43 protein-coding genes and 1 pseudogene (2 of these 44 cut by a window edge) are annotated in these 57671 nt (G+C 71.9%); 26 read left to right on the top strand and 18 right to left on the bottom strand.

Annotation, left to right across the window (positions count from 1 at the left end; genetic code table 11):
* Positions 1 to 145, bottom strand: the 5' portion of a protein-coding gene (locus ACZ6RC_RS14950) for an ATP-binding protein (protein WP_469582642.1). It extends 305 nt beyond the left edge of the window; 145 of the gene's 450 nt are visible here — the first part of the coding sequence; the start codon lies at positions 143 to 145; the stop codon falls past the left edge of the window.
* A gap of 299 nt (positions 146 to 444) precedes the next feature.
* Here ACZ6RC_RS14950 and ACZ6RC_RS14945 point away from each other — a divergent pair, with 299 nt between their 5' ends.
* On the top strand, positions 445 to 1272 hold the full coding sequence (locus ACZ6RC_RS14945) for an enoyl-CoA hydratase family protein (protein ID WP_391141647.1): 828 nt from the start codon (positions 445 to 447) through the stop codon (positions 1270 to 1272).
* Between the two features lies 1 nt (position 1273).
* Positions 1274 to 3853: an oxidoreductase gene (locus ACZ6RC_RS14940; protein ID WP_469582638.1), complete on the top strand. Its 2580-nt coding sequence runs from the start codon at positions 1274 to 1276 to the stop codon at positions 3851 to 3853.
* Between the two features lie 100 nt (positions 3854 to 3953).
* Here ACZ6RC_RS14940 and ACZ6RC_RS14935 read toward each other — a convergent pair whose 3' ends face one another.
* Both ACZ6RC_RS14935 and ACZ6RC_RS14930 read right to left on the bottom strand, forming a co-directional pair.
* Entirely contained in the window at positions 3954 to 4784 is an 831-nt protein-coding gene (locus tag ACZ6RC_RS14935) for a PaaX family transcriptional regulator (RefSeq protein ID WP_391141651.1), read from the bottom strand.
* A 4-nt stretch (positions 4785 to 4788) separates the two neighbouring features.
* Positions 4789 to 6636, bottom strand: coding sequence for an AMP-binding protein (locus ACZ6RC_RS14930; RefSeq protein WP_469582634.1), 1848 nt, complete (start codon positions 6634 to 6636; stop codon positions 4789 to 4791).
* 157 nt (positions 6637 to 6793) lie between these two features.
* On the opposite strand from ACZ6RC_RS14930, the gene ACZ6RC_RS14925 reads away from it, so the two are divergent.
* The 10 genes and pseudogenes from ACZ6RC_RS14925 (at position 6794) to ACZ6RC_RS14880 (ending at position 17093) form a co-directional block, all read left to right on the top strand.
* Complete coding sequence (locus tag ACZ6RC_RS14925) at positions 6794 to 7906, top strand: acyl-CoA dehydrogenase family protein (protein WP_469582632.1); 1113 nt, start codon at positions 6794 to 6796, stop codon at positions 7904 to 7906.
* A gap of 151 nt (positions 7907 to 8057) precedes the next feature.
* On the top strand, positions 8058 to 8459 hold the full coding sequence (locus ACZ6RC_RS14920) for a RidA family protein (protein ID WP_453612179.1): 402 nt from the start codon (positions 8058 to 8060) through the stop codon (positions 8457 to 8459).
* Between the two features lie 37 nt (positions 8460 to 8496).
* Positions 8497 to 9356, top strand: a pseudogene (locus ACZ6RC_RS14915) (IS5 family transposase).
* Positions 9357 to 9406: 50 nt separating this feature from the next.
* Complete coding sequence (locus ACZ6RC_RS14910; RefSeq protein ID WP_469582628.1) at positions 9407 to 9664, top strand: DUF6221 family protein; 258 nt, start codon at positions 9407 to 9409, stop codon at positions 9662 to 9664.
* Between the two features lie 193 nt (positions 9665 to 9857).
* Positions 9858 to 11411 carry an MFS transporter gene (locus tag ACZ6RC_RS14905; protein WP_469582624.1) on the top strand — a complete coding sequence of 518 codons (1554 nt, stop codon included), beginning with the start codon at positions 9858 to 9860 and terminating at the stop codon, positions 11409 to 11411.
* 241 nt (positions 11412 to 11652) lie between these two features.
* Entirely contained in the window at positions 11653 to 12132 is a 480-nt protein-coding gene (locus ACZ6RC_RS14900) for a cation:proton antiporter regulatory subunit (protein ID WP_469582621.1), read from the top strand.
* 2 nt (positions 12133 to 12134) lie between these two features.
* Positions 12135 to 13316, top strand: coding sequence for a cation:proton antiporter (locus ACZ6RC_RS14895; RefSeq protein WP_469582618.1), 1182 nt, complete (start codon positions 12135 to 12137; stop codon positions 13314 to 13316).
* A gap of 438 nt (positions 13317 to 13754) precedes the next feature.
* Positions 13755 to 14918, top strand: coding sequence for an adenosylhomocysteinase (locus ACZ6RC_RS14890; RefSeq protein ID WP_469582615.1), 1164 nt, complete (start codon positions 13755 to 13757; stop codon positions 14916 to 14918).
* A gap of 37 nt (positions 14919 to 14955) precedes the next feature.
* Positions 14956 to 16038 (top strand): adenosine deaminase, encoded by a 1083-nt coding sequence (locus ACZ6RC_RS14885; RefSeq protein ID WP_469582612.1) that lies wholly within the window; start codon positions 14956 to 14958, stop codon positions 16036 to 16038.
* A gap of 29 nt (positions 16039 to 16067) precedes the next feature.
* Positions 16068 to 17093 (top strand): Gfo/Idh/MocA family protein, encoded by a 1026-nt coding sequence (locus ACZ6RC_RS14880; protein ID WP_469582609.1) that lies wholly within the window; start codon positions 16068 to 16070, stop codon positions 17091 to 17093.
* Between the two features lie 127 nt (positions 17094 to 17220).
* Here ACZ6RC_RS14880 and ACZ6RC_RS14875 read toward each other — a convergent pair whose 3' ends face one another.
* On the bottom strand, positions 17221 to 18750 hold the full coding sequence (locus ACZ6RC_RS14875; protein ID WP_469582606.1) for a helix-turn-helix domain-containing protein: 1530 nt from the start codon (positions 18748 to 18750) through the stop codon (positions 17221 to 17223).
* A 50-nt stretch (positions 18751 to 18800) separates the two neighbouring features.
* A complete protein-coding gene (locus ACZ6RC_RS14870) occupies positions 18801 to 19157 on the bottom strand; it encodes a VOC family protein (RefSeq protein ID WP_469582603.1) in 357 nt (118 codons plus the stop codon).
* Positions 19158 to 19422: 265 nt separating this feature from the next.
* On the opposite strand from ACZ6RC_RS14870, the gene acnA reads away from it, so the two are divergent.
* Both acnA and ACZ6RC_RS14860 read left to right on the top strand, forming a co-directional pair.
* Positions 19423 to 22140, top strand: a complete 2718-nt coding sequence (acnA, locus tag ACZ6RC_RS14865; RefSeq protein WP_391141677.1) for an aconitate hydratase AcnA — start codon at positions 19423 to 19425, stop codon at positions 22138 to 22140.
* A 90-nt stretch (positions 22141 to 22230) separates the two neighbouring features.
* Entirely contained in the window at positions 22231 to 22599 is a 369-nt protein-coding gene (locus tag ACZ6RC_RS14860) for a hypothetical protein (RefSeq protein WP_469582601.1), read from the top strand.
* Here ACZ6RC_RS14860 and ACZ6RC_RS14855 read toward each other — a convergent pair.
* A complete protein-coding gene (locus ACZ6RC_RS14855; RefSeq protein ID WP_469582598.1) occupies positions 22596 to 26507 on the bottom strand; it encodes a GH92 family glycosyl hydrolase in 3912 nt (1303 codons plus the stop codon). The two genes, ACZ6RC_RS14860 and ACZ6RC_RS14855, sit on opposite strands and share 4 nt — an antisense overlap.
* Before the next feature lie 340 nt (positions 26508 to 26847).
* Between ACZ6RC_RS14855 and ngcE the strand changes: the two genes are divergently transcribed.
* The 9 genes from ngcE (at position 26848) to ACZ6RC_RS14810 (ending at position 39007) form a co-directional block, all read left to right on the top strand.
* Positions 26848 to 28287 carry an N-acetylglucosamine/diacetylchitobiose ABC transporter substrate-binding protein gene (gene ngcE / locus ACZ6RC_RS14850; protein WP_391141685.1) on the top strand — a complete coding sequence of 480 codons (1440 nt, stop codon included), beginning with the start codon at positions 26848 to 26850 and terminating at the stop codon, positions 28285 to 28287.
* 50 nt (positions 28288 to 28337) lie between these two features.
* The gene (locus tag ACZ6RC_RS14845; protein ID WP_469582594.1) at positions 28338 to 29267 is read left to right on the top strand and encodes a carbohydrate ABC transporter permease; all 930 of its coding nucleotides are present in this window, start codon (positions 28338 to 28340) and stop codon (positions 29265 to 29267) included.
* A gap of 15 nt (positions 29268 to 29282) precedes the next feature.
* Positions 29283 to 30218, top strand: a complete 936-nt coding sequence (locus ACZ6RC_RS14840; protein ID WP_453612153.1) for a carbohydrate ABC transporter permease — start codon at positions 29283 to 29285, stop codon at positions 30216 to 30218.
* Positions 30219 to 30438: 220 nt separating this feature from the next.
* On the top strand, positions 30439 to 31650 hold the full coding sequence (locus ACZ6RC_RS14835) for an ROK family transcriptional regulator (RefSeq protein ID WP_391141693.1): 1212 nt from the start codon (positions 30439 to 30441) through the stop codon (positions 31648 to 31650).
* A 122-nt stretch (positions 31651 to 31772) separates the two neighbouring features.
* A complete protein-coding gene (locus ACZ6RC_RS14830; protein WP_391141696.1) occupies positions 31773 to 32873 on the top strand; it encodes a substrate-binding domain-containing protein in 1101 nt (366 codons plus the stop codon).
* A gap of 180 nt (positions 32874 to 33053) precedes the next feature.
* Complete coding sequence (locus tag ACZ6RC_RS14825) at positions 33054 to 33848, top strand: ATP-binding cassette domain-containing protein (RefSeq protein WP_391141700.1); 795 nt, start codon at positions 33054 to 33056, stop codon at positions 33846 to 33848.
* On the top strand, positions 33845 to 35161 hold the full coding sequence (locus tag ACZ6RC_RS14820) for a sugar ABC transporter permease (RefSeq protein WP_469582589.1): 1317 nt from the start codon (positions 33845 to 33847) through the stop codon (positions 35159 to 35161). Before ACZ6RC_RS14825 ends, ACZ6RC_RS14820 begins: the two co-directional genes overlap by 4 nt.
* Before the next feature lie 195 nt (positions 35162 to 35356).
* The gene (gene dxs / locus ACZ6RC_RS14815; protein WP_391141705.1) at positions 35357 to 37276 is read left to right on the top strand and encodes a 1-deoxy-D-xylulose-5-phosphate synthase; all 1920 of its coding nucleotides are present in this window, start codon (positions 35357 to 35359) and stop codon (positions 37274 to 37276) included.
* Positions 37277 to 37531: 255 nt separating this feature from the next.
* Positions 37532 to 39007, top strand: a complete 1476-nt coding sequence (locus ACZ6RC_RS14810) for an amino acid permease (protein WP_391142213.1) — start codon at positions 37532 to 37534, stop codon at positions 39005 to 39007.
* Here ACZ6RC_RS14810 and ACZ6RC_RS14805 read toward each other — a convergent pair.
* From ACZ6RC_RS14805 to ACZ6RC_RS14775, 7 genes are all read right to left on the bottom strand, one after another.
* Positions 39001 to 39369 carry an NTP pyrophosphohydrolase gene (locus tag ACZ6RC_RS14805; RefSeq protein ID WP_391141708.1) on the bottom strand — a complete coding sequence of 123 codons (369 nt, stop codon included), beginning with the start codon at positions 39367 to 39369 and terminating at the stop codon, positions 39001 to 39003. The two genes, ACZ6RC_RS14810 and ACZ6RC_RS14805, sit on opposite strands and share 7 nt — an antisense overlap.
* 12 nt (positions 39370 to 39381) lie before the next feature.
* Positions 39382 to 40452, bottom strand: a complete 1071-nt coding sequence (locus ACZ6RC_RS14800; RefSeq protein ID WP_469582585.1) for an LCP family protein — start codon at positions 40450 to 40452, stop codon at positions 39382 to 39384.
* A gap of 162 nt (positions 40453 to 40614) precedes the next feature.
* On the bottom strand, positions 40615 to 42744 hold the full coding sequence (locus ACZ6RC_RS14795) for a 3-hydroxyacyl-CoA dehydrogenase NAD-binding domain-containing protein (RefSeq protein WP_469582582.1): 2130 nt from the start codon (positions 42742 to 42744) through the stop codon (positions 40615 to 40617).
* Positions 42741 to 43955: a thiolase family protein gene (locus ACZ6RC_RS14790; protein ID WP_391141717.1), complete on the bottom strand. Its 1215-nt coding sequence runs from the start codon at positions 43953 to 43955 to the stop codon at positions 42741 to 42743. The genes ACZ6RC_RS14795 and ACZ6RC_RS14790 overlap by 4 nt, the downstream gene beginning before the upstream one ends.
* Positions 43956 to 44158: 203 nt before the next feature.
* The gene (locus ACZ6RC_RS14785; RefSeq protein ID WP_469582579.1) at positions 44159 to 45442 is read right to left on the bottom strand and encodes a ribonuclease D; all 1284 of its coding nucleotides are present in this window, start codon (positions 45440 to 45442) and stop codon (positions 44159 to 44161) included.
* Positions 45443 to 45537: 95 nt separating this feature from the next.
* Positions 45538 to 46203 carry a response regulator transcription factor gene (locus tag ACZ6RC_RS14780; protein ID WP_064068756.1) on the bottom strand — a complete coding sequence of 222 codons (666 nt, stop codon included), beginning with the start codon at positions 46201 to 46203 and terminating at the stop codon, positions 45538 to 45540.
* Between the two features lie 257 nt (positions 46204 to 46460).
* The gene (locus tag ACZ6RC_RS14775) at positions 46461 to 47153 is read right to left on the bottom strand and encodes a DUF3000 domain-containing protein (protein WP_469582576.1); all 693 of its coding nucleotides are present in this window, start codon (positions 47151 to 47153) and stop codon (positions 46461 to 46463) included.
* 91 nt (positions 47154 to 47244) lie between these two features.
* Here ACZ6RC_RS14775 and hemE point away from each other — a divergent pair, with 91 nt between their 5' ends.
* A complete protein-coding gene (hemE, locus tag ACZ6RC_RS14770) occupies positions 47245 to 48321 on the top strand; it encodes a uroporphyrinogen decarboxylase (protein WP_391141726.1) in 1077 nt (358 codons plus the stop codon).
* 85 nt (positions 48322 to 48406) lie between these two features.
* Here the strand turns inward: hemE and ACZ6RC_RS14765 are convergent, their stop codons facing one another.
* Positions 48407 to 49780: an FAD-dependent oxidoreductase gene (locus tag ACZ6RC_RS14765; RefSeq protein ID WP_469582572.1), complete on the bottom strand. Its 1374-nt coding sequence runs from the start codon at positions 49778 to 49780 to the stop codon at positions 48407 to 48409.
* Between the two features lie 27 nt (positions 49781 to 49807).
* Complete coding sequence (locus tag ACZ6RC_RS14760) at positions 49808 to 50821, bottom strand: DUF4349 domain-containing protein (RefSeq protein WP_469582570.1); 1014 nt, start codon at positions 50819 to 50821, stop codon at positions 49808 to 49810.
* Between the two features lie 141 nt (positions 50822 to 50962).
* Between ACZ6RC_RS14760 and hemG the strand changes: the two genes are divergently transcribed.
* Positions 50963 to 52579: a protoporphyrinogen oxidase gene (gene hemG, locus ACZ6RC_RS14755; protein ID WP_469582567.1), complete on the top strand. Its 1617-nt coding sequence runs from the start codon at positions 50963 to 50965 to the stop codon at positions 52577 to 52579.
* Positions 52580 to 52694: 115 nt separating this feature from the next.
* Positions 52695 to 53408 (top strand): hydrogen peroxide-dependent heme synthase, encoded by a 714-nt coding sequence (gene hemQ / locus ACZ6RC_RS14750; protein ID WP_453612128.1) that lies wholly within the window; start codon positions 52695 to 52697, stop codon positions 53406 to 53408.
* A gap of 9 nt (positions 53409 to 53417) precedes the next feature.
* On the opposite strand, the gene ACZ6RC_RS14745 is transcribed toward hemQ, so the two are convergent.
* The 3 genes from ACZ6RC_RS14745 to ACZ6RC_RS14735 form a co-directional block, all read right to left on the bottom strand.
* Entirely contained in the window at positions 53418 to 55196 is a 1779-nt protein-coding gene (locus ACZ6RC_RS14745; protein ID WP_469582563.1) for an alpha/beta hydrolase, read from the bottom strand.
* A 267-nt stretch (positions 55197 to 55463) separates the two neighbouring features.
* Complete coding sequence (locus ACZ6RC_RS14740; protein ID WP_469582560.1) at positions 55464 to 56504, bottom strand: TIGR04222 domain-containing membrane protein; 1041 nt, start codon at positions 56502 to 56504, stop codon at positions 55464 to 55466.
* Positions 56505 to 56511: 7 nt separating this feature from the next.
* Positions 56512 to 57671, bottom strand: partial view of an MbnB/TglH/ChrH family RiPP precursor modification enzyme gene (locus ACZ6RC_RS14735; RefSeq protein WP_469582558.1) — the 3' portion only. The gene runs 349 nt beyond the window's last position; only the last 1160 of its 1509 coding nucleotides appear in the window; its start codon lies off the right edge, out of view; its stop codon occupies positions 56512 to 56514.

Raw genomic sequence — 57671 nt, 5'->3', positions numbered from 1 at the left:
GGAGCTCGGCCGTGTCCCTGTCGGCGCGGGCGTCGAGCTCCGCCATCGCGGTACGGATCAGCGCGCGGGCGATCGGGACGGCGGCCGTGGTGTGCGGCAGCTCGATGCGCCAGCAGGCGGGGCCGGGGCCGGGGGCTGGGAACACGGCGGGTCCGTTCGGGCTGGAAGGCTGACAGCGGGGAGCGGGCGGGGAGCGCGCACGTGGTCCGGGCGCGGAACGCACGTGGTCTAAACGTCTTACTTTCAACCTTACGAAGTCAAAAACGGGTCGCCAGAGGCGGACGCCCGGGAGGGCGTGGACCTGATGCCGCCCGAGCGCGGGACCTTCGCCCGGTGGCGTACCGACGTCCGTCTTGTTGCGCGTTCATGACGACAGTCACATATCAGTGATAAGGTTCCCCTCGGTGATGCCGTGTACACGCGCGCTGAGGGAGGCCGTCCCGTATGAGCCCTTTCACCGGTTCCGCACCCCGCACCGACGACTGGCGGCATCTGCGCCTGGACATCGACGACGGGGTCGCCACCGTCACGCTCGCCCGCCCCGAGAAGCTGAACGCCCTCACCTTCGGCGCCTACGCCGACCTGAGGGACCTCCTCGCCGAACTGTCCCGGGAGCGTGCCGTGCGCGCCCTCGTCCTCGGCGGTGAGGGGCGCGGCTTCTGCTCGGGCGGGGACGTGGACGAGATCATCGGCGCGACCCTCTCCATGGACACGGCCCAGCTGCTCGACTTCAACCGGATGACCGGTCAGGTCGTGCGCGCGATCCGCGAGTGCCCGTTCCCGGTGATCGCCGCCGTCCACGGCGTCGCCGCAGGGGCGGGCGCGGTCCTCGCCCTCGCCGCCGACTTCCGTATCGCCGACCCCAGCGCCCGCTTCGCCTTCCTCTTCACCCGGGTCGGCCTCTCGGGCGGCGACATGGGGGCCGCGTACCTGCTGCCGCGGGTCGTCGGCCTCGGCCACGCCACCCGGCTGCTGATGCTCGGCGAGCCCGTCCGGGCCCCCGAGGCGGAACGCATCGGCCTGCTCAGCGAACTCACCGAGGAAGGCGGCGTCGACGCCCGGGCCGCCGAGCTCGCCCGGCGCCTCGCCGACGGCCCCGCCCTCGCCTACGCGCAGACGAAGGCGCTCCTGACGGCCGAGCTGGACATGCCCCTCGCCGCCTCCGTCGAACTCGACGCCGCCACGCAGGCGCTGCTCATGAACGGCGAGGACTACGCGGAGTTCCACGCGGCCTTCACGGAGAAGCGGCCCCCGAAGTGGCAGGGCCGCTGACATGGCGGACCCGCACGCTCCGACTCCCGCGTACGCTCCGACTTCCGCGGACCGTCCGACTTCCGAGCGCGCTCCGACTCCCGCGTACGCTCCGACCCCCGCGCGGCAGCAGGCCGCCGCAGACACCACGGCCCGGCCGGACGCGACGGACCCAGCACTCTCGCCCGCCCCGCCGGAGGCGCCCCGCCGCCCCCTCCGGGTCGCCGTCATCGGGGGCGGGCCCGGTGGGCTCTACGCCGCCGTGCTGCTCAAGCGGCTCGACCCGGAGCGCGAGGTCACCGTCTGGGAGCGGGGCGCTCCCGACGACACCTTCGGCTTCGGCGTCGTCCTCTCCGACGAGACCCTCGGCGGCATCGAGCACGCCGACCCCGCCGTCCACCGGGCGCTGCAGGACGAGTTCGTCCGGTGGGACGACATCGACATCGCCCACCGCGGGCACCTGCTCACCTCCACCGGTCACGGCTTCGCCGCCCTCGGCCGGCGCCGCCTCCTGGAGATCCTGCACGCCCGCTGCACCGAACTCGGCGTACGGCTCCGCTTCCGCACCCCGGCCCCGCCCGCCGCCGAGCTGGCCGGCACCCACGACCTGGTCGTGGCGGCCGACGGCGTCCACAGCGCGACCCGCGAGGCCCACGCCGACGTCTTCCGTCCCCGGCTCACCACCCACCGATGCCGCTACATCTGGCTCGCCGCCGACTTCGCCTTCGACGCCTTCCGCTTCGAGATCGCCGAGACCGAACACGGCGTGATGCAGCTCCACGGCTACCCCTACTCCCGCCCCACGCCCGGCCCCGCCTCCCCCGACACCGACACCGACACCGACACCGACACCGACACCGGCACCGGCACCCCCGCCCCCGCCTCCGCCGGAATGGACGCCCCCGCGCCCGGCGCCTCCACCGTCATCATCGAGATGCGCGAAGAGGTCTGGCAGGCGGCCGGTTTCGACGAACTGGACGAGACGGAGTCCATCGCCCGCTGCGCCAAGTTCTTCGCCGACACCCTCGGCGGGCGCCCCCTGCGCTCCAACAACTCCGTCTGGACCGCGTTCCGTACGGTCGTCAACGAACGCTGGTCGCACGGCCCGATCGTGCTGCTCGGCGACGCCGCCCACACCGCCCACTTCTCGATCGGCTCCGGCACCAAGCTCGCCGTCGAGGACGCCCTCGCGCTCGCCGCCTGCGTCGAGGAACAGCCCACCCTCGCCGAGGCGCTCGCCGCCTACGAGACCGAGCGCCGGCCGGTCGTGGAGTCCACCCAGCGCGCTGCGGCCGCCAGCCTGCGCTGGTTCGAGGAGGTCGAGCGGTACCTCGACCAGCCGCCCCGGCAGTTCGCGTTCAACCTCCTCACCCGCAGCCGTCGCGTCACCCACGACAACCTGCGGCTGCGTGACCCCGCCTTCACCGACGCGGTCGAGCGCTCCTTCGGCTGCCCGCCCGGCACCCCGCCGATGTTCACCCCCTTCCGGCTGCGCGGACTGACCCTTCGCAACCGTGTCGTCGTCTCCCCGATGGACATGTACGTCGCCGAGGACGGCGTCCCCGACGACTTCCACCTCGTCCACCTGGGGGCCAGGGCCCTCGGCGGCGCCGGGCTCGTGATGACCGAGATGGTCTGCGTGAGCCCCGAGGGCCGGATCACGCCCGGCTGCACCGGTCTCTGGACGGACGAGCAGGCCGAGGCGTGGAGCCGCGTCACCTCGTTCGTGCACACCAGATCACCCGGCACCGCGATCGGCGTCCAGCTCGGCCATTCCGGACGCAAGGGTTCCACCCGCCGGATGTGGGAGGGCATCGACCAGCCGCTCCCGGACGGCAACTGGCCCCTCACGGCCGCCTCCCCGCTCCCGTACCGCCCCGGTGTCAACCAGGTCCCGCACGCGCTGGACCGGGCCGGGAGGGCAGACGTACGGCGGGAGTTCACGGAGGCGGCCCGCCGCGCGGCCCGCTGCGACTTCGACCTGCTCGAACTGCACTGCGCCCACGGCTATCTGCTCTCCGGCTTCCTCTCCCCGCTGACCAACCGCAGGGACGACGCCTACGGCGGACCGCTCGAGAACCGGCTGCGCTTCCCCCTCGAAATCTTCGACGCGGTACGGGAGGTGTGGCCCGACGAACGGCCGATGACGGTCCGGATCTCGGCCACCGACTGGGCGGACGGCGGCACGACCGACGAGGACGCGATCGGGATGGCCCGCGCCTTCGCCGCCCACGGCGCCGACGCCATCGACGTCTCCACCGGCCAGGTCGTCCCCGACGAACGCCCCGAGTACGGCCGCTCGTACCAGACCCCGTACGCCGACCGGATCCGCGGCGCCGTCTCCGTCCCGGTCATCGCCGTCGGCGCGATCTCCTCCTGGGACGACGTCAACTCCCTGCTGCTCGCGGGCCGCGCCGACCTGTGCGCGCTGGCCCGCCCGCACCTCTACGACCCGCACTGGACCCTGCACGCGGCGGCCGAACAGGACTACCGCGGACCCGGGGCACCGTGGCCCGACCCGTACCGCGCGGGCAGCCGCACACCGCCCACGGGCCGCACCGACGCGCCCAAGCCGCGTCTCGCCCTGCACCTCGGCCCCTGACCGACGGACGGCGACCGGCCCCCGACCGACGGACGGCAACCGGCCCCTGACCGACGGACGGCGACCGGATCCTCACGGCCGCCTCCCCGGCGGCCGGCCGTCACCCCGCGTCGACGGAAACCCCCTGGACGAATGCCTCGCCGGCGTCGCGCAGCCTCTCGTGCAGCTCCGCGAACACCTCCGCCGAGCGGCCGCCGGGCCAGTCGGAGGGCAGCAGTTCGGAGGGCAGGACGGGGTCGGCGTACGGGAGGCGGCGCCAGGAGTCGAGGGCGAGGAGATAGTCCCGGTAGGCGTCCTCCGCCGTCCCCGGAGCGGCCCGCCAGGCGCGCAGCACCGGTTCGTGGGCGGCCAGGAACTCCTCGTGCAGCGCGGCGATCGAGGGCAGGTCCCACCAGCGGGCCACCGCCTCCGCCGTCGCGGCGTAGCCCAGGTGCTCGCCGCGGAAGAGGTCGACGTACGCAGAGAGCTCCAGCCGCTCCAGGGTGTGCCGGGTCTCCTCGTGGAGCCGCGCCGGGGCGATCCAGACGCCGGGAGCCGCCGTGCCGAATCCCAGCCGGGCCAGGCGCGACCGCAGCAGATGGCGCTTGTGGCGCTCGGACTCGGGGACCGAGAAGACGGCGAGGACCCAGCCCTCTGACAGTTTCGGTTCGGTACGCGAGTAGATCCGGCGGTCGCCGTCGGCCAGGAGCTGGCGGGCGTCGTCGGAGAGGGCGTAACCGGCGGCCCCGTCCGCCGTTCGTCGCGGCAGCAGCAGGCCCCGGCGCTTCAGCCGCGACACCGACGACCGCACCGAGGGCGCGTCGACGCCCAGCGCCGCGAGGAGGCGGATCAGCTCGGCCACGGGCACCGGCGACCCGTCGCGCGCCAGGCCGCGGCCGTACGCGCCGTAGAGCGAGACGATCAGGGAACGGGGGGTGTGCTGCTCGACCACGTGATCACTCTAGGGGTGTCTTGCCGATCGGGCCGGGCTCGGGTCCCGCCGCCGGGCCGGCCTCGCCCCCGGTGTCGTCGGTGCGGAGTCGGAAACGCTGGAGCTTCCCGGTCGCCGTACGGGGCAGGGCGTCCAGGAAGACGATCTTCCGGGGGCTCTTGTACGGCACCAGGCGGGCCCGTACGAAGGTGCGCAGCGCGGTCGCCGTCTCCGCGTCGCGCGGCACCCCCTGGCGCACGACCGTGTACGCGACGACGATCTGGCCGCGCAGCTCATCCGGACGGCCCACCACCGCCGCCTCCACCACGTCGGGGTGGGCGAGGAGGGCTTCCTCCACCTGGGGGCCCGCGATGTTGAAGCCCGCCGAGATGATCATGTCGTCGGCGCGGGCCACGTACCGGAAGTAGCCGTCCTCGTCCCGGACGTAGGTGTCGCCGGTGATGTTCCACCCGTCGCGGACGTACTCGCCCTGCCGGGGGTCGGCCAGATACCGGCAGCCGACGGGGCCGCGCACCGCGAGCAGTCCCTCCTCGCCGTCGGGGACCTCGGCGCCGGTGTGGTCCACCACCCGCGCCTGCCAGCCGGGGACGGGCCGGCCGGTGGTGCCCGGGCGGATGTCGCCATCCGCGGCGGAGATGAAGATGTGGAGCAGTTCGGTGGCCCCGATGCCGTTGATGAGCTTGAGGCCGGTCCGCTCGTACCACGCCTGCCAGGTCGCGGCCGGCAGGTTCTCGCCCGCCGAGACGCAACGGCGCAGGGACGCGGTGAGCGCGCTCCGGCTCTTCTCGGTCGCGGGGTGGTGGTCGACCTCGTGGCCGCCTTGGCCGTCCCCGTCGACGCGGAGGGCGTCGCTGTCGTGGCCGGCGCTGTCGGGCTCGTGGTTGCCGTCGACGTCGGGCTCGTCGCTCTTGCGGCCGTCCTGGCCGTCGGGGCCGTCGTGGCCGTTCAGTTCGTCCAGCATCAGCCGGTACGCGGTCGGTGCCGTGAACAGCACCGACACCCGGTGCTCGGCGACGGCCGCGAGGAGCTGCGCGGGGCCGGCCTGTTCCAGGAGCAGGGCGCTCGCCCCGGCGCGCAGGGGGAACACCACCAGACCGCCCAGGCCGAACGTGAAGCCGAGGGGCGGGGAGCCGGCGAAGACGTCGTCCGGGAGCGGCCGCAGGACGTGGGCGGAGAACGTGTCCGCGACGGCCAGCACGTCCCGGTGGAAGTGCATGCACCCCTTGGGCCGTCCGGTCGTCCCCGAGGTGAAGGCGATCAGGGCCACGTCGTCGGCCGCGGTGTCCACGGCCTCGTAGGCGGTGGGCTGGGCGAGGGAGAGGGAGAGCAGGTCGTCAGGGGAGTCCGCGCCGTACGTGGTGACGCGCAGGCCCGGGACCTCGGCCTTCACCAGCTCGTCGACCGACCGGATGTCGCACAGCGCGTGGGTACAGCGCGCCATCTCGCACATCACGGCCAGTTCGCGGGCGCGCTGCTGGGCCAGGACGGTGACCGCGACCCCGCCCGCCTTCATCACCGCCAGCCAGCATGCGGCCAGCCAGGGGGTGGTCGGGCCGCGCAGCAGCACGCGGTCGCCGGGCCGTACGCCCCGAACGGAGGTGAGGACGTGGGCGATCCGGTTCACCCGCTCCTGGAGTTGTCCATATGTCCAGACAAGGCCAGATCCGTCCCGGAAGGCGGGCCTTTCCGTGCCGAATCGTTCCACCGTGCGGTCGAGCAGTTCCGCCCCGCAGTTGAGCCGCTCGGGGTAGCGCAGCTCGGGAAGATCGAACAGCAACCGCGGCCACTGCCCGGCGGGCGGCAGATGGTCGCGCGCGAAGGTGTCGTGGTGGACCGAACCGGTCAGCTCCATGAGTTCGTCCCCTTGTCGTGGTGGGGTCGCCCAACGAGCGTATCGTGATGGTGACGACAGTCAACGGTGCGCGATAGAAGTGATCCGCAGACCTCGACGAGCGTGACAGTGAAGGTGACTGACGACGGTGACGGTGACGACGGAGGCAGGAGTCCGAATGTCCGCATTCTCGCTCGATCCCGCACAAACCGCCCGGTGTGCGGAGCTCCGCACCCTCGCGGCCGAACGCCTGCGCCCCCTCGCCGAGAAGGGGGAACCCGGCCGCGTCAACCGCCCCCTCGTCGCCGCGCTCGGCGAACTCGGTCTCCTCGCCCGCCTCTTCGAGGCCGGGGCCCTGGAGCTGTGCCTGCTCCGTGAGTCCCTCGCCCACGCGTGCACCGAGGCCGAGACCGCGCTCGCCCTCCAGGGGCTCGGCGCCCACCCGGTCGCCGCCGCCGGCACCCCGGCGCAGCGCGACCGCTGGCTTCCGGAGGTCACCGCGGGCCGGGCCGTCGCCGCCTTCGCGCTCTCCGAGCCCGGCGCCGGTTCCGACGCCGCCGCGCTCGCCCTCGAAGCCCGTCCCGACGGCTCAGGCGGCTGGCTCCTGCACGGCGAGAAGCGCTGGATCTCCAACGCCCCCGAGGCCGACTTCGCCACCGTCTTCGCCCGGACCACCGCGGGCGCCGGTTCCCGCGGGGTCACCGCCTTCCTCGTCCCCGCCGACCGGCCGGGCCTCACCGGCAGCCCTCTGGACATGCTCTCCCCGCACGCCATCGGCACCCTGGTCTTCGACGGCGTCCCCGTCGGCCCGGACGACGTCCTCGGCGAGGTCGACCGCGGCTTCCGGGTCGCCATGAACACCCTCAACCGCTTCCGCCCCAGCGTGGGCGCCTTCGCCGTCGGCATGGCCCAGGCGGCCCTGGACGCCACCCTCGCCCACACCGCGGGCCGCACCGCCTTCGGGGGCGTCCTGCGCGACCTCCAGGCGGTCGCCCATCAGGTCGCCGAGATGGCCACCCGTACCGAAGCCGCGCGGCTGCTCGTCTACGCGGCCGCGGCGGCGTACGACGCGGGCGCGACGGACGTCCCCAAGCGCGCGGCGATGGCGAAACTCCTCGCCACGGAGACCGCCCAATACGTCGTCGACGCCGCCGTCCAGCTCCACGGCGCCCGCGCGCTGCAACGCGGCCACCTGCTCGAACACCTCTACCGCGAGGTGCGTGCGCCGCGCATCTACGAAGGGGCCTCCGAGGTCCAGCGCACGATCATCGCCAAGGAGCTGTACGGGTGACGAGGAAACCGCGCCGCCCGCGACGGCCCGGGAGCCGTGCGGCCTTCGGCCGAGACCGGGAACCGCGCCGCCCGCGACGGCCCGGGAGCCGTGCGGCCCTCGGTCGATTCTGGGAGCCTCGCCGGGCCCCGACGACGAAGGAGCTGGACCGATGACGCCCCTCCACCGGCACAATCCCGCCGAGCTGTCCCCGCCCACCGGCTTCTCCCACGCCGTCACCGCCACCGGCTCCCGCCTGGTCTTCCTCGCCGGGCAGACCAGCCTCGACCGCGACGGCAAGGTGGTGGGGGAGGCCCTGCCGGAGCAGTTCGAGACCGCGCTCACCAACCTCCTCACCGCCCTCCGGCACGCCGGCGGCTCACCGGCCGACCTCGCACGCGTCACCGTCTACGCCACTGATGTCGCCGACTACCGCCGCCACGCGCACGAACTCGGGCGCATTTGGCGGCGGTTGGCCGGGCGCGACTTCCCCGCGATGGCCGTCGTCGGGGTCGTACGGCTGTGGGACGAGCAGGCGCTGGTGGAGCTGGACGGCTTCGCCGTCCTCGCCTAGTGCGTGTCTCTTCGATCGGTTGGTTAGTTGATCGGATGTGTCCGTCCGGTTAGTGATCACTGATGCGATGTGGGAGCCGGATCGAGCCGCTCATACCGGCCGATCCGGTCCGCAGCCCGACGGTGGGCCAACCACCGCCGAACCCTTGAGGCCATCGCGTGGAAGTACCGCACCTGCTCGCCCTGGCGGGACCTGCCCGACGAGCTCGGCTCGTTCCAGACCGCCCACAAGCGGCTGATCAGGTGGGCCGAGGACGGCACCTGGGAACGGATCCTCGCTGCGGTCCTGGCAACGGCCGACGCCGCTGATGACATCGGCTGGACCGTGTCGGTGGACTCCACCGTCTGCCGCGCTCACCAGCATGCCGCCGGAGCCAGGAAAAGGGGGCACCGGGCCGGGCCGAACCAGGCGACCACGCACACGGACGCTCCCGCGGCGGCCTGAGCACGAAGGTCCATATCGTCAGCGACAGCCGCGCACGGCCTTTGGTCCTTCGCGTCACCGCGGCCCAGGCAGGCGGCGCACCGGCCTTCGAAGCTGTCATGGCCGGCATCCGTGTTCCGCGAATCGGCCCCGGAAAGCCGAGAACCCGGCCGGAGGTGGTTCTGGCCGATCGGGCCTATTCCTCCCGCGCGACCCGAAGTCATCTCCGCCAGCGCGGCATCCGCGCAGTCATTCCCCAGCCGTTGGACCAGGTCGGCCATCGTCGGCGGCGCGGCCGCGCCGGCGGCCGCCCGCCCGCTTTCGACGCCGAGGGATACAAGCAGCGCAATGCGGTCGAACGATGCAGCAACCGGCAAGCAGTGGCGCGGCCTGGCCATGCGGACGGACAAGCTCTCCATCGCCTACCAAGCCGCACTGCATCTTGCGAGCATCCTTATCTGGGCAAGGTGCTGACCGAGAAGCGGGGGCTTCCGGCTGCCGCATCAGCGCGCGAGGATCACCCTATGGACGACCTTCTCAAGTTCATTCACGCCCGGTATGAAGCGGACAACCATGCCTACGCCGAGGTGGCCTATCGCTTCGGTGGCGAGGCCATCCTCGACAGCCACCTGCCGATGCTCGACCTGATCGACATGCTTGCACGGGACTGCGAGGCCATGGACCCCACAGACCCGCGCTTCGTCGGCCTCACCTACACGCTCCGCGTACTCGCGCAGTCCTATGCAGAGCATCCGGATTACCGCGAGGACTGGCGTCCTTAGAGACCATCAAAGAGACACGCCCTAGGCGGCGCCGCCCCGCGCGCCGAACTCCTGCGGTGGGGGCGGCCGGACGCCCGCCTGCCCCCGGACGGCCCCCGCGCTTGATCAACTGGTCACTCGCCGGAGGCGGGCTTACGGTCGAATGGTGGGTCGACCGGCCTACGGATCCCACCACGCGAGGGCGCGATGCGCCATGAGTACCCCCAAGCCGACGACGCCAGCACAGACCGCCGCCTCCCAGCGCCGGGGCGGCGGCAACGGGATCGCGCTTCTCGTCATCGCCTCCTGTCAGCTGATGGTCGTCCTCGACATCACGATCGTGAACATCGCGCTGCCGCACATCCAGAGCTCGCTCGAGTTTTCCACGACGAGCCTGTCCTGGGTGGTCAACGCGTACACCCTGACCTTCGGAGGCCTGCTCCTGCTCGGCGGGCGGGTCGGTGACATCCTCGGCAGGCGCCGGGTCTTCATCTTCGGCGTCCTCCTCTTCGGACTCGCCTCGCTGCTCGGCGGTCTCGCCCAGAACGACTGGCAACTCCTCGCCGCCCGTGCCCTGCAGGGCGTCGGCGGCGCGATCGCCTCGCCGACCTCGCTGGCGCTGATCTCCACCACCTTCACCGAAGGCCCGGAACGCAACCGGGCGTTCGGCGTGTTCGCGGCCGTGTCCGCGGGCGGTGGCGCGATCGGTCTGCTCGCCGGCGGCGTCCTGGTCGAATGGCTCGACTGGCGCTGGGTGTTCTTCGTGAACGTCCCGATCGCCGTGCTCATCGCCGTCGCGGCGCCCCGCTTCATCAAGGAGTCCGAGCGCCACTCCGGCCACTTCGACCTCACCGGCGCACTCACCGCCACCCTCGGCATGGTGGCGTTGGTCTACGGGTTCATCCGCGCCGCCCAGGAGGGCTGGCGAGATCCCCTCACCCTCGGCTCCTTCGGCCTCGCCGTCGTCCTGCTGGTCGTCTTCATCCTGGTCGAGCGGCGCTCCCGGCAGCCGATCACGCCCCTGCACATGTTCGCCGACCGCAACCGCGCGGGCACGTACGCCATCATGCTCTGCCTGGCCGCCGCGATGTTCGGCATGTTCTTCTTCCTGACCCTCTTCGTGCAGAACGTCCTCGGCTTCACCCCCTTGCAGGCAGGCCTGGCGTTCCTGCCGGTCAGCGCGGTGATCGCGGTCGGGGCGGGGCTCGCCTCGCAACTTCTGCCGAGGTACGGGCCGAAACCCTTCATGGTCGTCGGCTCGCTCCTCGCCGCGGCCGGGCTGTCCTGGCTGACGCTCACCGACGTCCACTCCACCTATCTGGGCAGCATCCTCGGGCCCATGCTCATCTTCAGCCTCGGTATGGGCATGCTCTTCGTCTCGCTGACCCTGATGGCGCTCTCCAACGTGCGGCCGGCGGAGTCCGGCGCGGCGTCCGGACTGCTCAACGCCACCCAGCAGGTGGGCGGTTCGCTCGGCCTCTCGATCCTGGTGACCGTCTTCGGCACGGCCAGTCGCAACGAGGCGGAGAAGCAGGTGCCGGCCTTCCTCTCGCAGGCCGACCCGCTGGAGAAGGCGCAGTTCGCGAGGACGGGCCAGCTGCCGCCGCCGTGGAGTGACGAGATCCTGACCTCCGGCGTCTCCCTGGCCTTCATCGTCGCGGCCGCCTTCGCGATCGTCGCCGCGGTGGTCGCCCTGGTCGCGATCCAGGTCCGACCCTCGGACCTCGAACGCCTCAAGGGCGGGGTGGGCCCACCGGGCGTCGGCTGACCGGCCGGGAGCCTCCCGCCGTCGTCACGCGCGTCACCCAACCTCACGACCGCGCGTCACCTGGCCTCCATGGCAGTGCGTCACCCGGCCGCCGCCCCACCCGCCGGCCACCCGGCCGCCCCGGCCACATAGCGCCCCCCGTCACCCGCCGTCACCCGGTCGGATCGCACCCGGCGTGCGATCCGACCCGGGTGGCGTCGCCGCGCGTGCCGCGCCCCGCTCCCCGTCCGAGGATGGGGGGATGGACGTCACCGAGGTACTCCTGCCCGGCCTCGGCCTGCGCTACGAGTTCACCAACCACCGGGGCGAGCGCATCGGCGTCGTGGCCCGCCGGACCGGCGAGTACGAGCTGATCGTCTACGACCGGGACGATCCCGACGAGGGCCGCTCCGTCCTCGAGCTCACCGGGGAGGAGGCCGACACGATCGCCGAGATCCTCGGGGCGCCGCGGATCGCGGAACGGTACGCCGGGCTCGCCGAGGAGGCGCCCGGGCTGCGGTCCGGGCAGGTCGGGGTCCGTGCCGGAAGCCGCTTCGACGGCCGTCCGCTGGGCGACACCCGGGCGCGGACCCTGACCGGCGCGTCCGTCGTCGCCGTGGTCCGGCAGGGGATCGTGCTGCCCTCACCGGCCCCGCAGGAGGTCCTGCGGGGCGGGGACGTCCTCGTGGTGATCGGCACCCACGAGGGCATCGCGGGCGTGGAACAGATCATCAGGGGCTGACCGTGCACACCTCGGTCGCCCTGCTGCTGGAGCTCGGCGTCATCCTCGCCGCGCTGAGCCTGCTCGGCACCCTGGCGCGCCGCCTGACCCTCTCGCCGATCCCCCTCTACCTGCTCGCGGGTCTCGCGATCGGCGAAGGGGGCATCGCCCCCGTGCCCGCCGCAGGTCCGTTCGTCGAGACGGGGGCCGCCATCGGGGTGGTCCTGCTCCTGCTGGCGCTGGGCCTGGAGTTCTCGCTGCCGGAGTTCGCCGTCGGCATGCGCAAGCGCGTGCCGTCCGCCCTGGTCGACCTCGTCCTGAACGCCGCGCCCGGCGCGGTGGCCGGCCTGCTGCTCGGCCTCGACGGCGTCGGGGTGCTCGCCCTGGCCGGGGCCACCTACATCTCCTCCTCCGGCATCGTCGCCCGCCTCCTGGCGGACCTGCGGCGCCTCGGCAACCGGGAGACCCCGGCCGTGCTGTCGGTCCTCGTCATGGAGGACTGCGTCATGGCCCTCTATCTGCCGGTGCTCGCCGTCCTCGCCTCCGGCGGCCAGTGGTGGCAGGCGGTCCTGAGCACCCTCGCGGCGGTCGGAGCCGTCCTGGCGGCCGCCACCGTCTCGTACCGCTGGGGGCACCACCTCGGCAGACTGCTCGCCCACCCGGACGCCGAACAGCTCATGCTCCGCGTGCTCGGCCTGACCCTGATCGTGGCGGCCCTGGCCGAACTCGTCCACGCCTCGGCGGCCGTCGGCGCCTTCCTCGTCGGCCTCACCCTCACCGGGGAGACCGCGACCCGCGCCCGGGCCGTCCTGATCCCCCTCCGGGACCTCTTCGCCGCGGTGTTCTTCCTGGCCATCGGCCTGTCCGTCGACCCGGACGACCTGGTCCCGGCCCTCCCCGCGGCACTGGCGCTGGCCGCGGTCAGCAGCGTCACCAAGGTGCTCACCGGCCGCTACGCCGCCGCCCGGGACGGCGTGGGGCGCCGCGGCCGGCTCCGGGCGGGGACGGCGCTGATCGCCCGCGGCGAGTTCTCCCTCGTCATCGTGGGCCTCGTCGGCACCGCCCACGGCTTCCTCGGCCCGCTGGTCACGGCGTACGTCTTCATCCTCGCCATCCTCGGCCCGGTCCTCACCCGCCTCGCCGGCGCCGTCCCCCTCGGCAGGAGCCACCCACCCCGCGCGGACGCCCAGGAGGGCGCCACCTGACGGGCCGGCCGTCCGCGCCCGGGTTCGCAGTCTGTCGGCATGTCGACTTCCTCCGGCTGTGCGCGATCGCTCAGGGGAGGGTTGTCCACCGCGCGTAATACGTATAACCTCGCTAGCCATCAGGCGCTCGCAGCCCGTCGGACCGGCCCTCGACGCCCCCACGGCCGCGACCGCGCCCAGCCCGCACCCACGGAGGTGACCACCCGTGAACCGTCCGCTCCCGGCCACCCACCGGTGCCTCCGCCGCCTGCCGGCCTTCGGCGATCACTCCTACCGCTGCGACCTGTACGCCTAGCGGGTGCCTTGGTGCCTTGGCGATCCTGCCGGGACCGCCGAGACACCCCCGAGGACCGCAGGCGCCGCCCCCGGTTCGCCCCCACGGAACCGGGCGGCGGCGTCCTGCTGCTCCGTACACGCCCCCGCCATCCCAGGAGTGACATGTCCGCCACCGCCGCACCCCGCCTCCAGCACGCAGGCACCGACTGGGCCCTGCGTCACATGCCCCTGCTCACCTCGACCGTCCGACGCCACGCCGCCGCCCTGGCCGGCAAGCGCATCGCGATGTGCCTGCACGTCGAGCCGAAGACCGCCGCCCTGGTCGCACTGCTCCGGGAGGCCGGCGCCGAGGTGACCCTCACCGGCTCGCCCGGCACCACGCAGGACGACACCGCCGACGCCCTGCGCGCGGTCGGCACCACCGTGTTCGGGCGGCGCGACGACGGCCTGTCCGAGCACCGCCGCAACATCGACCGCGTCCTCGGCTGCGACCCCCACCTGATCCTCGACAACGGCGGTGACCTGACCATCGCGGCCCTCACCCGGGGCGGGCTGCCGCACCTGATCGGCGGCACCGAGGAGACCACCACCGGCGGCCTGCGCCTCCGGGCCCTGCCGGCCCCGCCGCCGTTCCCCGTCGTCGTGATCAACGACAGCAGGCTGAAGCTCCTGGTCGAGAACGAGCACGGGGTCGGCCAGAGCGTCGTCCAGGGCTTCATGAACGCCACCAACCTCATGCTGCCCGGCGCCCGCGCCACGGTGGTCGGCTACGGGCCCTGCGGCCTCGGCACGGCGAACACCCTGGCCCGGCTCGGGGCCAGGGTCGCGGTCGCCGAGACCGACCCGTACCGGGCCCTGGAGGCGGTGATGCACGGCCACCAGGTCGGCGACCTCGCCACCCTGCTGCCGCGCACCCGGCTGCTCTTCCTGGCGACCGGACATCCCGCCGTCATCGGCCCGGACGCCCTCGACGTGCTCGCCGACGGGACGATCATCGCCGGTGTCGGCCACCAGCCCTGGGAACTGGACGCGGACGCCCTCGCCGCACGGACGGCCTCGGTCACCCGTTACGGCTCGGCCGGCGACGAACGCGCCGTGCACCGGCTCCGGGACGGCCGCGAGATCACCGTGCTGACCGGCACCCGGATGATCAACCTGACGGCCGCCAAGGGCAACCCCATCCAGGCCATGGACCTGGGCCTCACCCTCCAGGCCCGCAGCCTCGCCGCCGTCGCCACTCTGCCGCTCACCCCAGGCGTCCAGCCGATACCGGCCGATGTCGATCGCGAGATCGCCACCGACCTCCTCGGCCATCTCACCGCCTGACCGCCTGATCGCACGACTTCACCAAGGAACCCGCACCATGAGCACCCCCGCCGCTCCTCCGGTCCTCGACACCGAGACGCTCCGACGACTGCCCAAGGCCGTCCTCCACGACCACCTCGACGGAGCTCTGCGCCCGGCCACCCTCGTGGACCTCGCCTCGTCCGTCGGCCACCGACTGCCCACCACCGATCCGGACGCCCTCGCCGCCTGGTACGTCGAGGCCGCCGGCTCCGGCGACCTGGTCCGCTACATCGCCACCTTCGAACACACCCTCGCCGTCATGCAGCACCGCGAGGGCCTGCTGCGCACCGCCGAGGAGTACGTGCTCGACCTCGCCGACGACGGTGTCGTCTACGCCGAGGTCCGCTACGCGCCGGAGCTGATGCTCAGGGGCGGACTGACCCTGCCCCAGGTCGTCGAGACGGTCCAGGAGGGCCTGGCGACCGGCATGGCCAAGGCGGCCGCGGCCGGTACCCCGGTCCGGGTCGGCACCCTGCTGTGCGGCATGCGCATGTTCGGCCGTACCCGGGAGATCGCCGATCTCACCGTGGCCTTCCGCGACGCCGGCGTCGTCGGCTTCGACATCGCCGGAGCCGAGGACGGCTTTCCGCCCGCCGACCACCTGGACTCCTTCGAGTACCTGCGCGCCGCGAGCATGCCGTTCACCATCCACGCCGGAGAGGCCCACGGACTGCCCAGCATCCACCAGGCGCTCCAGGTCTGCGGCGCCCAGCGCATCGGCCACGGCGTGCGCATCATGGAGGACATCACCGACGGCCGCCCGGGGCCGCTCGCCGCCTGGGTGCGCGACCGGCGCGTCGCCCTGGAGATGTGCCCCACCTCCAACCTCCAGACCGGCGCCGCCGTCTCCATCGCCGAGCACCCCATCACCGCCCTGCGCGACCTCGGTTTCCGGGTCACCCTCAACACCGACAACCGCCTGGTCTCCGGCACCACCATGACCCGCGAGATGTCCCTGCTGGTCACGGAGGCCGGTTGGGGACTCGACGACCTGCGCGCGGTCACCGTCAACGCCGTCAAGAGCGCCTTCCTCCCCTTCCAGGAGCGCAGCGCCCTCATCCGCGACGTGGTCCTGCCCGGCTACGCGGCAGCCGCCTGAACCCCGCCCGCCACCCCTTGGAGTCCCTCATGGCACCGCGCATCGAGGACCTGCGCCTCGGCTTCGTCGGTCACGGCCGCCACGCCCGCGCCAACCTCTACCCCGCCCTCCACCTGGCCGGCGCCCGCCTCACCGGCATCGCCACGCGCCACGAGAGCGCGGCCCGGACCGCCGCCGCCCTGCACGGCGCCGAACACGGCCACGGCGATCACCGCCGGATGCTGGCCGAGGACGCCCTGGACGCCGTGTTCGTCAGCGTCGCGCCCGAGGACCAGGCCGCGGTCACCGAGGACTGCCTGCGCGCAGGTGCCCACGTCTTCGTGGAGAAGCCGCTCGGCCTGAACGAGGAGGAGGCCCGTCGGGTCGCCGCCACGGCCGAGCGCTACGACCGTCAGGTGATGGTCGGCTTCATGAAGCGGCACGCCCCCGCCTACCGCAAGGTCGCCGAACTCATCGCCGACGAGAAGACCTTCGGCCGGGTGCTGTCCTTCAACGGGCTGTTCGCCTTCAGCCCCTGGACGGACACCCTGCGGGACGACACCTATCTCCTGTTCGGCGCCGTCCACGTGGTCGACCTGGTCCGAGGCCTGTTCGGCGAGGTCACGGACGTCACCGGCTTCAGCAACTCCCGGGGCGCCGACATCAGCATGACGCTGACCCTCCGTTTCGGCAGCGGTGTCATCGGCAACCTCACCTTCGCCGGGGTCCCCGCGTGGAGTCGCGAGCAGGAGGAGCTCACCGTCACCGGACAGCACGGCTTCGTCCGCGCCGAGAACCTCACCACCCTCACCCACCACCACACGCGCCCCACCGCCGCAGGGGACGGAGGCACCGAGCCGTGGCAGACCCTGGGCGAGGAGACCGTGACCACCCGGTCCGTCAACTCTCCGGCCTCCGGCGGCCACCAGGACCTCTACCTCCGCGGTTTCGTCGGCGAGGTGCGCCACTTCCTCGACGCCGTGCGGCTCGGCACCGCTCCGGTCACCTCGGCCGCCGACAACGCGGCCACGATGGCCCTGTGCGACACCGTGCTGCGCACCGTGCGCCGCGGCTGACGGCCATCCCGAGCCGGCGAGCGTCTGCAGCCGGTCCACAGAGCCGCCGGAGAAGCCCCACGGACAGCGCCGCACCCCCTGTCGACCGGTAGGAGCGGTCGACAGGGGGTGCGGCGGTGCGGCCGCGTCAGATGTCCCGGAAGATCTCGATCTGCGCGCCCACCGAGTTCAGGCGCTCCGCCAGCTCCTCGTACCCCCGGTTGATGACGTAGACGTTCCGCAGCACCGACGTGCCCTCGGCCGCCATCATCGCCAGGAGGACGACCACCGCCGGGCGCAGGGCCGGCGGGCACATCATCTCCGCGGCGCGCCAGCGGGTCGGGCCCTCGACGAGGACGCGGTGGGGGTCGAGGAGCTGGAGGCGGCCGCCGAGGCGGTTGAGGTCCGTGAGGTAGATCGCGCGGTTGTCGTAGACCCAGTCGTGGATCAGGGTCTTGCCCTGCGCGGTCGCCGCGATGGCCGCGAAGAACGGCACGTTGTCGATGTTGAGGCCGGGGAACGGCATCGGGTGGATCTTGTCGATCGGCGCCTCCAGCTTGGAGGGGCGGACCGTCAGGTCGACCAGCCGGGTGCGGCCGTTGTCGGCGGCGTACTCGGGGGTGCGGTCGTGGTCCAGGCCCATCTCCTCCAGGACCGCGAGCTCGATCTCCATGAACTCGATCGGGACCCGGCGGATCGTCAGCTCCGACTCCGTGACCACGGCGGCGGCCAGCAGGCTCATCGCCTCGACCGGGTCCTCGGAGGGGGAGTAGTCGACGTCCACGTCGATCTGCGGGACGCCGTGCACGGTCAGCGTGGTGGAGCCGATGCCGTCGACCCGTACGCCCAGCGCCTCCAGGAAGAAGCACAGGTCCTGGACCATGTAGTTGGAGGAGGCGTTGCGGATGACGGTGACGCCGTCGTGGCGGGCGGCGGCGAGCAGCGCGTTCTCGGTCACGGTGTCGCCGCGCTCGGTCAGCACGATCGGGCGGTCGGGCGAGACGGACGCCTCGACCTGGGCGTGGTAGAGGCCCTCGGTCGCGGTGATCTCCAGGCCGAAGCGGCGCAGCGCGATCATGTGCGGCTCGATCGTGCGCGTACCGAGGTCGCAGCCGCCGGCGTAGGGCAGCCGGAAGCGGTCGAGGCGGTGCAGCAGCGGGCCGAAGAACATGATGATCGAGCGGGTGCGGATCGCGGCCTCGGCGTCGATCGACTCCATGTCCAGCTCGGCCGGCGGCACGATCTCCAGGTCGACGCCCTCGTTGATCCAGCGGGTGCGCACGCCGATGGAGTTGAGGACCTCCAGGAGCCGGAAGACCTCCTCGATGCGGGCGACGCGGCGCAGGACCGTGCGGCCCTTGTTGAGGAGCGAGGCGCAGAGCAGTGCGACACAGGCGTTCTTGCTCGTCTTGACGTCGATGGCGCCGGAGAGCCGGCGCCGTCCGACGACCCGCAGATGCATGGGTCCGGAGTAACCCAGCGACACGATCTCGCTGTCGAGCGCCTCGCCGATGCGGGCGATCATCTCAAGGCTGATGTTCTGGTTGCCGCGTTCGATCCGGTTGACGGCGCTCTGGCTTGTGGCCAAAGCCTCGGCGAGCTGCGTCTGAGTCCAGCCACGGTGCTGGCGGGCGTCACGGATGAGCTTGCCGATGCGTACGAGGTAGTCGTCTGCCATGGCGTCACGTTATCTCAGATATGAGATGACGCTCGCGGGGGGCTGAGCCGTCAGGGTGACGAACCGTGAGCAGTGGGGTGACGCGGTTCGTAGAGCGGGAGTTCGGCGCCGCTCGGCAGCCGGACGGCGGCGAGGAGCCCCCACCCCTGGTCGGTGATGGGCCGTGAGATCTCGGTCCCGCGGTCCTCGAGCGTGGTGAGCGTGGCCGTGATGTCGTCGCACATCAGATAGAACTCGTGCTTCGGCTCGCCGGCGGAGGGGTGCACCGCGACCTCGGCCGGCGGCAGCCGGAAGACCAGCCAGCCCTCGCCCGCGTCGACGTGGTCGAACCGGAGCACGTCCCGGAGGAAGGCGCGGTCCGCCTCGGCGTCCGGGGTGTAGAGAATCACATGCGCGCCGCTGAACATGGTCCGATCGTCGCGTGGGCCCCATGATGCGGCAATCGCTCCGCCGCCGTCCGGGGTTCCGGGCGCATGCCCCGGGGCATGCCGGGCATGACCGCGCGGCGGTCATGTACTAGAGTTATCTCGACATCGAGATATCTGCCGAAAGACGCACCGCAGCCGCGCCAGCCGGTAAGGGTTACCTAACTAAGTCTTACCTTAGCGGATCGGCGAGGAGCCATCGCGGCAGGATGCGGTCAGAACGCGCACATTGATGAAGGAGACTGTCGTGTCGGCGAACAGCTTCGACGCCCGCAGCACGCTGCGCGTGGGCGACGAGTCGTACGAGATCTTCAAGCTGGACAAGGTCGAGGGCTCCGCGCGCCTCCCCTACAGCCTGAAGGTGCTCCTGGAGAACCTGCTCCGCACCGAGGACGGCGCGAACATCACCGCCGACCACATCCGTGCGCTCGGCGGCTGGGACTCGCAGGCTCAGCCGAGCCAGGAGATCCAGTTCACGCCCGCCCGCGTGATCATGCAGGACTTCACCGGTGTGCCCTGCGTCGTCGACCTCGCCACCATGCGCGAGGCCGTCAAGGAGCTCGGCGGCGACCCGGCGAAGGTCAACCCGCTCTCCCCGGCCGAGCTGGTCATCGACCACTCCGTCATCGCCGACAAGTTCGGCACGAAGGAAGCCTTCGGCCAGAACGTCGAGCTGGAGTACGGCCGCAACAAGGAGCGCTACCAGTTCCTGCGCTGGGGCCAGACCGCCTTCGACGACTTCAAGGTCGTCCCGCCCGGCACCGGCATCGTCCACCAGGTGAACATCGAGCACCTGGCCCGCACGGTCATGGTCCGCAACGGCCAGGCGTACCCCGACACCCTCGTCGGCACCGACTCGCACACCACCATGGTCAACGGCCTCGGCGTGCTGGGCTGGGGCGTCGGCGGCATCGAGGCCGAGGCCGCCATGCTCGGCCAGCCGGTCTCCATGCTCATCCCGCGCGTCGTCGGCTTCAAGCTGACCGGCGAGCTGCCGGCCGGCACCACCGCCACCGACCTCGTCCTCACGATCACCGAGATGCTGCGCAAGCACGGCGTCGTCGGCAAGTTCGTCGAGTTCTACGGTGAGGGCGTCGCCGCCACCTCCCTCGCCAACCGCGCCACCATCGGCAACATGTCGCCCGAGTTCGGTTCCACCGCCGCGATCTTCCCGATCGACGGCGAGACCCTGAACTACCTCAAGCTCACCGGCCGCTCCGAGCAGCAGGTCGCGCTCGTCGAGGCGTACGCCAAGGAGCAGGGCCTCTGGCTGGACCCGGCCGCGGAGCCCGACTTCTCCGAGAAGCTGGAGCTCGACCTCTCCACGGTCGTCCCCTCCATCGCCGGCCCGAAGCGCCCGCAGGACCGCATCGTCCTCGCCAACGCCGCCCAGCAGTTCGCCCAGGACGTCCGCAACTACGTGGACGACGTGGACGAGGCGGGCAAGGAGTCCTTCCCGGCCTCCGACGCCCCGGCGAACACGCCGAACGGCGCCCCGTCGAAGCCGGTCACCGTCACGGCCCCCGACGGCTCGACCTACGAGATCGACCACGGCGCCGTCACCGTCGCCGCGATCACCTCCTGCACCAACACCTCGAACCCGTACGTGATGGTCGCCGCCGCGCTCGTCGCGAAGAAGGCCGTCGAGAAGGGCCTGACCCGCAAGCCGTGGGTCAAGACCACCCTCGCCCCGGGCTCGAAGGTCGTCACCGACTACTTCGACAAGGCGGGCCTGACCCCGTACCTCGACAAGGTCGGCTTCAACCTCGTCGGCTACGGCTGCACCACCTGCATCGGCAACTCCGGCCCGCTGCCGGAGGAGGTCTCCCAGGCCGTCAACGAGCACGACCTCGCGGTCACCTCGGTCCTCTCCGGCAACCGGAACTTCGAGGGCCGGATCAACCCCGACGTCAAGATGAACTACCTGGCCTCCCCGCCGCTGGTCGTCGCGTACGCCCTCGCGGGTTCCATGAAGGTGGACATCACCAAGGACGCGCTCGGCATCGACACCGAGGGCAAGCCGGTCTACCTCGCGGACATCTGGCCCTCCGAGGCCGAGGTCAACGACGTCGTCGCCAACGCGATCGGCGAGGACATGTTCAACAAGTCCTACCAGGACGTCTTCGCGGGCGACGCCCAGTGGCAGGCGCTGCCGATCCCGACCGGCAACACCTTCGAGTGGGACGCCGAGTCCACCTACGTCCGCAAGCCCCCTTACTTCGAGGGCATGACGATGGAGACCACCCCGGTCTCCGACATCGTCGGCGCGCGCGTCCTGGCCAAGCTGGGCGACTCGGTCACCACCGACCACATCTCCCCGGCCGGTGCCATCAAGGCCGACACCCCGGCCGGCCAGTACCTCACCGAGCACGGTGTGGAGCGTCGTGACTTCAACTCCTACGGCTCGCGCCGGGGCAACCACGAGGTCATGATCCGCGGCACCTTCGCCAACATCCGCCTGCGCAACCAGATCGCGCCGGGCACCGAGGGCGGCTACACCCGCGACTTCACGAAGGAAGGCGCCCCCGTCTCCTTCATCTACGACGCCTCCCGCAACTACATCGAGCAGGGCACCCCGCTCGCGATCCTGGCGGGCAAGGAGTACGGCTCCGGCTCGTCCCGCGACTGGGCCGCCAAGGGCACCGCGCTCCTCGGCGTCAAGGCCGTCATCGCCGAGTCGTACGAGCGCATCCACCGCTCGAACCTCATCGGCATGGGCGTCCTTCCGCTCCAGTTCCCTGAGGGCGCCTCGGCGGCCTCCCTCGGCCTGACCGGTGAGGAGACCTTCTCCTTCACCGGTGTCGAGGAGCTGAACAACGGCACCACCCCGCGCACGGTCAAGGTCACCACGGACACCGGCGTCGAGTTCGACGCGGTCGTCCGGATCGACACCCCCGGCGAGGCGGACTACTACCGCAACGGCGGCATCATGCAGTACGTGCTCCGGAACCTGATCCGCGGCTGACCCACCCGGTCACCGGCACGACGGACCGGCCGCCACCCCGCACGGGGTGGCGGCCGGTCCGCGTCGTTCCGGAGCCCTATCCTGCGCGCCATGGACGACGACCACGGCCATGACGGCACCGCCGGCCCCCGCCCGGACGGCGACCCGGACGGCGATCTGGACCGGCTCGACCGGGAGGCGCTCGTCGCCGAGGCGCGGCGGCTGCGCGCCGCGATCCGCGCCCACCGGGACAGCTCGGGGCACGACCTCTGCTGGCATCACCCGCAGCTGTGGGGGCTGCTACCCGAGCGCGTCGAGCCCGACGTGGCGGTCCCGCCCTGGCCCCGCTTCCTCCGCGGCTGCGTCCGCTACCGCGAGGCCCTGGACCGCGAACTCCCGGCCGCGCCCGCGCACGACCGGGAGTACGAGGGCCCGAGGACCGGCCCGACCGGCCCGGAGCCCGGCCCGGGACCGTCCTAGGACAGCAGTTCCACCTCCGCCAGCGTCCCGCCCCCGCCGGCCGTCACCAGGCGGTACTTCCCGTACGTCCCCGGCGTGGCGACCGAGAAGGCCCGGGTCTGGCGGTCCCAGGTGAAGGACTGGCCCGTCCGTCGGTCCAGGTCCTTCCAGGTCACGCCGTCCGCCGAGCCCTGCAGGACCCAGCCGGCCGGCGCCTCGGCCCGTGCGGACGAGGTGAGCGTGTACTGCACCGCCCGGACCGGCTTCGCCACCGGCAGCTCCACCGAGGCGACCGGGCCGGCCGTGGCGGAGGTGTCGTCGAAGAGCGGACCGGCCCCGGCGATCGCGTCGGTGCGCGGGACGGGCACCCGGTCGTCCCGGGTGATCGAGACCGGGCCGGCGTTCGCGCCCGTGCCCCAGGCCGACGGCTTTGGACCCATGTCGAACGTCAGCGTGCCGCCCCGGGACAGCAGGGCGTGCGGCAGCGCGGTGGAGTTCCACCGCTGACCGTTCACCCGCACCCCCTGGACGTAGAGGTTCCGCGCGCTGTTGCGCGGTGCCTCGACGACCAGCGTGCGGCCGTTGTCGAGGCGGAGCGTCACCTTCTTGAACAGCGGCGAGCCGATCGCGTACTCCCCGCTGCCCATCACCAGCGGATAGAAGCCGAGCGAGGAGAAGAGGTACCAGGCGGACTGCTCGCCGTTGTCCTCGTCGCCGTGGTAACCCTGGCCGATCTCGCTGCCGGTGTAGAGCCGGGACAGCACCTCGCGCACCTTCTCCTGCGTCTTCCACGGCGTCCCGGCCGCGTTGTACATGTACGGCACGTGGTGGGCGACCTGGTTGGAGTGGCCGTACATCCCCATCCGGACGTCACGCGCCTCGGTCATCTCGTGGATGACGCTGCCGTACGAGCCGACGAACTCGGGGCTCGCCGTCTCCGGGGTGGAGAAGTAGGTGTCCAGCTTCGCCCCCAGCCCCGAGCGGCCGCCGTACAGGTTCGCCAGACCGCGCGAGTCCTGCGGGGCGGTGAAGGCGTAGCCCCAGCCGTTCGTCTCGGTGTAGTCGTGGCCCCAGATCCTCGGGTCGTACTCCGCGGAGGGCACCCGCCACGCGCCGGCCAGGTCGCGGCCCTGGAAGAAGCCGGCCTTCGCGTCGAAGAGCGAGACGTACTTCCGGGCGCGGGAGAGGAAGTACGCGGCCTCCTCCTGGTACCGCTTCTGGCCGGTCTTCTTGTACAGCGCCTCGCCCATCCTCGCGATGCCGTAGTCGTTGAGATAGCCCTCCAGGGACCAGGAGAGGCCCTCGTGCGTCTCCGTCGAGGCGTAGCCCAGGAACGGGGAGGTCTCCATGCCCTTGCGGCCGACGCCACGGCTCGGCGGGACGACGGTCGCGTTCTTCAGCGCGGCCTCGTACGCCGCCTTCGCGTCGAAGTCCACGCCCTTGACGAAGGCATCGGCGAACGCCACGTCGGAGGAGGTGCCGGTCATCAGGTCGGCGTAGCCGGGGGAGGACCAGCGGGAGATCCAGCCGCCGTCCTTGTACTGCTGGACGAATCCGTCGACCAGTTCGCCGGCCTTCCTCGGGGTGAGGAAGGAGTAGGCGGGCCAGGTCGTGCGGTAGGTGTCCCAGAAGCCGTTGTTGACGTACACCTTCCCGTCGACGATCTTCGCGCCGGTGCGGGTGGGGGTGTCCGGACCGGTCATGGGGGAGAAGGGGCTGGCGTACCGGTGCTTGCCGTCGACCTTCTCGAAACCGGAGTTCGGGTAGAGGTAGAGGCGGTACAGGCTGGAGTAGAGGGTGACGAGCTGGTCGTGGGTGGCGCCCTCGACCTCCACCCGGTTCAGGATCGCGTCCCAGGCGTCCTGCGCCCGGTCCTTCACCCGCTCGAAGCGGGTGCCGGCCGGGATCTCGTCGGCGAGGTTCGCCTTCGCCTGGTCGACGGAGATCAGAGAGGTGGCCAGCCGCAGCGTCACCGTCCGGTCCGCGCCCGCGTCGAAGCGGAAGTGGCCCTTCACGCCCTGCGCGGCGGAGGCGGTGACCGGCGCGTCGAAGACGCCGTACACGAACATCCGGGTCGCGCCGGCCGACAGGCCGCTCTTCACGTCGGAGTAGCCGGTGAAGGAGCCGGTCGCGGCGTCGAGGGTGAGGCCGCCCTCCTCGGTGACGTTGTCGAAGACGACGCTCGCGTCGTCACCGGGATAGGTGAAGCGCATCGCGGCCGCGTGATCGGTCGGCGCCATCTCGGCCTTGAGACCGTTCTCGAACGTGACGCCGTAGTAGTGCGGCCGGGCCGTCTCCTTCTCGTGGCGGAAGGCGAGACCCCGCTTGACCCGGTCGCTCTCCGGAGTGCCGGCGGCCGCGGACGGCATCACCTGGAAGGTCTGCCGGTCGCCCATCCACGGGCTCGGCTCGTGGCTGGCGGCGAACGCCTGGACGGTGGGGAGGTTGTCGGCGTTGTTCCCGCGCGCGTACTCGTACAGCCAGCTCTTGGAGGCCGCGTTGGTCACCGGCGTCCAGAAGTTGAAGCCGTGCGGGACGGCGGTGGCGGGGAAGGTGTTGCCCCGGGAGAACGCGCCGGAGGAGTGGGTGCCGCGGGTGGTCGAGGCGTAGTCGGAGAGCCGCGCCGGGCGCTTCTCCGGCGCCTCGGGCCGCACGGTGATGTCGTCGATCCAGCCCTGGAACTTCGACGGCCCCTTCGGGGAGTCGTACGCCACCAGGATCCGGTCCACGGTCTTGCCGGCCGCGACCGTCCCGATCGCCGCGTTCACCTGGTTCCACTGGTTGACGTAGAGCCGCTTGGCGGCGGCCTGGCCCTGCGGGGTGAGCGCGCCGCCGTGCGTGTCGGTGGCGCGCAGTCCGCTGAGATAGGTGCCGTCGGTGAAGGCCAGGTCCACGGAGACGTGGGTGGCGGGGTAGTCGAGGTCGGTCTCGGCCAGCGACGGGAAGATCCGGTACGACAGCTCGGTGTCCCGGCCGACGGCCGTGTTCACGTCGAAGACCTTGTTGTACGAGTACGCCCGTCCGGCCGCCTTGTGCGTACCGGCGTAGCGCAGCGCCCGCGTGCCCGTGAAACCGGCGTTGGCCTTGGCAGTGGGGGAGCCGCCGGGGCCGCGGTCCACGTGGCTGCGCATCTCGGGCGGGACGGGGGCGGAGGTGTCCCCGTTCGAGAACTGAACGTCGGCGAGCTGAGTCAGGCCCGCGCCGCCGTTCCGGGTGACCTCCAGCCGGTAGTGGGCGTAGGCCGTGTCCCCGGTGAAGTCGTACGTCTTCGTCTCGAAGCGTTTGGCGAAGGCCTGGCCCTCCCGGGTGTCGAGGACCTTCCACTCCTTGCCGTCGGCGGAGCCCTTCAGGGTCCAGTCGCGCGGGTCGCGCTCGGCCGCGTCGTTCGCCGAGGTCAGCGCGTACGTCACGACCTTCACCGGTGCGTCGAGGTCGAACTCGATCCAGGCCGTGGGCTCGAAGACCAGCCATTTCGTGCCGGGCTGGAGGTCGACCAGGTTCTCCTTGGTCTCGCCCCCGGCCGCGTTCTCGCCGCTGGCCCGGAGCCCGGTCACCTTGTCGGTGACGTTGCCGGGGATGCCACTGGCGAAGCCGCCGTCGACGCCGGAGGCCCGCTCCGTGCCGTCCCGGCCCACCTCGACGGTGTTCCGCCAGGTCGGCTGGGTCTCGTCCGCCTCGAAGGAGGTGGTGAACTCCCGCTCGAAGGGCCCGGGTCGGGAGGGGGCGGCGTAGGCGGGGGAGGGTGCGGCGGTCGCCAGGAGTGCGGCGGCCGCGAGGAGGGCGGCGGCCCGTGCGCGCCGCGTCCCGGGCCGCCGTCCGCGCCCGAAGCGGGGCGAAGACGGCGGCCCGGACCTGTCCCTGAGCGTCTCCCTGAACGTGTTCCCGTGCCTGTGCCGTGGGCTCGGTCCGGTGTGAAGTGGGGCCTGCATTCGGTGTCGTCACTCCCGCCGCTCGTCTTAGACAACGTTGTCAATCGAAACGCGCAGGCTCTAGTAGGGGTCCAAGTGACGGGGTGTGTCAAGGGTGTTCGCGACAACGCGTGGGAGAAACCGGTGCAGATGCGGCGCGGATATCCCCGAGGTCTCAACTAGGGAAAGACTGCCGTCCAAACCGGCTTTCGATCTTGCTCAGTTGACGGGAAATGGACTATACCTGTCGGCGCACGACCCAAGCTGCATTCGAATGCGGTGGCGGGGCCCTTCGCCTGAGGCGAGCAGTACGGGCGACCGGTACACCGCCTGAGTCCTGAATGAAGGCGAGGACTTGAGCATGGGATCCACCTCCGCGCACACCCACGAGGGCCTCGGCCGACGCGATCTGATCAAGCGCTCCGCCGCTCTCGGTCTGATCTCCGTGCCGACGATGAGCTTCCTGTCCGCCTGCGCCTCCGGCGGTGGTGGCAGCACGGAAGAGAACAAGCCGAAGGGGAAGGTCTCCAAGGACAACCCGTTCGGGGTGGCCAAGGGCGGCAAGATCGACGTCGTCGTCTTCAAGGGCGGCTATGGCGACGACTACGCCAAGGCGTGGGAGGCGAGCTTCGACAAGAAGTGGGGCGTCACCGCCACCCACACCGGCACGCAGGAGATCACGGGCAAGCTCCAGCCGCGCTTCAACGCCGGCAACCCGCCGGACATCGTCGACGACTCCGGCGCCCAGAAGATCAAGATCGACGTGCTGTACAAGAACGGCCAGCTGCTCGACCTCGCCGAGGTCCTCGACGCGCCTTCGGTCGACGACCCCGCCAAGAAGGTCCGCGACACGCTCATTCCCGGCACGCTCGACCCGGGCCTGCAGGAGGGCAAGGTCGTCGCGCTCAACTACATCTACACGGTGTGGGGCCTGTGGTACTCCGGCAAGCTCTTCCGCGAGAAGGGCTGGAAGGAGCCGAAGACCTGGGACGAGTTCCTGGCCATCTGCAAGGACGCCACCGCCCAGGGCATCGGCGGCCTCGCCCACCAGGGCAAGTTCCCGTACTACATCAACGTCGCCATCATGGACCTGATCGCCAAGAAGGGCGGTCTGGAGGCCATGAAGGCGATCGACAACCTCGACCCCAAGGCGTTCGTCGGCTCCGCCGCCGCCAAGGAGGCCGTCGAGGCGATCTACGAGGTCGTGGAGAAGGGCTATCTGATGCCCGGCACCAACGGCCTGACCCACACCGAGTCGCAGACCCGCTGGAACCAGTACAAGGCCGTGTTCATCACCAGCGGATCGTGGCTGGAGAACGAGCAGCTGAAGCAGACGCCGGCCGACTTCGACATGAAGTTCATGCCGATGCCGCTGCTGCCCGGCTCCGTCATGCCGTACGAGGCGATCCGCGCCGGCTCCGGCGAGCCCTTCATCATCCCGTCCAAGGCCAAGAACCTCGCCGAGGCCAAGGAGTTCATGCGGATGATGCTCTCCAAGGAGTGGTCGACGCTCTTCGCCAAGGAGGCCAACTCCCTCACCATCCTCCAGGACGGTGTGGACCCGAGCGTCAAGCTGCGGCCGGGCACGCAGTCGACGGTCGAGGTGTCCAAGAAGGCCGGCACCCACACCTTCCGCTACCTCTACACCGAGTGGTACAGCGAGATGGACACCGCCATCCAGAACGCCTCCAACGAGCTGATGGCGAAGCGCATCCAGCCCGCGGAATGGCTCAAGCGCGCCCAGGCGGCGGTGGACAAGGCCGCCAAGGACCCGGCGGCCAAGAACAACCGCCGCGACTGACCACGCTTCCACTGCCGTACATCGCCGGGGACACCAGGGGCAGGAACGCCATGCGCAAAGGGCAGCACCGGTTCGTCGCGGGATTTCTCCTCATACCCGTGGCGCTCTATCTGGTCTTCGTCATCTGGCCGTACATCCAGACGTTCGGCTACTCGCTGACCGACTGGAAGGGCCAATCGCAGACCTTCTCGTTCGTCGGGCTCGACAATTACGTCGCGCTGTTCGAGGACGACATCTTTCTGGGGGCCATCTGGCACAACATCCTGTTCCTGGTGTTCATCCCGGTGATCACCATTCTGCTCGCCCTCTTCTTCGCCTTCATGGTGAACGCGGGCGGGCGGAGCCGGGCCGGCGGTGTCTCGGGCGTCGCCGGAGCCAAGTTCTACAAGATCGTCTACTTCTTTCCGCAGGTCCTGTCCCTGGCGATCCTCGCGGTGCTCTTCGGAGCCGTCTACCGCAGCGACACCGGCGGCATGCTCAACGGCTTCCTCCTGAAGCTCGCACTGATCGACGAGGCCACCCCCGTCGAATGGCTCAACGAGCCGAACTTCGTCCTCTGGGCGCTGATGGCGATCGTCGTCTGGCACGGGGTGGGCTTCTACCTGGTGCTGTTCTCGGCCGCCATGCAGTCCATCCCGCGGGACGTCTACGAGGCCGCGCTCATCGACGGGGCCACGCGCACCCAGTCCTTCTTCCGCATCACGCTCCCGCTGCTGTGGGACTCGGTGCAGACGGCCTGGGTCTATCTCGGCATCGTCGCGATGGACATGTTCGTCCTCGTCTCCACCATGACCTCGGGCGAGTTCGGCGGCGGCCCCGACCACGCCAGCGAGACGATGTCGACGGTGATGATGCGGAACTTCCTCTACTACGGAAAGAGCGGCTACGCCTGCGCCATGGGCGTGATCATGCTGCTGCTGACCCTGATCGTGTCCGTGGTCACGCTGCGCGCCACCCGCCGCGAGCGCCTCGAGTTCTGAGCGGGAGAGCCAACGATGAGTGCACCCACCCAAGACACCGTCTCCAAGGACGGCACGCTGCCCCGGCAGCGCGCGGCGGGCGGCCGGGGCGACGGCCCCCGGGGCCCCCGCAGCGAGGGCGTCGTCCTGAACGTCTTCTCCCACGGCTTCCTCGCCCTGTGGGCCCTGCTGATCGTCCTGCCGCTGCTGTGGCTGGTGCTCAGCTCCTTCAAGACCGACTCCCAGATCGCCGGCTCCGCCTTCGGCTGGCCGAGCAACTGGTCGCTGGACGTCTTCTCCCGCGCCTGGGAGAAGGGCATCGGCGACTACTTCGTGAACACGGTCGTCGTCCTGGTGTTCTCGGTGCCCCTGACGATGCTGTTCGGCTCGATGGCCGCCTACGTCCTGGCCCGCTACCAGTTCTGGGGCAACCGGCTCGTCTACTACTTCTTCGTCGCCGGGGCGATGTTCCCCGTGTTCCTCGCCCTCGTCCCGCTCTTCTTCATGGTGAAGCTGCTCGGGATGCTGAACACGTACCACGGGCTCATCCTCGTCTACATCGCGTACTCGATGCCCTTCACCGTCTTCTTCATGCACGCGTTCTTCCGGACGCTGCCCACGGCCGTCTTCGAGGCGGCGATCCTGGACGGGGCCTCGCACACCCGGGCCTTCTTCCAGGTGATGCTCCCGATGGCCAAGCCGGGCCTGCTCAGCGTCGGCATCTTCAACACGCTGGGGCAGTGGAACCAGTTCGTCCTGCCGACCGTGCTGATGCAGCCGCAGAGCGGTGACGACCCCGAGCGGTACGTCCTCACCCAGGGGCTGATCCAGCTCCAGCAGCAGCAGGGATACGCCTCCGACCTGCCGGTCCTCTTCGCCGGCGTGACGATCGCGATGATCCCGATGCTGGTGGTGTACCTGTCCTTCCAGCGGCAGGTCCAGGCCGGTCTCACCTCGGCCACGCTCAAATAACGATCCACCCCGCCCGCGCGGGCACGAGGCCCCGGAGGGACGCCCCTCTCCGGGGCCTCGCGCATGCCCGCCCCCCGGGGGCGCGTTAGCTCATCCGAGCCTCGCCCCGCTCAAGGTCTTGACGGGGAACACCCCGAACAGCTCATCTTAGAGTTCACAAGTTGGAGAAGAGGCCGGGGCCTGGCGGGCGCGGCCCCTGCAGGCGGGAGTGGATGAGTCGATGGAGACTCCGGGGTCGCAGACATCTCTGCACAGGGCCAATCTCGAACGGGTCGTGCGCGCGGTCCGCATGGCGGGCTCGCTCACGCAGGCGGAGATCGCCCGTGCGACCGGTCTGTCGGCCGCGACGGTCTCCAACATCGTGCGGGAGTTGAAGGACGGCGGGACCGTCGAGGTCACCCCCACCTCCGCCGGCGGCCGCCGCGCCCGCAGCGTCTCGCTCTCCGGCGACGCGGGCATCGTCATCGGCGTCGACTTCGGCCACACCCACCTGCGGGTCGCCGTCGGCAACCTGGCCCACCAGGTCCTCGCCGAGGAGTCCGAGCCGCTCGACGTCGACGCCTCCTCCGCGGAGGGCTTCGACCGGGCGGAGACGCTGGTCAAGCGGCTGATCGCGGCCACCGGCATCGGCCAGGACAAGATCGTCGGCGTGGGCCTCGGTGTGCCGGGCCCCATCGACGTCTCCTCCGGCACCCTGGGCTCGACCTCCATCCTTCCGGGGTGGACCGGCATCAACCCCGCCGACGAGCTCTCGGGCCGCCTCGGCGTGCCCGTGTACGTCGACAACGACGCCAACCTCGGCGCGCTCGGCGAGCTGGTCTGGGGGAGCGGCCGCGGGGTCAGGGACCTGGCGTACATCAAGGTCGCCAGCGGCGTCGGAGCCGGGCTCGTGATCGACGGGCGCGTCTACCGCGGCCCCGGCGGCACGGCCGGCGAGATCGGGCACATCACCCTCGACGAGTCGGGCCCGGTCTGCCGCTGCGGCAACCGCGGCTGCCTGGAGACCTTCGCGGCCGCCCGCTACGTCCTGCCGCTGCTCCAGCCCGGTCACGGCCCCGATCTGACCATGGAGCGGGTCGTCCAGCTGGCGCGCGAGGGGGACCCCGGCTGCCGCCGTGTGATCGCCGACGTGGGCCGCCACATCGGCAGCGGTATCGCCAACTTGTGCAACCTGCTCAACCCCAGCCGGGTGGTCCTCGGCGGCGATCTCGCGGAGGCCGGGGAGCTGGTCCTGGCGCCCATCCGGGACTCCGTCTCGCGGTACGCGATCCCCAGCGCCGCCCGCCAGCTCTCCCTGGCCCCCGGGGCCCTCGGCGGCCGCGCCGAGGTGCTCGGCGCGCTGGCTCTCGCGCTGAACGAAATGGGCGATTCGACCCTGTTGGAGAGTGCCCTCCCCGCTGCCGCGCCGGCCTCGACGCCTGCCTTCACTTAGATAACGGATGGCACCGTTGTCATCTCGTTAAGGATTTACTCCTTGACGTCGACCGTGCGGCCGAGTTGACTTCCAGCCACCTCGGCCGCAATGTCGCGGCCTCGTCAGGGAGGCAAACCCACATGAACGCATTGACGCGCCGCGTCGTCATAGGCACGGCCGCGGTTTCCATGGCCCTCTCCGTCGCCGCCTGTGGCAAGGCGGGCGACAGCGACTCGGGTAACGGGAGCGGCGGCGACGGCAAGACCATCGGTCTGCTGCTTCCGGAGAACAAGACCACGCGTTACGAGACCTTCGACCGCCCGATCATCGAGGCGAAGATCAAGGCTCTCTGCTCGGACTGCGAGGTCAAGTACAACAACGCCGCGCAGGACACCGAGACGCAGAAGAAGCAGTTCGACGCGCTCGTCACGCAGGGCGTGAAGGTCATCATCCTGGACTCGGTCGACTACAAGGCCACCAAGTCCTGGGTGCAGCAGGCCGAGAAGAAGGGCGTCAAGGTCGTCGCGTACGACCGCCTGGCCGAGGGCCCGATCTCCGCCTACGTCTCGTACGACAACGAGAAGATCGGCCGCCTGCAGGGCGAGGGCCTGGTCAAGGCGCTCGGCGCGCAGGCCAAGGAAGCCAACGTTGTCATGATCAACGGCTCGCCGACCGACCCCAACGCCCCGCTGTTCAAGAAGGGCGCCCACAGCGTCCTCGACACGGCCGTCAAGAAGGTCGTCTACGAGCAGGACATCCCGGACTGGTCCCCGGACGAGGCCAACAAGAAGATGGGCGCCGCCATCGACTCCCTGGGCAAGAGCGGCTTCCAGGGCGTCTACTCGGCCAACGACGGCATGGCCGGCGGCATCATCACCGCCCTCTCCAAGCAGGGCATCAAGGTCCCGGTCGGCGGCCAGGACGCCGAGCTCGCCGGTCTGCAGCGCATCCTGAAGGGCGACCAGTCCTTCACGATCTACAAGCAGATCAAGCCCGAGGCCGAGACCACCGCCGAGATCGCGGTCCGCCTGCTCAAGGGCGAGAAGATCGACGACCTGGTCCCCACCAAGGTCACCAGCCTGACCGGTGAGTTCAAGGACATCCCGGCGAAGCTGTACGACGCGCAGGTCGTGACCAAGGAGAACATCGGCTCGACGATCATCGCCGACGGTGTCTACGAGGCCGCGGCGCTCTGCGCCGGCGAGTACAAGGCCGCCTGCGACGCGGCGGGCATCAAGTAACACCCGCTGCCGGTACCGCCCTTCGGACTCCACCCACCCCCTCCGAACGGCCCCGGTCCGGTCCGGCGCACCCCGCCCCGTTCCACGCCCCGCAAGCGGGGGCGGGGCGCCGGACTTCTCCACAGCCCCCTCTGTGCTCCCCCCTGTACCACCATCCCCGCCGGTCAGGCGGCGAAGGAGATGATTCACGTGTCCGCTACGCCCGTGCTGGCGTTGCGCGGAGTCTCCAAGCGGTTCGGCGCCGTCCAGGTGCTCACCGATGTCGAACTGGAGATCCATGCCGGAGAGGTCGTCGCCCTGGTGGGCGACAACGGCGCCGGCAAGTCGACCCTCGTCAAGACGATCTCGGGTGTCCACCCGATCGACGAGGGCACCATCGAGTGGGACGGCCGGCCCGTCCAGATCACCAAGCCGCACGACGCCCAGAACCTCGGAGTCGCCACCGTCTACCAGGACCTGGCGCTCTGCGACAATCTCGACGTCGTCGCCAACCTCTTCCTCGGCAGCGAGCTGCGTTCCGCGTCCGTCCTCGACGAGATCGCCATGGAGAAGCGCGCCAAGGAGCTCCTGGACACGCTGTCCATCCGCATCCCGTCGGTCCGCATCCCCGTCGCGGCGCTCTCCGGCGGTCAGCGGCAGGTCGTCGCCATCGCCCGCGCCCTGATCGGCGACCCCAAGATCGTCATCCTGGACGAGCCCACCGCCGCCCTCGGCGTCGAGCAGACCGCACAGGTGCTCGACCTCGTGGAGCGGCTGCGCGAGCGCGGCCACGGCGTCATCCTCATCAGCCACAACATGGCCGACGTGCGCGCCGTCGCGGACCGCGTCGCGGTCCTGCGCCTCGGCCGCAACAACGGCGACTTCCCGGTCGCCGAGACCAGCCACGAGACGATCATCGCGGCCATCACGGGCGCCACGGACAACGCCGTGACCCGTCGCCAGGCGCGCCAGGCCACGAAGGAGGACGCGAAGTGAGCGACCTCGCCAAGACCCCCAAGCCCCGGACCCCCGAGACCCCCCCAGGGGCCACGGGCCCCGCGGCCGGCTCCGCCGCCCCGATACCCGCCGTCGACCCGCGCCTGCTGGTCCGCGAAGAGGGCCTCAAGGGCTACTGGACCGAGTTCAACCGCAAGATCCGCGGTGGTGAGCTGGGCTCCCTCCCCGTCGTCCTCGGCCTGATCGTCATCGCGATCGTCTTCCAGGTCCAGAACGGCAACTTCCTCTCCGCGAGCTCCGTCGCGAACATCGCCGTCTACTCCTCCGGCCTCGGCATCATGGCCGTCGGCATCGTCTTCGTCCTCATCCTGGGCGAGATCGACCTGTCGATGGGCTCGGTCGCCGGCGTCGGCGCGGCCGTCTGGGCCGTGCTCAACGTCACCAACGGCGTGAACGACCTGCTGTCGGTCGTCATCGCCGTCATCGCCGGTCTGCTCATCGGTCTGCTCCACGGCTTCTTCTTCGCGAAGATCGGCGTCCCGGCCTTCGTGGTCACCCTCGCCGGCTTCCTCGGCTGGAGCGGTCTGCAGATCTGGCTGATGGGCAAGGAGGGCTCGATCAACGCCCCCTCCGGTTCCATCGTGGAGAACCTCACCGCGTACTACTTCGAGGACAAGGCGGCCGCCTACGGCCTCGCCCTGGCGGCGGTCCTCGCCTACGCCGGCTCGCTGCTCCTCGACGCCAAGCGCCGCAAGGCCGCCGCGCTGCCGTCCCGCCCCTCCAGCGAGATCGTGCTCCGCACGGCGATCGTGGCGGTCCTCTGCTTCGTCGTCGCCTACGTCCTGAACGAGCCCGAGGGCGCCCGCGGCCTGCCGCTGGCCCTCGTCCTCTTCCTCGCCGTACTGGTGATCGCCGACTTCGTCGCCCGCCGCACCCTCTTCGGCCGCAAGGTCTTCGCGGTCGGCGGCAACGCCGAGGCGGCCCGCCGCGCCGGCATCAACGTCGACCGGATCCGGATCGTCGTCTTCGGTCTCTCCGGCATGCTCGCCGCCTTCGGCGGCCTCTTCGTGGCCAGCCTCTCCGGCGGCGCCACCAAGAGCCTCGGCAGCGGCAACACGCTGATGCTGGTCATCGCGGCCGCCGTCATCGGCGGCACCAGCCTCTTCGGCGGCCGGGGCAAGGTCTGGTCGGCGCTCCTTGGCATGATCGTCATCCAGTCGATCCAGCAGGGCCTGAACATGATCGGCATGGCCAACGAGATCCAGTACATGATCACCGGCGCGGTGCTCCTCGCCGCCGTCGTGATCGACTCGGTCTCCCGGCGCACCCAGAAGACCGCGGGACGCGCGTAACGCTCACCACAGTGCCCGGCGCCGGAGAACCGGCGCCGGGCACTGCTGCGTCCAGGACTGTGAACGCCCGCGCGCCCAGCGGCGTGTCGGCCACCCGGGTGACGCGGAAACGCCGCCCGATGACGACGCCGCCGGGCGGAACATTAGACTCGACAAATCGGCAAGCTCGACCAGCTCAAACGCAAGGAGGCACGGGTGGCTCTGCTGACCCGTATCAGGGGACCGCGCGATCTGGACCGGCTCTCCCCGGAACAGCTGGAGCAGCTGGCAGAGGAGATCCGGACGTTTCTCGTGGACGCCGTCTCCAAGACCGGCGGTCATCTCGGGCCCAACCTGGGCGTGGTCGAGCTGACCATCGCCCTGCACCGCGTCTTCGACTCCCCGAAGGACAAGGTCCTCTTCGACACCGGCCACCAGAGCTACGTCCACAAGCTGCTCACCGGCCGCCAGGACTTCTCCAAGCTCAAGATGAAGGGCGGCCTCTCCGGCTACCCCTCGCAGGCCGAGTCCGAGCACGACGTCATCGAGAACTCGCACGCCTCGACGGTCCTCGGCTGGGCCGACGGCCTGGCCAAGGCCAACGAGGTCCTGAAGAAGGACGACCACGTCGTCGCCGTGATCGGCGACGGGGCCCTGACGGGCGGCATGGCCTGGGAGGCGCTGAACAACATCGCCGCCGCCAAGGACCGCCCGCTCGTCATCGTCGTCAACGACAACGAGCGGTCCTACGCCCCGACGATCGGCGGCCTCGCCAACCACCTGGCCACGCTCCGCACCACCGACGGCTACGAGCGTTTCCTGGCCCGCGGCAAGGACATCCTGGAGCGCACGCCCGTCGTCGGGAAGCCGCTCTACGAAACCCTGCACGGCGCCAAGAAGGGCCTGAAGGACTTCATCGCCCCCCAGGGCATGTTCGAGGACCTCGGCCTGAAGTACGTGGGCCCCATCGACGGCCACGACATCGAGGCCCTGGAGTCGGCCCTGACGCGCGCCAAGCGCTTCGGCGGCCCGGTGATCGTCCACTGCCTCACCGAGAAGGGCCGCGGCTACCAGCCGGCCCTCCAGGACGAGGCCGACCGCTTCCACGCCGTCGGCAAGATCCACCCGGACACCGGCCTGCCGATCGCCTCCTCCGGCGCCGACTGGACGGGCGTCTTCGCCCAGGAGATGGTCGAGCTCGGCAAGGAGCGCGAGGACATCGTCGCGATCACCGCGGCCATGCTCCAGCCCGTCGGGCTCGACAAGTTCGCCAAGGCGTTCCCGGAGCGGGTGTACGACGTCGGCATCGCCGAGCAGCACGCCGCCGTCTCCGCGGCCGGCCTCGCCACCGGCGGCCTGCACCCCGTCTTCGCGGTCTACGCCACCTTCCTCAACCGCGCCTTCGACCAAGTCCTGATGGACGTGGCCCTGCACAAGTGCGGCGTCACCTTCGTCCTGGACCGGGCCGGCGTCACCGGTACCGACGGCGCCTCGCACAACGGCATGTGGGACATGTCGATCCTCCAGGTCGTGCCCGGCCTGCGGCTCGCCGCGCCGCGCGACGCCGACCAGGTCCGCGCCCAGCTCCGCGAGGCCGTGGAGGTCACCGACGCCCCGACCGTCGTCCGCTTCTCCAAGGGCGCCGTCGGCCCCGCCGTCCCGGCCCTGCGCCGCGTCGGCGGCATGGACGTGCTGCGCGAGTCCGGCGCCGACACGCCCGACGTCCTCCTGGTCTCCGTCGGGGCGCTCGCGCCGATGTGCCTGGAGATCGCGGACCTGCTCGACGCCCAGGGCATCACCACCACCGTCGTCGACCCGCGCTGGGTCAAGCCCGTCGACGAGGCGCTCGCCCCGCTCGCCGAGCAGCACCGCGTCGTCGTCACGGTCGAGGACAACAGCCGCGTCGGCGGAGTCGGCTCGGCCGTCGCGCAGGCCCTGCGCGACGCGGGCGTGGACGTCCCGCTGCGCGACTTCGGCATCCCGCCGCGCTTCCTCGACCACGCCTCCCGCAAGGAGGTCATGGCCGAGATCGGGCTGACCGCGCCGGACATCGCCCGTCAGGTCACCGGCCTGGTCTCGCGCCTCGACGGCCGCTACGAGGACAGCGAGCGGGCTGTGGAGCCCGCCCGCGACTGACACCCCCGCCCCGCCCACGGCCGGCACCCGCGGGCCGTCTCCGGCGCCCGGCGGGGACGCCCGGCACCGGCGACGGAGCGTGACCGCATTGGGCCGGTCGGACCACCCCACGGGGTGGCCGACCGGTCCTTTCGTGTGAAACCGGTTCCGTCGGCGCGCGCCACCCCCCTGCCGTCTCGATCATGGGTCTGTGACCGACGGCACGGAGGTACGACGGTGAGCACGGACCAGAAGCCGCCCCAGGCGAGCACCGGCATGTTCCGGACCAAGACGGTCGAGCAGTCGATCCGCGACACGGAAGAGCCCGAGCACGCACTCAAGAAATCACTCTCCGCCTGGGACCTGACCGTCTTCGGCGTCGGGGTCATCATCGGCACCGGCATCTTCGTGCTCACCGGCAAGGTGGCCAAGGAGAACGCGGGCCCGGCGACCGCCCTGGCCTTCGTCGCCGCCGGCATCGTCTGCGCGCTCGCGGCCCTGTGCTACGCCGAGTTCGCCTCGACGGTCCCGGTCGCCGGATCCGCGTACACCTTCGCGTACGCCTCCATCGGCGAACTGCCCGCCTGGATCATCGGCTGGGACCTCGTCCTGGAGTTCGCCCTCGGTACGGCGGTGGTCGCCGTCGGCTGGTCGGGCTACGTCCGGTCCCTGATGGACAACATCGGCTGGCACCTACCGGCGGCACTCGAAGGCCCCGACGCGGCGGGCGGCACCTTCGACATCCTGGCCTTCCTGCTGGTCCTCGTCCTGACCGTGATCCTGGTCATCGGCATGAAGCTCTCCGCCCGGATCACCGCGCTCGTCGTCGCCATCAAGGTGACCGTGGTCATGATCGTGATCGTCGCCGGTCTGTTCTTCATCGTCGGCGACAACTACTCGCCGTTCATCCCGCCCTCGGTGACCCCGCCCGCCGGCTCGGGCTGGGACGCCCCGCTGGTGCAGACGATCTTCGGCTACGAGCCGAGCAACTTCGGCGTCATGGGCATCTTCACCGCCGCGTCCGTCGTCTTCTTCGCCTTCATCGGCTTCGACGTGGTGGCCACCGCCGCCGAGGAGACCAAGCTCCCGCAGCGGGACATGCCCCGCGGCATCCTCGGCTCGCTCCTCATCTGCACCGTGCTCTACGTCGCCGTCGCCCTCGTCGTGACCGGCATGCAGCACTACTCCGAACTCTCGGTCAGCGCCCCGCTCGCGGACGCCTTCAAGGCCACCGGGCACCCCTTCTACGCCGGCGTCATCAGCTTCGGCGCCGCCGTCGGCCTCACCACGGTCTGCCTCATCCTGCTCCTCGGCCAGACCCGGGTGTTCTTCGCGATGAGTCGCGACGGCCTCCTGCCGCGCTTCTTCTCCGTCACGCACCCCCGCTTCCGGACGCCGTACCGGCCGACGATCCTGCTGGGTGTGATCATCGCGATCGTCGCCGGCTTCACCAGCATCAACGAGCTGGCGACCCTGGTGAACATCGGCACCCTGTTCGCCTTCGTCGTCGTGGCCGTCGGCGTGATGGTGCTGCGCCGCAGCCGCCCCGACCTGCCCCGCGCCTTCCGCACCCCCTGGGTGCCGGTGCTGCCCATCCTGTCCATCGCCGCCTCGTTCTGGCTGATGCTCAACCTGCCGGGCGAGACCTGGTTCCGCTTCGCCGTCTGGATGGCGATCGGCGTCGTCGTCTACTTCCTGTACGGACGTGGCCACAGCCGCCTGGGCAAGGCGGGGCCCGGGGCGACCTACTGACGGACGGCGCGAGGGCCCACGCAACGGGCCCCGTGCTCGCCCACCCGCCGCCGCAGCTCCCGGTCGGCCGTGACCACCACACACGGCCGGCCGCCGGCGTTCCCGGCCAGCTCGACGATCAGGTCGTCACCGCTCCCGGGCGCCTCCTCGACCCGTACGCCCGGGACCGACTCCACGCCCCGCGCCGCGCCCTCCACGACCAGGACGACCTCGAAGGGCCCGCCCTCGGGCACCGGGCCGTTCACGAGCCGGTCGCGCAGCCGCTCGGCGGCGCCGCGCCGGTCCCGCCACCACCCGTCGGGCACCGACCCGACCACGTTGGCGCCGTCGACGATGAGCAGGGGCGGTTCCGTACGGTCCATGACGCCAGGATGTCAGCCGCCGGTCGCGGGGGACTTCTTCGCCGAGGCGGGGATCGGCGCGTCCTCGCGGATCGCCTTCCACAGCCGGGACGCGTTCGGCTCGGCCGCGACGACCCGGTTCGGGTCCTTCTTGTCGTACGCCACCGGCAGCATGATCGTCTCCATGCTGCCCGGGTCGACGCCGTTCATCGAGCGGGCGAACTCGCTCAGCGCGGTCAGCGAGGCCAGTTCGGAGTCGGTGGTGAGCGCCTTGGTCGCCGAGTCGGCGATCCGGAACGACTTGGTCGGGCTGCCCAGCAGGTCCTGCTTCTTCACCTCGGCGAGCAGGGCCGTCAGGAACTTCTGCTGGTTCCCGATCCGGCCGAGGTCGCTGCCGTCCTTGACGCCGTACCGGGTCCGGACGAACGCGAGGGACTGCTCGCCGTCCAGCCGCTGCGGACCGGCCGCGAGGTCGAGGCCGCCGGGCCCGTTCTCGATCGGCTCGTCGAGGTCGACGGTGACCCCGCCTATCGCGTCCACCAGGTCCTTGAAGCCGGCGAAGTCGATCTCCATGTAGTGGTCGAGCCGGACGCCGGACATCTTCTCGACCGTCTTCACGACACAGGCCGGGCCGTACTGCGCGTACACGGAGTTGAACATCACCCGCTGCGCCGACGGGGCCGTGCCGCCGCCGGTGTCCCGGCAGGCGGGCCGGGTGACGAGCGTGTCGCGCGGGATGCTGATCGCGGTGGCCCGGTTCCGGCCCTCGGGTATGTGCACCACCAGCGCGGTGTCCGAGCGGGCACCGGCGACCTTGCCGCCGTCCAGCGCCGCGTTGGCACCGGCACGCGAGTCCGAGCCGAGCACCAGCAGGTTCTGCCCGGCGGTCGGCAGCCGCGGCGGGCGGTCGTCACCGAGCGCCTTGTCGAGGTCGACGCCCTTGATGTTGCCGTCGATGCTGGAGTAGCCCCAGTACCCGGCGGCGGCCGTGCCCACCACGACGATCAGCAGGGTCCAGAGCAGCGCGCGGCGCACGCGCTGCCCGCGCGTGCGGGGTCTGCGCCGGGTGGCGCGCCCCTGGGGCGAGGTCGAGTTCTCCGTCATGGGTTCGCACTATAGACAGCCGTGCGACTCCCGTTCCCCGTACGGGTATACGGACGTCCGCCCGGACGCGCCCGGGGCTCGGAAGCGTCCGGGCGCACGAGCGGCGGCCCCGGCACCGCGAGGGGTGCCGGGGCCGCCGGTTCGCGTCGGCGCGCCCTCGGGTTACGCCGGGACGCTCGCCACGCCCTGCGCCAGGAACGGCTTGCCGTTCACCCGCTCGGAGACGCCCTCACGGTCCAGGTACGGCGTGATGCCGCCCAGGTGGAAGGGCCAGCCCGCGCCGGTGATGAGGCAGAGGTCGATGTCCTGCGCCTCGGCGACGACACCCTCCTCCAGCATCAGGCCGATCTCCTGCGCCACCGCGTCCAGGACGCGGTCGCGGACCTGCTCCTCGGTCAGGACGGTGTCGCCCTGCTCGAGGAGGGCGGCGACCTCGGGGTCCAGCTCCGGCTTGCCGGAGTCGTAGACGTAGAAGCCGCGCTTGCCGGCCTTGACGACGGCCGCCAGGTTCGGGGAGACGGTGAAGCGGTCCGGGAAGGCGCGGTTCAGGGTCTCGGAGACGTGCAGACCGATGGCCGGGCCGACCAGCTCCAGGAGGACCAGCGGCGACATCGGCAGGCCGAGGGGCTCGATGGCCTTCTCCGCCGTCTCGACGGGGGTGCCCTCGTCGATGACGTTCTGGATCTCGCCCATGAAGCGGGTCAGGATGCGGTTCACGACGAACGCCGGGGCGTCCTTGGTGAGGACCGCGGTCTTCTTCAGCTTCTTCGCCACGCCGAAGGCGGTGGCGAGCGAGGCGTCGTCCGTCTGCTCGCCGCGCACGATCTCCAGGAGCGGGAGGATCGCGACCGGGTTGAAGAAGTGGAAGCCGACCACGCGCTCCGGGTGCCGGAGCTTGGAGGCCATCTCGGAGACCGACAGCGAGGAGGTGTTGGTGGCGAGGATCGCGTGCGCCGGGGCGACCGCCTCGACCTCCGCGAACACCTTCTGCTTGACGGACATCTCCTCGAACACGGCCTCGATGATGAAGTCCGCGTCCGCGAAGCCCTCGGCCTTGTCCAGGACACCGGAGACCAGGCCCTTGAGACGGTTGGCCTTGTCCTGGTTGATGCGGCCCTTGCCGAGCAGCTTCTCGATCTCGGCGTGGACGTAGCCCACACCCTTGTCGACGCGCTCCTGGTCGATGTCGGTCAGGACGACCGGCACCTCCAGGCGGCGCAGGAAGAGCAGGGCGAGCTGGGAGGCCATCAGACCGGCGCCGACGACACCGACCTTGGTGACCGGGCGGGCCAGCGACTTGTCCGGGGCACCGGCCGGCCGCTTGGCGCGCTTCTGGACCAGGTTGAAGGCGTAGATGCCGGAGCGCAGCTCGCCGCCCATGATGAGGTCGGCCAGGGCCGTGTCCTCGGCGTCGAAGCCCTTCTGCAGGTCGCCGTCCTTGGCCGCCTCGATGATGTCGAGGGCGCGGTACGCGGCCGGGGCGGCGCCGTGCACCTTGGAGTCGGCGATGAACCGGCCCTTGGCGACGGCCTGGTCCCAGGCCTCGCCGCGGTCGATCTCGGGACGCTCCACGGTGACCGACCCGTTGATGACGGACGCCGTCCAGATCAGCGACTGCTCCAGGAAGTCGGCGCCCTCGAAGATCGCGTCGGCGATGCCGAGTTCGAAGACCTGCTTGCCCTTGAGCTGACGGTTCTGGTTCAGCGAGTTCTCGATGATGACCGAGACGGCCTTGTCGGCGCCGATCAGGTTCGGCAGGAGCGCGCAGCCGCCCCAGCCGGGGACCAGACCGAGGAAGACCTCGGGCAGCGAGAAGGCCGGCAGGGCCTTGGATACCGTGCGGTAGGTGCAGTGCAGACCGGCCTCGACACCGCCGCCCATCGCCGCGCCGTTGTAGTACGCGAAGGTCGGTACGGCGAGCGAGGACAGACGCTTGAAGACGTCGTGGCCGCCCTTGCCGATGGCGAGCGCGTCCTCGTGCCGCTTCAGCAGCTCGACGCCCTTGAGGTCGGCGCCGACCGCGAAGATGAACGGCTTGCCGGTGAGGCCGACGCCGACGATGGAGCCCTCGGACGCCTCCTTCTCGACCTGGTCGATGGCGGTGTTCAGGTTCGCCAGCGACTGGGGGCCGAAGGTGGTCGGCTTGGTGTGGTCGAAGCCGTTGTCCAGCGTGATCAGCGCGAACCGGCCCGCACCCGCGGGCAGGTCGAAGTGCCGTACGTGGGCGCTGGTGACGACCTCGTCGGGGAAGAGCTCCGCGGCGCCCTTCAGAAGCTCGGCGGTGGTGCTCACTTGCCCTCCCAGTGGGGGTTTTCCCAGATGACCGTGGCGCCCATGCCGAAGCCGACGCACATCGTGTTGAGGCCGTAACGGACCTGCGGGTTCTCCTCGAACTGGCGGGCCAGCTGCGTCATCAGACGAACGCCGGAGGAGGCGAGCGGGTGGCCGTAGGCGATCGCGCCGCCGTACTGGTTGACGCGGGCGTCGTCGTCGGCGATGCCGTAGTGCTCCAGGAACGCCAGGACCTGGACCGCGAAGGCCTCGTTGACCTCGAAGAGGTCGATGTCCTCGATCGAGAGACCGGCCTGGGCCAGCGCCTTCTCGGTCGCCGGGATCGGGCCGTAGCCCATGACCTCGGGCTCGACGCCGGCGAAAGCGTACGAGACGAGGCGCATCTTCACCGGGAGACCGTTCTCGCGGGCGAAGTCCTCGGAGGCGATGATCGAGGCGGTGGCGCCGTCGTTGAGACCGGCGGCGTTACCGGCGGTGACGTTGCCGTGGACGCGGAACGGCGTCTTCAGGTTGGCCAGCGACTCCAGGGTGGTGCCCGGGCGCATCGGCTCGTCGGCGGTGACCAGGCCCCAGCCGGTCTCGCCGGCCTCGGCGTTGGTGCGGCGGACCGAGATCGGCACCAGGTCCTGCTGGATCTTGCCGTCGGCGTACGCCTTGGCGGCCTTCTCCTGCGAACGCACGGCGTACTCGTCGGCGCGCTGCTTGGTGATGCTCGGGTAGCGGTCGTGCAGGTTCTCGGCGGTCATGCCCATGAACAGGGCGGACTCGTCGACCAGCTTCTCGCTGACGAAGCGCGGGTTCGGGTCGACGCCCTCGCCCATGGGGTGGCGGCCCATGTGCTCGACACCGCCGGCGATGACGGCGTCGTACGCGCCGAAGGCGATGGAGCCGGCGACCGAGGTGACGGCGGTGAGGGCACCGGCGCACATGCGGTCGATGGAGTAGCCCGGGACGGACTGCGGCAGCCCGGCGAGGATGCCGGCGGTGCGGCCGAGGGTCAGACCCTGGTCACCGATCTGCGTCGTCGCGGCGATGGCCACCTCGTCGATCTTCGCGGGGTCGAGGCCGGGGTTGCGGCGCAGCAGCTCCCGGATGGCCTTCACGACGAGGTCGTCGGCGCGGGTCTCGTGGTAGATGCCCTTCGGGCCCGCCTTGCCGAACGGGGTGCGGACGCCGTCGACGAAGACGACGTCCCTGACGGTACGAGGCACGATGGCTCTCCTCCAGGTGCGGGATGGCACTGCACTGCTGCGGCGCACGCCTAAGCGCGCGCTTGCTGCCCCCATGCTACTTGCGGGTAACCAGGCTGCCCAGCCCCTGGGGGCGGAGCGGCGAAGGTCACACCCGGAAAGCCGAACGGGAGAGCCCCCGGCGCGGCGCGCCGAGGGCTCTCTCCGTCACGGAGTACGGGCTGTCACGCGGTCGCCGACAGCGCGGCGGCCAGGAGCGGGGTCACCAGCTCCACCTGCCAGGGCCGGGCGCCGTAGCCGGTCAGGGCCTCGGCGACCGCCTCGGCGGTCGGCGGGGCCGGCGGCTCCCAGCACACGCGCCGGACCGTGTCCGGGGTGATCAGGTTCTCCTGCGGGAGGTTCAGCTCCTCGGCGAGGGCCGAGACCGAGGCGCGGGCCGCCGAGAGGCGGGCGGCCGCCACCGGGTCCTTGTCGGCCCAGGCGCGCGGCGGGGGCGGGCCCGTGAGCGGCTGGCCGGGCTGGGGGAGTTCGGTGTCGGGGAGCGCCTTGGCGCGGTCCACGGCCGCCTGCCACTGCTCCAGCTGACGGCGGCCCATCCGGTGGCCGAAGCCGGGCAGCGCCGACAGCGCGGCCACGGTCGCCGGGACGGCCAGCGCCGCCTCGACGATCGCCGCGTCGCTCAGCACCTTGCCCGGCGAGACGTCCCGCCGCTGGGCGATCCGGTCCCGGGCCGTCCACAGCTCGCGGACCACGGCCATCTGGCGACGGCGCCGCACCTTGTGCATGCCGGAGGTGCGCCGCCAGGGGTCCTTGCGCGGCGGCGCGGGCGGGGCCGCGGCGATCGCGTCGAACTCCTGCAGGGCCCACTCGAGCTTGCCCTGCCGGTCCAGCTCCTTCTCCAGTGCGTCACGCAGGTCGACGAGGAGCTCGACGTCCAGCGCGGCGTACCGGAGCCAGGGCTCGGGCAGCGGGCGGGTGGACCAGTCCACCGCGGAGTGGCCCTTTTCCAGGGCGTAGCCGAGGACGGACTCGACCATCGCACCGAGGCCGACCCGGGGGAAGCCGGCGAGCCGGCCGGCCAGCTCGGTGTCGAAGAGCCGCGTCGGCACCATGCCTATGTCGCGCAGGCAGGGGAGGTCCTGGGTCGCCGCGTGCAGGATCCACTCGGTCCCGGTGAGCGCCTCGCCGAGGCCCGAAAGATCGGGGCAGCCGACCGGGTCGATGAGGGCGCTGCCCGCGCCCTCGCGGCGCAGCTGGACGAGATAGGCCCGCTGGCCGTAGCGGTAGCCGGAGGCGCGCTCGGCGTCGACGGCGACGGGGCCGCGGCCGGCCGCGAAGGCGGCGATCACCTCGGCGAGGGCCTCGTCGGTCGCCACGACGGGCGGGATGCCCTCGCGGGGCTCCAGCAAGGGGATCGGCAGCCCGTTCGCAGGGACGTCGTCGTCCGGAGGGGCGCCCCCGGTGGTTCGCAGTGCGGTGTCTGCTGCGGTCTCTTGGGCGTCGGTCACCTGTCAAGGGTATCTGCGAACGGCAAGCGCCTGCCGACGGAACGTTCCGTCGACAGGCGCCGATCTTCTGTCAGCCGTTCAGGGGGCCGCCCGGGTCAGTGGATGATCCCGGTGCGCAGCGCCACCGCGACCATGCCGGCCCGGTCCCCGGTGCCCAGCTTGCGGGCGATCCGGGCGAGGTGGCTCTTGACGGTCAGTGCGGACAGGCCCATCGAGACGCCGATGGCCTTGTTCGACTGTCCCTCGGCGACCAGACGGAGAACTTCGACCTCACGGCCGGAGAGCTCGCGGTAGCCGCCCGGGTGGCTCGGGGCACCCGGGGGGCGGCGGTGGCCGAGGCGGGCTGCCGCGGCGCCGATGGGGGCGGCGCCGGGGCGGGTGGGATGCCCGATGTTCGTACGCGTACCGGTGACGACATAGCCCTTGACGCCGCCGGCCAGGGCGTTGCGCACGGCGCCGATGTCGTCGGCCGCGGAGAGGGCGAGGCCGTTGGGCCACCCCGCGGCGCGGGTTTCGGACAGCAGCGTGAGGCCGCTGCCGTCGGGAAGGTGGACGTCGGCCACGCAGATGTCGCGGGGGCTTCCCACGCGGGGGCGGGCCTCCGCGATGGAGGACGCCTCGATGACGTCGCGTACTCCAAGGGCCCACAGGTGGCGGGTGACGGTGGAGCGGACGCGCGGGTCGGCCACGACGACCATCGCGGTCGGCTTGTTCGGGCGGTAGGCGACCAGGCTTGCGGGCTGCTCGAGGAGAACGGACACACGGCCTCCTGGGGAGATGCGGGACGGAGCCGGCTCGGGGAAGAAGCCGGGGGCGACCCGAGCGGTGAAGGGGTCAATGACCTCTTCGGCAGCTGGGGCGCCCGCCTTTAGGGAATGATCACGATTTGGTGAGTAACAATTCGGGCAATTCGGACGGGTGATCGATCATCCTACGAGTGAGCCTCCCCCGGGGGCGGTCCCGAAGCCGCCCGCGGACCCCGCTGCGGACCCTCCGGACGGGACCTCCGGCACACGCCCTAAGCCTGCTGCGGGCCCCGGCGCTGGGGCAGGGAGACGACGCCCGCGCCCGGGGCGGTGCCCTCCGTCTGCTCGGGCGAGGACGGCGGGAGGCCGGCGATCTGGCAGAGCAGATCGCACCAGGCGGCCAGGTGCGAGCCCGTGTCCGGGACCCCGCCGAGTCCTTCCTGCGGTGTCCAGGACGCCCGGATCTCGATCTGGGTCGCGGGACGGCGGTCCGCGAGTCCCCCGAAGTAGTGGGAACCGGCCATCGTCACGGTGCCGCTCGCCTCCGCGAACAGCAGGCCCCGCGCCTCCATCGCGCCGGTCAGCCAGGACCAGCACACCTCCGGCAGCAACGGGTCCGCGGCCATCTCGGGCTCCAGCTCCGCCCGTACCAGCGTCACCAGCCGGAAGGTGCCCTTCCAGGTGTCGTGCCCGGCCGGGTCGTGCAGGAGGACCAGCCGGCCGTCGGCCAGGTCGTCCTCGCCGTCGACGACGGCCGCCTCCAGCGCGTACGCGTACGGCGCGAGCCGCTGCGGAGGCCGGGTCGGATCCATCTCGATCTCCGGCCGCAGCCGGGCCGAACGCAGCGCCTCCACCGCCCGCCGGAACACGGGCGGCACGGGATTCGTCTCCGTGGTGCCCGCCGTCCCGTCCGTCTCCTCGTCGCCTTCGGAATGATCGGAAAAATGTCCCTGAGCCGCAGCCATGCCGGGAAGAGTAGGCGGAACGGGGCCCCCGCGCAGGGAGGGACACCCGGCCCGGGCGAGCGGCTTCCGCGCACATGCGAAGATTCTGGGCGTGAGTGCCAACGACGCCCCCACGGGCCAGCAGACGAAGCAGCAGCCGCAGACGTACGACTCCGCGTTCATGAAGGCGTGCCGGCGTGAGCCGGTGCCGCACACGCCGGTCTGGTTCATGCGGCAGGCGGGGCGCTCGCTGCCCGAGTACCTGAAGGTCCGCGAGGGCATCCCGATGCTCGAGTCCTGCATGCGGCCCGAGCTGGTCACCGAGATCACGCTGCAGCCCGTACGGCGCCACAAGGTCGACGCGGCGATCTACTTCAGCGACATCGTCGTCCCGCTCAAGGCCATCGGCATCGACCTCGACATCAAGCCCGGTGTCGGCCCGGTCGTCGCCGAACCGATCCGCACCCGCGCCGACCTGGCCCGGCTGCGCGACCTGACCCCCGAGGACGTCGCGTACGTCACCGAGGCCATCGGCATGCTCACCGCCGAGCTGGGATCCACCCCTCTGATCGGATTCGCCGGCGCGCCGTTCACCCTCGCGAGCTACCTCGTGGAGGGCGGCCCGTCCCGCAACCACGAGCACACCAAGGCGCTGATGTACGGCGACCCGCAGCTGTGGGCCGATCTGCTCGACCGCCTCGCCGAGATCACCTCGGCCTTCCTCAAGGTCCAGATCGAGGCGGGCGCCTCCGCCGTCCAGCTCTTCGACTCCTGGGTGGGCGCCCTCGCCCCGGCCGACTACCGCCGATCGGTGATGCCCGCGTCCACGAAGGTCTTCGACTCCGTCGCCTCCTACGGCGTGCCGCGCATCCACTTCGGTGTCGGCACGGGCGAACTCCTCGGCCTCATGGGCGAGGCGGGCGCGGACGTCGTCGGCGTCGACTGGCGCGTCCCGCTGGACGAGGCCGTCCGCCGCGTCGGCCCCGGCAAGGCGCTCCAGGGCAACCTGGACCCCGCCGTGCTCTTCTCGACGCGCGAGGCGGTGGAGGCCAAGACGGACGAGGTCCTGGCCGCCGCGAAGGGCCTGGAGGGCCACGTCTTCAACCTGGGCCACGGCGTGCTGCCGACCACCGACCCGGACGCGCTGACCCGCCTGGTGGAGTACGTCCACACGCACACCGCCGTCTGACACCGCGTACGCCCCGGCGGCACCGCGCTCGGCAGGCCGATGCCCGTCACCCCCGGGGGTGACGGGCATCGCCGCGGGGACACGACTAGCCCGCCGCGCGCACCGCCGCCTGCGCCTTCCGTGCCGCGACCAGGACCGGATCCCACACCGGCGAGAAGGGCGGGGCGTAGCCGAGGTCCAGGGCCGTCATCCGTTCCACCGTCATCCCGGCCGTCAGCGCCACCGCCGCGACGTCCACCCGCTTCCCCGCCCCCTCACGGCCCACGATCTGCACCCCGAGGAGCCGGCCCGTGCGGCGCTCGGCCAGCATCTTCACCGTCATCGGGGCCGCCCCGGGGTAGTAGCCCGCCCGGCTGGTCGACTCCACCCTCACCGTCACGTACCGCAGCCCCACCGCGCGGGCGTCCTTCTCGCGCAGGCCCGTCCGCGCGATCTCCAGCTCGCACACCTTCGACACCGCCGTCCCCACCACGCCGGGGAAGGTGGCGTAGTCGCCGCCCACGTTCGCGCCGATGACCTGGCCGTGCTTGTTGGCGTGCGTCCCCAGGGCGATGTGGCGCTCACGGCCCGACACGAGGTCGAGCACCTCGACGCAGTCGCCGCCCGCCCACACGTTCTCGTGGCCCCGCACCCGCATCGCGAGGTCCGTGAGCAGCCCGTCGTACGTCCCCGTCGGCAGGCCGGCCGCCCGCGCCAGTGTCGTCTCCGGCTCCACGCCCATGCCCAGGACCACCACGTCCGCCGGGTACTCGGCGTCCTCCGTCGCCACCGCGCGGACCCGCCCGTCCGCGCCGGTGAGGACCTCGGTGACCGCCGACGAGACGACCGTCCTGATGCCGAGCCCGTCCATCGCCCGGTGCACCAGGCGGCCCATGTCCGGGTCCAGCGTGGACATCGGCTGCTCGCCGCGGTTGAGGACGGTCACCTCGTAACCGCGCTTCAGCAGCGCCTCGGCCATCTCCACGCCGATGTACCCCGCGCCCACGACGACCGCCCGGCGGCCCCGCGTCCGCTCCAGGGAGTCGAGCAGCGCCTGCCCGTCGTCCAGCGTCTGCACGCCGTGCACGCCCCGCGCATTGATCCCCGGCAGCCGAGGCCGGACCGGGCGGGCGCCGGTCGCGATCACCAGCTTGTCGAAGCCGGTCCACGTCTCGGCGCCCGACTCCAGGTCCCGGGTGCGCACGCGCTGCCCCGCCAGGTCCAGTTCGGTCGCCTCGGTGCGCATCCGCAGATCGATGTCCCGCGCCCGATGCTCCTCGGGGGTCCGGGCGATCAGCTCGTCGCGCGCGTCGACGTCCCCGCCGACCCAGTACGGGATGCCGCAGGCGGAGTACGAGGCGAAACGCCCCCGCTCGAAGGCGACGATCTCCAGCTCCTCGGGCTTGCGGAGCCTGCGTGCCTGCGACGCGGCGGACATCCCCGCCGCGTCCCCACCGATGATCACCAGTCGTTCACTCATACGAACACGCTACGTCGCAGCGGCCGTTCAGTCCTCCCGCTGCGCGGGCGCCGCCGCGGACGGGCCCGCTCCCGGCGCCGCCTCCGACGGGCGGGCTCCCGGCGCGGGGAAGGGACGCGGGGGCAGCTGCGGGGCGGGACGCCGGGGCAGCCGCGGCCGGACCAGCCAGCGCCACACCGCGTACAGGACCGCCGCCACCGCCAGCCACGGCGCCAGCGCCGCCAGCACGACCAGCACCCAGGCGAGCGCGGTCACCAGCGCGCCCCAGCCGCCGGCGAGCGCGTCGAGGAAGCCGGGCCGGTCCTCGCCCTCGGACGGCCGCTCCGTCCCCTTCTCGGTGAGGGAGAGGGTGACGGTCGCCAGTGTCGTACGGTCCTTCAGCGACGCCTGCTGGGCCAGCAGCGACTCCAGATCGGCCTGACGGCGGCTCAGCTCCCCTTCCAGGGTCACCACCTCGCTCAGCTGCGTCGCCCGGTCCATCAGCGCGCGCACCCGTGCCACGCTCGCCCGCTGGGTGGCGATCCGGCTCTCGACGTCGACCACCTGCTCGGTGACGTCCTTGGCGTCCGCGGTCCGCGAGAGGAGCCTGCCGGTGCCCGCCAGCTCCCGCAGGACCGACTCATAACGCTCCTGCGGCACCCGCAGCACCACCCGCGAGGTGGTGTGCGTGTCGTCGGCCCGCTCCGTCGACTCGTTGGCGACGTGGCCGCCCGCGGCCTCGGTGACCCGCCGGGCGGTGGCCAGCGCCTTCGTCGCGTCCCCGACCTCCACGGCCAGTTCGGCGGTACGGATGACGTGCTGCCGGGGCGCGGCGGCGGGCTTGCGGGCCTCCGCCCCCCGCTGCCCCTCCTGCGTCGCCCCGGCCCGGTCCTCGCCCGAGGCGTTGTCGTTGTCGGCGGCACCCTCGGGGCCCGGCGCCCGGGCGGCCTCCTCGGCGCCGCTCACGCTCTTCTCGTCGCCGGCGCCGTCCGACGCGGCGCAGCCGGTCAGGGCCAGCGAGGCCGTCAGCAGCGCCACGGCCGTCATGCGTGCTGCACGCATCCGGATCCCCCCAGGGTGGTGGTGGTGAATGTCGATCGTTCGACGTTCGGGAGGGGGGAGCGGGTTGCCCTCCACCGGTAGCGAAGTGGTCACGTTCCGGCCTCGGAACGGCTCGGCGGCCTCGTTTGAGAGAGTGGACCCATGAACGCGGACACCACGGGCAGGTCGCTGGGGCACGTCGTCGTCGTGGGAGGCGGCATCGCGGGACTCGCCGCCGCGCACCGCCTGGCCACGGCGGGCGTGCGCGTCACCCTCCTCGAAGGCGGCGACCGCGTCGGCGGCAAGCTCCTCGCCGGGGAGATCGCCGGCGCCCCCGTCGACCTCGGCGCCGAATCGCTGCTCGCCCGGCGCCCCGAGGCGGTCGCGCTCGCGACCGCCGTCGGCCTCGGCGACCGGCTCACGGCGCCGGCCACCACCACCGCGTCCGTATGGTCGCGCGGCGAACTGATCCCCATGCCCAAGGGGCACGTCATGGGCGTCCCGTCCGGCGGCGCGGCCGTCGCCGGGCTCCTCTCCGACGCGGGCGTCCGCGCCGTCGGGCGGGATCTCGACCTGCCGCCCACCGAGATCGGCGACGACATCGCCATCGGCGCGTACGTCTCCGAACGGATGGGCCACGAGGTCGTCGACCGACTCGTCGAGCCGCTCCTCGGCGGCGTCTACGCCGGAGACGCCTACCGCATCTCCCTGCGGGCCGCGGTGCCCGCGCTCTTCGAGGCCGCCCGTACCCACCCCACCCTCTCCGCCGCCGTCCGCGCCGTCCAGCAGGCCGGCGCCGCCACCCCGGCCGACGCGGCCGGAGCGGCCACCGGACTCGGCGGCTCGGTCTTCGCGGGCATCGAGGGCGGCATCGGCACCCTGCCCGGAGCCGTGGCGGACGCGATCCGCGCGGCCGGCGGAGAGATCCTGACCCACGCCCCGGTGACCGAACTCCGCCGCGTCACGGCCGAGGAGTCCGACGCGCGCCCCGGGGCCGGACACCCGGACGCCGCCGCCACGGCAGGCCTGTCCGCCGCCGCCGCGGGCCTGGCCTCCGCCACCGTGGCCGGTGCCGCCGTCGCCTCCGCCTCCGCCGCCGCCCGCCTCGCGGCCGCCGCCGACGGCGGGACCCCCGGCACGCGATGGCGGATCGTCGCCGGCGACCGGGTGCACCACGCCGACGCGGTCGTCCTCGCCACGCCCACCTGGGCCGCCGCCGCCCTCCTCGCCGACGAGGCACCGGCCGCCGCCGCGCAGCTCGACACCGTCGAGTACGCCTCGATGGCCCTGGTCACCTTCGCCTTCCGGCGGAGCGACCTCCGCGCCGCCCTGCCCGGCTCCGGCTTCCTCGTGCCCCCGGTCGACGGCCACACCATCAAGGCCTCCACCTTCTCCGCCCGGAAGTGGCAGTGGGTCGCCGACGCCGCCCCCGACCTCTTCGTCCTGCGCACCTCCGTCGGCCGCTACGGCGAGGAGGAGCAGGTCCACCGCGACGACGCCGACCTCGTCGCGGCCTCCGCGAAGGACCTGGCCGCCGCGACCGGCCTGGCCGCCCGGCCCGTCGCCACCACCGTCACCCGCTGGATCGACGGCCTGCCGCAGTACCCCGTCGGCCACCTCGACCGCGTCGCCCGCGCCCGCGAGGCCGTCGCCGCACTGCCCGGGCTGCGCCTCGCCGGGGCCGCGTACGACGGGGTCGGCATCCCCGCCTGCATCGCCTCCGCCCACCGCGCGGCCGACGAACTCCTCGCCGACGCCTCCGCCGGGCGGGCGGGGTGACGGCCGGGGCCGGAGGCCGGGCGTACGCCGGGGAAACGGCCGGGGAGATCATCGCCACGTCGCAAACCACCGACCCTGGTGCGGGGCACTGTCCGTGACGGGCGAGAATAGGCGTATGAGTGCGCCCGAAAAGATCCCGAACGCCGGTAAGAAGGCGAAGGACCTCAACGAGGTCATCCGCTACACCCTGTGGTCCGTGTTCAAGCTGCGCGACGTCCTGCCCGAGAACCGCGCCGGCTTCGCCGACGAGGTCCAGGAGCTCTTCGACCAGCTCGCCGCCAAGGACATCACCGTCCGCGGCACGTACGACCTCTCCGGTCTGCGCGCCGACGCCGACGTGATGATCTGGTGGCACGCCGAGACGAGCGACGAGCTCCAGGAGGCGTACAACCTCTTCCGCCGCACCCGGCTCGGCCGCGCCCTGGAGCCGGTCTGGTCCAACATGGCGCTGCACCGCCCCGCCGAGTTCAACAAGTCGCACATCCCGGCCTTCCTGGCCGACGAGACGCCCCGCGACTACGTCAGCGTCTACCCCTTCGTGCGCTCCTACGACTGGTACCTGCTGCCGGACGAGGACCGTCGCCGGATGCTCGCGGACCACGGCAAGATGGCCCGCGGCTTCCCCGACGTCCGTGCCAACACGGTCGCCTCCTTCTCGCTCGGCGACTACGAATGGCTGCTCGCCTTCGAGGCCGACGAGCTGTACCGGATCGTCGACCTCATGCGCCACCTGCGGGCCTCCGAGGCGCGGATGCACGTCCGCGAGGAGGTCCCGTTCTACACCGGCCGTCGCAAGAGCGTCGCCGAGCTGGTGGCGGGCCTGGCCTGACGGCCCGTCCTACCGACCTGGTGACGACCCGGCGCCCAGCCGGGCCGCCACCCCTCGACCCGGAAGATCAGACGGCGGACGGAGCTCCGAACGCCGTTCCAGCGACACCGGGTCCGGCTCCGGGTGCGGCGCGCACGACGCGCGCCGCACCGGCGTCCTTTCCCCGGCCGGCGTCCCGGCCCCTCCCGGTGCCCCGGCCCGCGCCGCCGTCGCGCCTGGCACCTCGCCGGTGAGCAGATACGTCTCCAGATGCCGGTTCACGCAGCTGTTCGGCCCGCCGCCGATCCCGTGCGTCCCCGCGTCCCGCTCGGTCACGAGCGCCGCCCCCCACAGCCTGCGCTGCAGCTCCAGGGCCCCTTCGTACGGCGTGGCCGCGTCCCGCTCGGCCGCCAGGATGAGCACCGGCGGCAGCACGCCCGCCCCGGTCCGGACGTCCACCGGCGTCCGGCGCGGCGCCGTCCAGTAGGCGCACGGCAGGTTCATCCAGGCGTTGTCCCAGGTCTCGAACGGGGCGAGCTTCGCGAGCCGGGTGTTGTCCCGGTCCCACACGGCGAAGTCCTCCGGCCAGGGGGCGTCGTTGCACTCGACCGCCGTGTAGACGGCCCTGCCGTTGCCGGGATCCGGGTCGCCCTCGCGCACCGGCCCCTCCGCCGGCGCGGCCTGCTCGATCAGCGGCTTCGGGTCGCCCTTCAGGAACCGTGCCAGCGCGGCGGCCCGCGGGGGCCAGTAACCGTCGTGGTAGCCGACCTGGATCATCGCCGCGTGCAGCTGCCCCGGGCCCACCTTCCCGCCCGCCGGGCGGGCCGCGAGCGCGACGCGCACCTTCTCGTAGCTCGCCAGCACCGCCTCCGCCGTGGACCCCAGGCCGTACGTCCCGTGGTGCTTGGCCACCCAGCCGCGGAAGTCGGCCCACCGGCGCTCGAACGCCAGGGACTGGTCGAGGTTGTTGGCGTACCAGACCTGCCGGGGATCGGGGTTCACCGGTGCGTCGAAGACCATCCGGCGCACCCGCTCCGGGAAGAGCGTCGCGTACAGCGCGCCGAAGTACGTGCCGTACGAGGCGCCCATGAACGTCAGCCGCGGCTCGCCCAGCGCGGCGCGCAACACGTCCAGGTCGCGGGCGTTGTTGAGCGAGTGGTAGTGGCGCAGACCGGCGCCGGTGCGCCGCGCACAGCCCTGGGCGTACGTCTTCGCGCGGGCGATCCGCTCCTGCTTGTAGACCTCCGACGGCTGGGAGGGCGCCGGGGTGGGGCCCTTGACGCGGTCGGCGGGATCCTGGCAGGACACCGGCGCGGAGCTGCCCGTCACCCCGCGCGGGGCGTAGCCGACCAGGTCGTACGCGGCGGAGATCCGCTTCCACACGGGGAGCCCGGCGACCAGCGGGAAGGACGTCGAGGAGGCGCCGGGGCCGCCCGGGTTGTAGACCAGCGCGCCCTGACGGCCGGAGGCCGGACCGGAGGCCCCGGTCCGGCTGACGGTGAGTCCGATCCGGGGGCCGTCGGGGTCGGCGTAGTCGAGGGGGACGCGGACGGTGCCGCAGCGCACGGAGGCGGGGAGCCTCTCGGCCGCCGGGCAGGCGCCCCAGTCGATGCCCTCGGCGGCGGCGCGTGAGGCGGCCGCGAGCAGGCCGCGGGTCTCGGCGGGCGAGGTGTCCGTGGCCCTGGCCGGTGCGGCGGGCGCGGTGTCCAGGGCTCCGGCGGGTGCGGCGGGCACCGCGGCCTGGGAGGCGAGGACCAGGGACGTGAGGACCAGCGATCCGAGGGCTCCGTACCGTGCGAGCGTTCTCATCGGCCCTACCTTCGTGCGCGTGCGGGCAAGCGGGACGTCCCCGGATGCGTGCGTGCGCCCGTGCCCGATGCTCGCCCGCGCGTCTTCGTGCCCGGGCGCGCGCGGGCACGCGCGCATGCGGAACACAGGGATCGTTGGCGGGCCGGCGCGGGAAGTAAAGGACCGTCGGCGGGTGTCGCCCCGGATGCCCCCGGCGCGCCCCCTCGGGCGACCGCGCGCGCCCCGGCCGTCGGACGGCCGGGGCGCGAGGGAGGGGCAGGGGTGCGGTCAGCTGCTGGAGCCGCCGCCGCAGCTCGAACCGCCGCCGCTGGAGCACGAACTCCCGCTGGAACTCGAACTGGAGCACGAACTTCCGCTGGAACCGGAGCAGCCGCCGCCACCCCCGCCGCCGCCTCCGGAGCACGATCCGCCCGAGCAGCCTCCGCCGCCCCCTCCGCCCGTGCCGCAGCCGCCCCCGCCGCTGCCGCCGCCCGTGCTGGCGGCGCACCACACGGTGACCAAGGCGGCGGACGAGTCGGCCGTGGACGAGTGGCTGTGGTGGGTCCGGCGGGTGGAGGCGCGGGGGACCCGGATCCGGGCCGCGGTCAGCAACTGCTCCCGCAGCAGCGGGTCCGGCAGGGCGCGCAGTCCGTGCAGGGCGACCAGCTGCCCGGCGTCGGCGATGTGTCCGTGGGCCTGTCCGTACGCGAGGACGGCGCCGCGGCCCGCCGGGGGGACCCGCCGGGAGGCGATCGCTCCGCAGACGGCGGCGGTGATCCCGGCGCCGACCAGGGCGGGCAGCACCTTGAGGAAGAACGGGACGTACATCTCCTGGCTGTCCGTGCCGGCGAATTCGGCGATCGTGAGGATCAGCGAGACGGGCACCATGGCCAAGGAGACGATGCCGACGGTCACGCTCCAGCGGATCGCGGTGCGGCGCACCCGGGGCGCCACGATCAGCCCGCGCGCCGCCAGTCCGTCGCCGATCTCCTGGACGGCCGGGTGGCTCATGGTCATCAGACGCAGATGGTGCAGGGCGCCGTGCGGGGCGGCCGCGTGCTCCTGGAGGAGGGCGCGCTCGACGTGGTCGCGGGGGGCGGGGCGCAGCACGGAGACGATGCCCGGGCCGCCGACGGCGATCCGGCCGTCGGCGTGGAGGGCGGCGAGGGCCGCGTCGACGACCCTGGCGGGGCCGCCGTTGAGGAAGGCGGCCTCGTGACGGTCGTGGATCTGCCCGCCGTTGCCGGAGCGGGTGCGGGAGGTCATGACGATCAGGGTGACCACGGCCGCCGCGGCGGCCAGGTAGTAGAGGACGGCGATCGTGTTCATCGGTCTCTCACCTTCGTACGAGCGCGGCGCGGGCGGCCCGGGCCAGGCGGGTGACCGGGCCCGGCGGGCGGGAACCGGAACGGTCCTGCCACCACTGGGTGAGCCGGTGTCGGGCATCAGGGTCTTCGGGGCGTCCGGCGACGAGCAGATGCTCGACGAAGTCGAGCGCGTCGCGGCGGTAACCGCCGGTCATGGGGCGGGACCTGGCGTACGCGAGGAACGCGGGCCGGAAGCCCGTGCCCAGGATCTCCGGGAGCTCGGGGGCGACCTTGGCGACGACATCGGCCCGCTTGGCCGACAGCGCGCGGCTCTGCACCCCCAGCCGGCGCGAGTCGAAGCCTTCGGGGGCGGGCGTCCCGGCGACCAGCGCGGAGAGCACCGCGGCCTGGTCGAGGGCGAGCCGCTCCCGGGCGGCGCCGGTGCCGGCGGCGGCCGCGCGCGAAGCCGTACCCGCACGGCGCGGACCTGAGTCCGTGTCCGCGTCCGTACTGGTCCGCGTACCGGAGCCCGTACCCGCGTCCGTACCCGTAGGACGCGTACCGGAGTCCGTGTCCGCGTCCGTACGCGTCCCCGTACCGGGGGCGGCCGGCGGCACCGGCATCGGGCCGCCCGAGACTCGGGCGCCCGCGCCGATGAGCAGCGGGCCCTCCGCGCGGGCCTCCTGCCCGGCCTGCTCCCGGGCTCCCCGTCGGCGCCCCGCGGCCACGGTCTCGCGGATCGAGGTCAGCTCCGCCGCCAGCTCCGCCCGCGCCGGGAAGTGGTCGTCCCGCTCCAGCAGGACTCCCGGCGGGGCGACCCGGGAGGCCAGGTCGGACAGGATCGCGAGGACGGGGGCGGTGACCGGATGGGCGTGGGTGTCGTGCCAGACGCCGTCGCGCTCGAGGCCGCCGGCGACGTGCACGTACGCGATCGCCTCGACCGGCAGCTCGGAGAGGGCCTTCGACGGGTCCTCGCCGCGGTTGACGTGGTTGGTGTGGAGGTTGGCGACGTCGATGAGGAGCCGTACCCCCGTACGCTCCACCAGCTCCGCGAGGAACTGCCCCTCCGTCAGCTCCTCGCCGGGCCACGAGATCAGCGCCGCGATGTTCTCCAGGGCCAGCGGCACCGGCAGGGCGTCCTGCGCGATCCGGACGTTCTCGCAGAGCACGTCGAGCGCGTCCCAGGTGC

The sequence above is a fragment of the Streptomyces sp. NPDC048353 genome (assembly GCF_055587165.1).
The sequence above is the reverse complement of the archived record's forward strand: the minus strand, read 5'-3'. Positions and strand labels throughout refer to the sequence as shown.

Bases quoted from the DNA above. Each gene is read 5' to 3' on its own strand.
- ACZ6RC_RS14945 (WP_391141647.1), top strand. From the start codon at position 445: ATGAGCCCTTTCACCGGTTCCGCACCCCGCACCGACGACTGGCGGCAT.
- ACZ6RC_RS14940 (WP_469582638.1), top strand. From the start codon at position 1,274: ATGGCGGACCCGCACGCTCCGACTCCCGCGTACGCTCCGACTTCCGCG.
- ACZ6RC_RS14930 (WP_469582634.1), bottom strand. From the start codon at position 6,636: ATGGAGCTGACCGGTTCGGTCCACCACGACACCTTCGCGCGCGACCAT.
- ACZ6RC_RS14925 (WP_469582632.1), top strand. From the start codon at position 6,794: ATGTCCGCATTCTCGCTCGATCCCGCACAAACCGCCCGGTGTGCGGAG.
- ACZ6RC_RS14920 (WP_453612179.1), top strand. From the start codon at position 8,058: ATGACGCCCCTCCACCGGCACAATCCCGCCGAGCTGTCCCCGCCCACC.
- ACZ6RC_RS14910 (WP_469582628.1), top strand. From the start codon at position 9,407: ATGGACGACCTTCTCAAGTTCATTCACGCCCGGTATGAAGCGGACAAC.
- ACZ6RC_RS14905 (WP_469582624.1), top strand. From the start codon at position 9,858: ATGAGTACCCCCAAGCCGACGACGCCAGCACAGACCGCCGCCTCCCAG.
- ACZ6RC_RS14900 (WP_469582621.1), top strand. From the start codon at position 11,653: ATGGACGTCACCGAGGTACTCCTGCCCGGCCTCGGCCTGCGCTACGAG.
- ACZ6RC_RS14890 (WP_469582615.1), top strand. From the start codon at position 13,755: ATGTCCGCCACCGCCGCACCCCGCCTCCAGCACGCAGGCACCGACTGG.
- ACZ6RC_RS14885 (WP_469582612.1), top strand. From the start codon at position 14,956: ATGAGCACCCCCGCCGCTCCTCCGGTCCTCGACACCGAGACGCTCCGA.
- ACZ6RC_RS14880 (WP_469582609.1), top strand. From the start codon at position 16,068: ATGGCACCGCGCATCGAGGACCTGCGCCTCGGCTTCGTCGGTCACGGC.
- ACZ6RC_RS14875 (WP_469582606.1), bottom strand. From the start codon at position 18,750: ATGGCAGACGACTACCTCGTACGCATCGGCAAGCTCATCCGTGACGCC.
- ACZ6RC_RS14870 (WP_469582603.1), bottom strand. From the start codon at position 19,157: ATGTTCAGCGGCGCGCATGTGATTCTCTACACCCCGGACGCCGAGGCG.
- ACZ6RC_RS14860 (WP_469582601.1), top strand. From the start codon at position 22,231: ATGGACGACGACCACGGCCATGACGGCACCGCCGGCCCCCGCCCGGAC.
- ACZ6RC_RS14855 (WP_469582598.1), bottom strand. From the start codon at position 26,507: ATGCAGGCCCCACTTCACACCGGACCGAGCCCACGGCACAGGCACGGG.
- ngcE (WP_391141685.1), top strand. From the start codon at position 26,848: ATGGGATCCACCTCCGCGCACACCCACGAGGGCCTCGGCCGACGCGAT.
- ACZ6RC_RS14845 (WP_469582594.1), top strand. From the start codon at position 28,338: ATGCGCAAAGGGCAGCACCGGTTCGTCGCGGGATTTCTCCTCATACCC.
- ACZ6RC_RS14840 (WP_453612153.1), top strand. From the start codon at position 29,283: ATGAGTGCACCCACCCAAGACACCGTCTCCAAGGACGGCACGCTGCCC.
- ACZ6RC_RS14835 (WP_391141693.1), top strand. From the start codon at position 30,439: ATGGAGACTCCGGGGTCGCAGACATCTCTGCACAGGGCCAATCTCGAA.
- ACZ6RC_RS14830 (WP_391141696.1), top strand. From the start codon at position 31,773: ATGAACGCATTGACGCGCCGCGTCGTCATAGGCACGGCCGCGGTTTCC.
- ACZ6RC_RS14825 (WP_391141700.1), top strand. From the start codon at position 33,054: ATGATTCACGTGTCCGCTACGCCCGTGCTGGCGTTGCGCGGAGTCTCC.
- ACZ6RC_RS14810 (WP_391142213.1), top strand. From the start codon at position 37,532: ATGTTCCGGACCAAGACGGTCGAGCAGTCGATCCGCGACACGGAAGAG.
- ACZ6RC_RS14805 (WP_391141708.1), bottom strand. From the start codon at position 39,369: ATGGACCGTACGGAACCGCCCCTGCTCATCGTCGACGGCGCCAACGTG.
- ACZ6RC_RS14800 (WP_469582585.1), bottom strand. From the start codon at position 40,452: ATGACGGAGAACTCGACCTCGCCCCAGGGGCGCGCCACCCGGCGCAGA.
- ACZ6RC_RS14775 (WP_469582576.1), bottom strand. From the start codon at position 47,153: ATGGCTGCGGCTCAGGGACATTTTTCCGATCATTCCGAAGGCGACGAG.
- ACZ6RC_RS14765 (WP_469582572.1), bottom strand. From the start codon at position 49,780: ATGAGTGAACGACTGGTGATCATCGGTGGGGACGCGGCGGGGATGTCC.
- ACZ6RC_RS14760 (WP_469582570.1), bottom strand. From the start codon at position 50,821: ATGCGTGCAGCACGCATGACGGCCGTGGCGCTGCTGACGGCCTCGCTG.
- hemG (WP_469582567.1), top strand. From the start codon at position 50,963: ATGAACGCGGACACCACGGGCAGGTCGCTGGGGCACGTCGTCGTCGTG.
- hemQ (WP_453612128.1), top strand. From the start codon at position 52,695: ATGAGTGCGCCCGAAAAGATCCCGAACGCCGGTAAGAAGGCGAAGGAC.
- ACZ6RC_RS14745 (WP_469582563.1), bottom strand. From the start codon at position 55,196: ATGAGAACGCTCGCACGGTACGGAGCCCTCGGATCGCTGGTCCTCACG.
- ACZ6RC_RS14740 (WP_469582560.1), bottom strand. From the start codon at position 56,504: ATGAACACGATCGCCGTCCTCTACTACCTGGCCGCCGCGGCGGCCGTG.